Origin of the sequence: Kitasatospora phosalacinea (assembly GCF_030268885.1) — a bacterium.
Classification (GTDB): domain Bacteria; phylum Actinomycetota; class Actinomycetes; order Streptomycetales; family Streptomycetaceae; genus Kitasatospora; species Kitasatospora phosalacinea_C.
In genome coordinates, this window is sequence record NZ_BSSA01000029.1 from 56,254 (window position 1) to 110,009 (window position 53,756).

A 53,756-nucleotide genomic window follows, 5' to 3' on the forward strand; every position below is an offset into this window, starting at 1 on the left:
CAGGCCGCGGTGGTGCCGAGCAGGAGGGCGGCCGCGAGGGGGAGGGCGGCGCGTCTGGCGTTGTTCATGGGAGCGGGACTCCGATCAACCGGTGCGTGAGGGCGCAGCTGCAGTGCGCCGACCGTAGGAGCCCCTGCCCGCTTTAGTCAATGAGTTACGCGAGAGGTTTGAAGTTCGTAACTCGGCGACTAGCCCGGAGCTGGGGGTTGTTGACGCCCAGTTAGGTGCAAAGCAACGAAAGCGGCGACACGCGATGTTGCAAAACAACGTATCGGGCAGGACGATGACAGAAACCGAGAGGACACCCGATGACCCCGAGCCGTTCCGTCCGCGTCGTGTCGCCCACCGAGCGGCGCAACCCCCGCACCCTCGGCATCGACCGGGCCGACCCGCTCGACGTCCTGCGGCTGCTCAACGCCGAGGACGCCCTCGTCCCCGCGGCCGTGGCCGAGGTGCTGCCCCGGCTCGCGGTCGTGGTGGAGACCACGACCGAACGGCTGCGCGCCGGCGGCCGGTTGCACTACTTCGGCGCGGGCACCTCCGGACGCACCGCCGTGGTCGACGCGGCGGAGCTCGGCCCCACCTTCTCGCTGCCGCCCGGCACCGTCGTCGCCCACCACGCGGGCGGCCCGGCCGCAATGGTCACCGCCGTCGAGGGCAGCGAGGACAGCGAGGAACTCGGCGCCGCCGACGCCGCCGACGTCGGGCCGGGCGACGTGGCGGTGGGCGTCGCCGCCAGCGGCCGCACCCCCTACGTGGCGGGCGCGCTGGCCGCCGCCCGGGCCGCCGGGGCGTTCACCGCCCTGGTCAGCGCCAACCCCGGCGCGCCGCTCGCGCACCTGGCCGACGTGCACATCGCCGTCGACACCGGCCCCGAGGCGATCGCCGGCTCCACCCGGCTCAAGGCCGCCAGCGCCCACAAACTCGTCCTCAACGGCCTCTCCACCGCCGTGATGGTCGCGCTGGGGCGCACCTACTCCAACCTGATGGTGGACGTCTCCGCCAGCAACGCCAAGCTGCGCGGCCGCCTGGTGACCATCCTGATGGAGGCCACCGGGCTCGGCGAGGAGCGCTGCGCGCACGCGCTCGCCGGGGCGGACGGCGAGCTGAAGACGGCCCTGGTCTGCCTGCTGGCCCCCTGCGCGCCCGAGGAGGGCCGCCGCCGCCTGGCCGCCGCCCGCGGGCGGGTGGCCGACGCCCTGGAGGCGCAGCCGATCTGACGCGGGCCGGGTGCGTCCGCGGCGGAGCGGCCCCGGGCCCGGCCCGCCGCGGGCACCGTGGCTAGAGGCGGTGGTTGCGCACCGCCGTGTAGGTGCGCTCCAGGGCCTTCAGCGTGCGGGCCCGGTGGCGCTGGGCCACCCCGACGAACAGGCAGTCCACGACCGTCAGTGCGGCGATCCGGCTGGCCATCGCACCGGAGCGGAAGGTGGTCTCGCGCACCGCCGTGGTCAGCACGTGGTCGGCGTGCTCGGTGATCTCCGACCGCGGGAAGTTGGTGATCGCCAGCGTGGTGGCCCCGTTGCGCCGGGCCTCCGCGAGGACCTCGACGGTGGCCGCGGTGTCGCCGGTGTGCGACACCCCGATCGCCACGTCGCCGCCGCGCAGCAGCGCCGCCGAGGTCAGCGCGATGTGCGGGTCCACCCAGGCGTTGACCCGGCGGCCGATCCGGTGCAGCTTCTGCTGCAGGTCCAGGGCGACCAGGCCGCTCGCCCCCACCCCGTACACGTCTATGCCGTCGGCCGAGGAGACCGCGTCCACCGCCCGCTTGAGGGCGTGCAGGTCGAGCTGGCCGACGGTGTCCTCGACCGCGCGGGCGTCGGCGAAACCGAGCTTGGCGACGATGTCGGCCAGCGAGTCGCGCGGGCCGATGTCCGCGCCGACCGCGCTCCAACCGGCGCTGCTCTCCTCGACGCTGGCCGCCGAGGCCAGGCCGATCCGCAGGTCCGGGTACCCCTTGAGGCCGAGCGTGCGGCAGAACCGCATCACGGTGGTCTCCGAGGTGCGGCACTCGGCGGCCAGCTCGCTGATGGTCTGCGCCGCCACGTTCGCCGGATCGGCGAGCGCGGCCTCGGCGACCCGGCGCTCGGCGGGCGCCAGCGAGGGCAGCAGCGCCCGGATCTGGACGAGCACCGTCTGCGGCGGGCCGCTGGGCGCGGGGGCGGCGGGGCGGGCGGCGGACCTGCGCTTCGGTCGGGTTCCGTCGGCTGCTGTCACGGGGGTTCCTTTGCGGGGATGGTGGGGATGGCGGGGGAGCGGGTCCGGTGCGGGCGGGGTCAGGCGGGTCGGGCGCCGGTCGGGGTCCGCGGACCGGGATCCGGATCCGTCAGAGCCTCGCAGACCGCCCGCCGCAGCGCCACGACCACCGAGGCGTCCCGGCCGAGGTGGACGCCGTTGGTCAGCAGCACCGCCCACGGGCCGCCGGACGGGGCGAGGGCCACGCTGGTGCCGGTGAAGCCGGTGTGTCCGGCGCCGTCGGACGGCCAGTACCGCGCCAGGTGGTCCCAGCGGTCGCCGCGCAGCGTCCAGCCCAGGCCCCGGCGGCCGCCCAGCCCCTCGGTGTGGCAGCGCAGCGCCTCGGCGCGGACCTTCGGGGAGAGGATCGGCGAGTCGGCGGCCAGCCAGCCGCGCTGCAGGTAGCGGGCCAGGTCACCGGCGGTGCCGAACAGGCCGGCGTGGCCGCACACCCCGCCCAGCGACGCCGCGTTCTCGTCGTGCACCGTCCCGACCGGGACGCTCCCGTCGGGCCGGGGCTCGGTGGCGGCGGTGCGCCCGCGCCAGCCGGCGGGCGGCCGGTAGCGGGTGTCCGCCAGACCGAGCGGGTCCAGTACCAGCTCCCGCACGGCCCGGTCCAGCGGAGCCCCGGCCACCGCGCGGACGACCTCGCCCAGCGCGACGAACCCCAGGTCGGAGTAGGCGACCGCGGTGCCGGGTGCGGTGACGAGCGGTTCGGCCAGGGCGGCGGCCAGCCGGCCGGCGGGCCGCCCGGGCCGTTCGTGCAACGGCCGGTGCGGGGGCAGGCCCGAGGTGTGGGTGAGCAGCTGACGCACCGTCACCGCGTCCTTGCCCGCCCCGGTGAACCCCGGCAGGTGGCGCCGGACCGGGTCGTCCAGGCCCAGTGCTCCGGTGTCGGCCAGCCGCAGCACGGCGGGCAGGGTGGCCGTGACCTTGGTCAGCGAGGCGAGGTCGTAGACCGTGTCGGCGGTGACCGGGACGGCCGGGCCGGTCACCGCCGTGCGGCCGAAGGCGTGCACCAGCGGTTCGCCCTCCGCGCCCCAGCCGGTGGCGAGCACCGCTCCCGGCAGGCCGCCGGAGTCGACGGCGGCCGCGACGAGCGCGGCCGCCGCGGCGGCGCGGGCCGGATGTCCGGTTTCCCCGGCGGTGGGGCGGGTGGGCCTCACGGGTCTCCTCCGTCTGCCGGGCGCGCCTGGGCCGCCAGGTCTGGTGGCCCAGGGCGATCGTTGGTAGCTTTTCACCGATTCGAAGCTCAATCATGTTATCAAGCAACAGATGGGGCGGACAGTATGAGGGAAGCCGACCGGCCCCCGCTGCGCACCGCGCGCCATGACGACCTCCCGGACCTGCAACGGATCGTGATCGCGTCGCTCGTCCACGACCCGGATGCTGCAAGGGTGTTGACGCTGCTGTGGGACCTCACGGCGGACCGCCCGGAGTTGCGGGTCGTCACCGAGGCCGACGGCGTCGTCACCGGCATCGCACTGGGGCGACTCGCTCCGCCGACCGGTGACGCGAGGCCCCGGGCCGGACACACCACGCTGCTCGCGGTCGCCCCCGGGCACCGCGGCCGGGGCCACGGCCGCGCCCTGCTGGCCGCCGTCGAGGAACGCCTGCTGGCGGCCGGGGCCACCCGCCTGGTCGTCCGCGGCACCCCGCCGCACTACGCCTGGCCCGGACTCGACATCCGCTACACCCCCGCCGTGTGCCTGGTGGAGTCCGCCGGGTACGAGCACACCGCCGACGCGTTCAACATGCTCACCGACCTGGCCGAGGCCGACCTGGCCACCACCGAGGACGAACGGCGGCTCGCCGCCCTCGGCGTGCGGGTGCGCCGGGCCCGGCCCGAGGACGCCCCCCGCTTCCTCGCCTGGATGCGCGGCTGGGGCGGCAGTTGGGCCGAGGAGGCCGCCACCGCGCTCGCCCACGAGCCGCCGCGCTGCCACGTCGCGGTGCGGGGCGAGGGCGCCGTCGAGGAGTTCGTCGGCTTCGCCTGCCACGGCGTCAACCGCGACACCTGGTTCGGGCCGATGGGCACCGCCGAGTCCCAGCGCGGCCGCGGCGTCGGGGCCGTCCTGCTGCGCCGCTGCCTGCGCGACCAGCGCGAGGCGGGCCTCACCGAGTCCGAGATCGCCTGGATCGCCCCGTACCGCTTCTACGCCCGCACGGTCGGAGCCCGGCTGCACCGGGTGTTCCGCCTCTACCGGAAGGACCCGCAGGTGCCCGTCCGTCCCGCCTCCCCCCTGGAGCAGCGCTCATGACCCTCCCCGGTGCCGCCCCCCGCTCCGCCGCCCGGGCCGTTCCCCTCCCCGGATCCCGACCGCTGCTGGTGCTGCGCCACGACGCCGACGGCCGGGCGGACGGGACGGACGGGGCGGGGCGGTGAGCGCGGCGCAGGACCCGGCCCTGCTGCGGCTCGCCGACGGCGTGCTGCAGCCCGGCTTCACCGGCCTGACCGCCCCCGACTGGATCCGTCGCCGCCTGGCCGACGGACTCGGCTCCGTCCTGCTGTTCGGCCGCAACTTCGCGCCCCCGCCCGACGGCCGCGCGCAGGCCCGGGCTCTGGTGGCCCAGTTGCGCGCGGAGAACCCGGACGTGCTGGTCGCCGTCGACGAGGAGGGCGGCGACGTCACCCGGCTGGAGTGGGCCACCGGCTCCTCCTCGCCCGGCAACCTGGCGCTGGGCACCGTCGACGACGAGGAGCTGACCCGGGCGGTGGCCCGCTCGATCGGCCGTGACCTGGCCGCCCTCGGCATCGACCTGGACCACGCGCCGGACGCCGACGTCAACTCCGACCCGCGCAACCCGGTGATCGGCGTGCGCTCCTTCGGCGCCGACCCGGCGCTGGTGGCCCGGCACACCGCCGCCTGGGTGCGCGGCCTCCAGGAGGGCGGCACCGCCGCCTGCGCCAAGCACTTCCCCGGGCACGGCGACACCGTGGTCGACTCCCACCTCGGCCTGCCGACCGTCGGCGCGGACCTCGCCGCACTCGAACGCGTCGCCCTGCCGCCGTTCCGGGCCGCCGCGGCGGCCGGGGCGCGGGCCGTGATGACCGCGCACATCCTGCTGCCCGCCCTCGACCCGGAGCACCCGGCGACGGTCAGCCCGCACATCCTCACCGGCCTGCTCCGCCACCGGCTCGGCTTCGACGGACTGGTGGTGACCGACGCCGTCGAGATGCGGGCGGTCGCCGACCGCTACGGCCACGCCGGGGCGGCGGTGCGGGCCCTGGCGGCCGGGGCCGACCTGGTCTGCCTGGGCGACCGCGGCGCGGCCGACGAGTACGACGCGCTGCGCCGTGCCGTCGCGCGGGCGGTCCGCGCCGGTGAGCTGACCGAGGAGCGCCTCACCGAGGCTGCCGACCGGGTCGCGGGCTTCGCCCGCTGGGCCCGCGCCCTGCGGGCAGCCGCCCGCGGGGAGACGGCGGACGGCACCGAGGCGGGGACGACCGGTGTCCGGGGGAGGACGAACGCCCTTGGGGTGGAGGGAAGTTCGAGTGAGGACCGCGCGGGCACGTCGGACGCGCCGGGGTCCGAGGGTCGGACGGTGGCGGGTGGCCCCGAACCGGCGGGCGGCGCCCCGGCCCTCGGCCTGCTCGCGGCCCGCCGCGCCCTGGCGGTGACGGCGCCCACCGGCGTTCCGCCGCAGGGCCGCGGCGCCCCCTGCGTCGCCGAGTTCCGGCCGACGGCGACCCTCGCGGTGGGCACCGTCACCGCCTGGGGCCTCGCCGGACCGCTGGCCGCGCTCCTGCCGGGCACCGAGGCGCGGCAGGTGGACCAGCAGGAGGCGGAGGGCGACCCCGACGGCACCGTGGAGCGCCTCTGCGCCGCGGCCGAGGGCCGCCCGCTGGTGCTGGTGGTGCGCAACGCCCACCGGCACGCCTGGATGGACGCGGCGGTCACCGCGCTGCTCGCCCGTCGACCGGACGCCGTGCTGGTGGAGTTCGGCCTGCCCCGGTCGGCGCCGCGCGGAGGGCTCCACGTGGCCCCGCACGGCGCGGCGCGGGTGTGCGCCGAGGCCGCGGCGGAGGCGGTGGCCGCCCACCTGGGGCGCTGACGGTGCGTCGGAAACCTCCGTCCGAGACGGTCGGCACGTGAACCGGCACTGCCGGGGGCGGTAGCGGACCAGTGCGGCCCGCGGCGGTGGGCCCGGAGCCGGGTGCCCGGCCGCGGCACCGATCCCAACAGGGAAGACGCTGTCTGACGATTCGTCAGAACTGGTATTTTCCGGCGTCCTTGAGGTTGGGCGGGCGTGTTGCGCGGAAGGAAATTTTTTGCCCCCACTCTTGCTCGGGGCGTCAATTTCCGCACTACTGTTCCCCGGGCCGGTGCACTCCCCTCCCCGCCCCCCACACCCTCCGCAGGAGCAGCCATGCCGCGCAGCGCGCCGTCGTTCCTGAACCACCGGTCGGCCGTCCTGGCCGCCGCCCTCCTCCTCCCGCTGGGCGCCGCCGCCCTCGGCGCCCCCACCCCCGCAGCGGCCGAGCCCCCGGCCGCCGCGGCGGGCGCACCCGGGCCGATCACCCACCCCGACGCCGACCACCTGGGCTCCACCCTCCCCGGCCGCCCCGCCGCCGGTACGGACGCCCGCCCGTCCACCCCCGACTCCGTCCGGACCCGCCCCGTCCAGCCGTCCGGGACGCTCGCCGCGCCGCCCGCCGCCGCGCTGCCCGCCGGTGCCAGACCGCTCGGCCTCGACGTGGCCGCGTACGAGCCGAACGTCGACTGGGCCGCCACCGCCGCCGCCGGGGCCTCCTTCGCCTACGTCAAGGCCACCGAGGGCACCAGCTACACCAGCCCGACCTTCTCCTCCCAGTACGACGGCTCGGCGGCGGCCGGACTCCTGCGCGGCGCCTACCACTTCGCCCTGCCGGACCGCTCCGGCGGCAAGGCCCAGGCCGACTTCCTCGTCGACCACGGCGGCGGATGGAGCGCCGACGGCACCACCCTGCCGCCGCTGCTGGACATCGAGTACAACCCCTACGGCGCCACCTGCTTCGGGCTGAGCACCTCGGCGATGACCGCCTGGATCCTCGACTTCGGCAACGAGGTCAAGGCCCGCACCGGCCGCTACCCCAGCCTGTACACCACCACCGACTGGTGGCGCACCTGCACCGGCAACTCCGCCGCCGCGGCCGCCTACCCGCTGTTCGTCGCCAACTACACCGGCAGCGCCGCCCCCACTCCCAACGGCTGGACCGGGCAGCACATCTGGCAGTACGCCGACGCGGGCGTCTTCCCCGGCGACCAGGACGTCTTCAACGGCACCCCCGCCGAGCTCCGGGCCTTCGCCCTCGGCACCGGCACCACCACCCCGCCCGCGCCCGCCGCCCCCGCCTGGCCGCTCACCCAGCAGGGCGACAGCGGCACCCGGGTCACCGTGCTGCAGCACCTGCTGAACGCGCACGGCGCCTCCCTCACCGTGGACGGCCAGTTCGGTCCCGGCACCCGCAGCGCGGTCGCCTCGTACCAGAGCGCCGCCGGACTCGGCGCCGACGGCGCCGTCGGGTCGGCCACCTGGCAGTCCCTCACCGGCACGCTGCTCCAGGGCGCCTCGGGCAGCGCCGTCAAGGCCGCCCAGGTCGGACTGAACGCGCACGGCGCCTCCCTCGCCGTGGACGGCCAGTTCGGTCCCGGCACCCGCAGCGCCGCGCAGACCTACCAGACCGCCCAGGGCCTGCCCGCCGACGGCGGCGTGCTCAAACCGACCTGGCTGGCCCTGGTCGCCTCCTGACGGCCCCCACCCGCCGCACCTCCACCTCCGTCCCCCTCCGAGAGGCAGGAAACCACGTTGCGCACCACCCGCCCCCCACGCACCCCGCTGCGCGCCACCCCGGCACGCCTCGCCGCCGTCCTGCTGGCCGCCCTGCTGACCCTCCTGGGCACCGCGCTGCCCGCCCACGCCGCCGCCCCCGCCTGGCCGGTGCTCGCGCAGGGCGCTGGCGGCAACGACGTCGCCAGCCTGCAGTTCCTGCTGCGCCAGCGCGGCCAGACCCTGGTCGCCGGCGGCTACTTCGACGCGCAGACCAGGAGCGCCGTCGTCTCCTTCCAGAGCGCCAACGGCCTGACCGCCGACGGGATCGTCGGCCCGAACACCTGGGCCGCGCTGGTCGTCACCGTCTCTCCCGGGGACAGCCAGGACAACGCCGTCCGGGCGGTGCAGTTCCAGCTCCAGAAGATCGGCTACGACGTGCCCACCGACGGCGTGTTCGCCGGTGCCACCACCACCGCCGTGGACGACTTCAAGGCCGGTCGGCAGCTCACCGGCGGCAGCACCGTCGGCCCCACCACCTGGCAGTACCTGCTCGGCTCGGCCGCCGGGAGCGGCGTCCACGGCGGCTACGCCTTCGTGGTGCCCAAGGGCGCCGTCTCCGGCGGCCGCGACAGCCTGCTCCAGCCGCACCACGACTACCCGGCGGCCGACATCCCGGTCGTCGAGTGGACCGACGCCTTCGCCGTCACCTCCGGCACCGCGCGCCAGAACGGCGGCGCCGGCGACGCCTGCGGCTACGGCCTGGCCATCGACGGCGACGACGGCGTCACCTACCAGTACTGCCACCTCAACAGCCGCCTGGTCGCCACCGGCACCCGGGTGACACCCGGTCAACTCGTCGCCTACACCGGCAACACCGGCAACACCACCGGCCCGCACCTGCACTTCGGGATCTTCCGCGGCGGCGTCTCGGTCTGCCCCCAGCAGATGCTGGCCGCCCTGTGGGACGGCACCGCCCCGCCGTCCCCGCAGTCACTGCCGACCACCGGCTGCTTCTACTGACCCGACCGCCCACGCCCGGGCGGTGCGGCGGTCCCGCGACCGCCGCACCGCCGTCCGCTCCCGCTCGACGTCCCGTCACGACGAACAGGAACCCCGCCATGCGTCTCCTGCCACGCCGCCGCCTCGCCCTGCCGACCGCCGCCGCCCTGACCGCCGCGCTGCTGGCCGTGCTCGCCCCCGGCGGCAGCGCCCCGCCACCGGCGTCCGCCGCCACCACCTCCGCGCTCACCGCCGACCTCGACCGGCTGCTGACCGACCCGCGGCTGGCCGGTGCGACCGCTGCCGTCGAGGTGGTGGACGCCGAGAGCGGCGAGGTCCTCTACGCGCACGACTCCCGGCACCTGGTGCTGCCCGCCTCCACCATGAAACTGGTCACCTCCGCCGCCGCGCTGGACGTGCTCGGTGCCGACCACCGCTTCGGCACGGACGTCCTGGCCACCGGCCGCAGCGACGCCGGCGTCCTGCGCGGCGACCTCGTCCTGCGCGGCGGCGGCGACCCCAGCCTGCTGGCCCAGGACCTCGACGCGCTGGCCCGGCAGGTCGCCGACAGCGGGGTGCGCCTGGTCACCGGCTCGCTGGCCTACGACGCCTCCCGCTACGACGACGTGCCGCTGGGCAGCGGCTGGGCCTGGGACGACGAGCCGTACTACTACAGCCCGCAGATCTCCGCGCTGACCGTCGCCAGCGACACCGACTACGACCTGGGCACCCTCCAGGTCACCCTCACCCCGGGCGCGCCCGGCCAGGCCGCCGCCGTGCAGGTCGTCCCCGCCGACACCGGCGTGCGCATCACCGGCAGCGTCACCACCGGCCAGGCGGGCAGCGGCTACAGCGTCGACGTCACCCGCCGCCACGGCACCGGCGAGGTCGTGCTCTCCGGCAGCCTGCCCGCCGACGGCGGCCCCGACGACGAGTGGGTCACCGTGGACGACCCCGCGCAGGCCACCGCCCGGGTCTTCGCCGCCGCCCTGGCCCGGCACGGCGTCCGCGTCCTGGGCGGCGACCCGGTCGCCGCCCCCACCCCCGCCGGGGCCCGGCAGGTGGCCCACCACGACTCGGCGCCGCTGGGCGACCTGCTCGTGCCGTTCCTCAAACTCAGCAACAACGGCATCGCGGAGCACCTGGTCAAGGAGATGGGCCGGGTCGGCGCCGGTGACGGCAGCTGGCCCGCCGGACTCGCCCGGATCGCCGACTTCCTGCACCGCAACGGCCTCGACCCCACCCCGGGCCGTCAGGCGGACGGCTCCGGCCTGTCCCGCTACGACCTGGTCACCGCCGACCGCTACACCGCACTGCTCGCCTACGCGCGCACCCGGCCCTGGTTCGCGACCTGGTACGAGGCGCTGCCGGTCGCGGGCGACCCCGACCGGATGGTCGGCGGAACCCTGGCCAACCGGATGCGCGGCACCGCGGCGGCCGGGAACGTCCACGCCAAGACCGGCTCGATGAGCGGCGTCAACACCCTCGCCGGGTACGTCACCTCGCCCGAGGGCCGCAAGCTCGTCTTCGCCGTCCTGGTCAACGACTTCGCCGGGGCCGGCCCGCGTCCCGTCATCGACCAGATCGCCGTCCGGCTCGCGGCGGGCCCCGCACCGGCCGAGCAGCTGCGCGCCCAGGTCGAACGCGGCAGCGCCGAGCAGCCGGACGAGCCCGCCGCGCCGTCGACCGGCGGGCACCGCCGCAGCTGGGACTGACCGCCCCGCACCGGCACCTGCCCCCACCAGCAGCCCGCCCCGCACCACGGAAGACAGGGGACGCACCGATGCCCACCACCCCGACCACGCCCGCCCCGCTAGTGATCGGCGTGGACTCCGGAGGCACCAGCACCCGTTGCGCGGTCGTCGGCCTGGACGGGCGCGTGCAGGCCCGCGGCCACGGCCCCGGCGGCAACCTGCGCTCCAGCCCGGACCCGGCGGGAGCACTGCGCCAGGCCCTGGAGGACGCGCTGCGCGGCGTCGACCGCCACCGGATCGCCGCCGGTCACCTGGCGTTCGCCGGAGCCGACGGAGAGGACGCCACCACCTACCGCGAGATGGCCGCCTGGGTCTGGCGGGAGGCCCGCCTGCCCGGTGCGCCCGTCGTCGGCGACGACCTCGCCGCCGCCGTCGCCGGGGCCACCGACAGCCCGGACGCGCTGCTCCTGCTGTCCGGGACGGGAGCCGTTGCCGCCCTGTACCGCGGCGGGGCCAGGACCGCCCGGCGCGACGGTTACGGCTGGCTGCTGGGCGACGAGGGCTCCGGGGTGTGGCTCGGGCGGCAGGCCGTCGTCCGCACGCTCGCCGCCCTGGACGGCCGCGGCCCGGCGACGGCCCTGCTGGACGTCCTGCCCGGGGCGCTCGCCGTGGAGAGCGGCGGAGCCGACGGCACCGGCACCGCCCTGGCCCGGCGGATGGTCACCGCCGTGCACGCCGCCCCGCCCGCCGAACTCGCCCGCCTCGCGCCGCTGGTGGACGCCGTGGCCAGGAACGGGGACCGGGTCGCCGCACGCATCGTCGCCGAGGGCGCCCACCTGCTGTTGCGCACCCTCGACTCCCTCGCCGACGCCACCGGAGCCGACTTCGCGGCCCTGCCGGTCGTCCTGGCCGGGGGTCTGCTCACCGGCCGCACCCTGCTCGCCGACCGGGTCACGGCCGCCCTGCGGGCCCGGGGCACCGCCACCGTTCCGGCCCGGGACGCCGCGACCGGGGCGGCCGCCCTCGCCGCCCTCGCCCTGCGGGCCCCGGCCACGCCCGCCGGGGCCCGGCGGCTGCACCGGGCCGTGGCGGGGCTGGGACCAGCCCGCACGGACACGGCGGGGAGCTAACCGGAGTGCCGGGCCCGGGTGCGGACGGCGGCGCTCGGCAGGCCCTCCCGGCCGACCCGGTCGACGGCGGTCACCACGTACCAGGCGTCGCGCGCGCCCTCCGGCTCCTCGAACCGGCCGACGGCCGCCGGGACGACGGCCACCAGATGGGCGGCGTCCAGGACCGGGTCGCGCCCCGGAGCCGCGTCGTAGCGGTAGACCGCGTACCGGAACGGCGCGGGCCGGGCGCCGTCCCGGACCCGGTCGCCACCACCCCGGACGCCGATCTCCAGACCGTCCGCGCCGCCGCGCCGGACCCGCACCCCGGGCCGTGCCGGGGCGGCGCCGTCGGCCAGCCGGGGCAGCAGCGGCACGAGCGCGGGCCGCTGCCAGTGGTCGGCCCGCAGGCGGCTGACCGCGCCGATCCGGTCGGTCCAGGTGTCCTTCGCGCTGAACAGGATGTCGCCGCTGACCTGCGGCAGCGTGGCGTTCAGGTCGAGGTGGCGGGAGAGCTCGGCCGGGTCCTGCCACGGGGCGGGCTGGGCCGGGTCGGCGACCTTGTACACGGCCTGGCCGATCCACAGCAGGGTGTCCGTCCCGGCGGTCTGGGCGGCCCACCAGGGCGCCAGCGCGCCGTAGTCGGCGACGGCCAGCCCGATGTGCCAGTACAGCTGCGGGGCGACGTAGTCCAGCCACCCCTTGGCGACCCAGCCCCGGGTGTCGGCGTGCAGGCCGTCGTACGACTGGAACGCCCGGGTGGGGGAGCCCGCCGGGTCGCTGGTGTCGTTGCGCCACACCCCGAACGGGCTGATGCCGAAGCACGCCTCCGGCCGGGCCGCGCGCACCAGGTCCCGCATCTCACTGACCATCAGGTCGACGTTGTGGCGGCGCCAGGCGTCGCGGTCCTCCCAGCCCGCGCCGTACGCGGCGAAGGCGTCGTCGTCGGGGAAGTCCCGGCCGCTGACCGGGTACGGGTAGAAGTAGTCGTCGAAGTGCACCCCGTCGACGTCGTAGCGGCGCACCGCGTCCAGCATCGCCTGCTGCGCGAAGCGGCGGGCCGCGGGCACCCCCGGGTTGTAGTACAGCTTGCCGCCGTAGGAGACGGTCCACTCCGGGTGGGTGCGGGCCGGGTGGTCGGGCACCAGCGCGGTGACGTCCGGCTGCATGGAGACCCGGTACGGGTTGAACCAGGCGTGGAAGGCCAGGCCGCGCTCGTGCGCCGCGTCGACCATGAACGCCAGCGGGTCCCAGCCCGGGTCCTGGCCCTGGACCCCCGTGATCCACTGCGACCACGGCTCGTACGGGGAGGGCCAGAACGCGTCCGCCGTGGGCCGGACCTGGACGAAGACGGCGTTCAGCCCGCGGGCGACGGCCCGGTCCAACTGGCCGAGGAAGTCGGTGCGCAGGCGCTCCGGCGGCAGGCCCGGCGCGGACGGCCAGTCGATGTTCACGACCGAGGCGATCCACACGCCGCGCAGCTGCGCCTTGGCACCGGTGGCCACCGGGACGGGGGCCGCGGCGTGGCCGGTGCCCGCCCCGGTCAGCAGCCCGCCGCAGGCACCGGAGGCGACGACGGCCAGCGCGGAGAGCACCGACCGCCGCGACGGGGCGGGGGAGCGGCGGGGGGAATCGGACGACGACATGACGACTCCGGGGGCTGGAAGGGACGGGAGCGCTCGGTGGCGCGGACGGCGCACTCCCGGCGGGGAGCGCCCACTGTGCCGGGTGCGCCACGAGACCCGTCAAGGGGTGCGCCACTCCGCGCGCCGGATTCCACTGTCAGGCAACTTCCCGGCCCGCGGTCGCCACCCCGCCGCGGGACGCGCACGACGACCCACCCACCACGCCCCACCCACCACGACTCCGGAGCGCACGCGGTGAAAGTACTCGGCCTGATGTCCGGCACCTCCCACGACGCGATCGACACCGCCGTGGTCGACCTCGTCCTCGACGACGACCCCGCCCGCCCCGACGGCCCGGTGCTGCACGGACGGCTGCTGCACCACGGCGCGGTGCCCTACCCGGACGCGCTGCGGGCCGACCTGACCGCCGCCCTCCCGCCGCACCCGGCCGACCTGGCCGCCGTCTGCCGCCTGGACACCCGGATCGGGCAGGCCTTCGCGGCCGCCGCGGCCGGGGCGGCCACCGCCGTCGGCGGGGTCGACCTGGTGGTCTCGCACGGGCAGACCGTCCACCACTGGGTGGAGGACGGGCAGGTGCGCGGCACCCTCCAACTGGGCCGCCCCGCCTGGATCGCGGAGGCCGTCGGAGCCCCGGTGGTCGCCGACCTGCGGGCGGCGGACGTGGCCGCGGGCGGGCAGGGCGCGCCCCTGGTCGCCCTGCTGGACGTCCTGCTGCTGGCCGGCCTGCCCGCCCGACCCGGCCTGCGCCGCGGCGCGCTGAACCTGGGCGGCATCGCCAACCTCACCGTCCCGCGCACCACCGGCGGCAGCGCCGCCGCGTACGACACCGGCCCGGCCAACGCGCTGCTGGACGCGGCGGTGCTGCGCGCCACCGGGCAGCCCTACGACCGCGACGGCGCGCTCGCCGCCCGGGGCCGGGTCGACGCCCGGCTGCTGGCCCGGCTGCTGGCCGAGCCCTACTACCGGCGCCCGGCGCCGAAGTCCACCGGCAAGGAGCTGTTCCACGCCGCCTACCTGGAGCGGGTCCTGACGGAGCACCGGGACGCCGGGGGAGCGCGGCCGACCACCGCGGACCTGCTGGCGACCCTGGTCGCGCTGACCGCCCGCACGGTGGCCGACGAGGTGCGCCGCCACGGCCTGCACGAGGTGCTGGTCTCCGGCGGCGGCTGCCGCAACCCCGTCCTGACGGCCGCGCTCGCCGCCGAACTGCCCGCGGCGGCGCTGCTGCCCAGCGGTACGGCGGGTCTGCCCGCGGACGCCAAGGAGGCGGTGGCGTTCGCCGTCCTCGGCTGGCACACCGTGCACGGCCTGCCGGCCTCGGTGCCGTCCTGCACCGGGGCGCGCGGCGCCCGGGTGCTGGGCACGCTCACCCCGGGCGCCGGTGGTCTGCCGCACCCGCCCCGGCTCCGCCGCCCGCCGGTCGCGGCGCTGTTCCACCCGGCGGCCCACGGCACCTGACGGCTCGACAGAGTGTCGGCACCGCGCCGACCGCCATCGACATCCCGTCCATCGCAGCGGGCGCGGGCCCGCCCCTACGGTGGGGGCCCGCGGAGGACAGCGGCCCGTACCGGCCCACCGGTACGCCCCGCCCCGGACGGCAGTGCGGCCGACCGCCCCCGCCTCCCACCCACTCGCACCGCAACCCCCCGTCTCCGGTACCCCCTTCCTGCCCCGCGGGCAGGAACCGAGAGGAACACAGCGGCCATGCACACGCCCCGGCACAGACCCTCCCCCGCGCGCCCCTGGTCCGCCCCCGCGGTCGCCACCGCCCTCGTCCTGGCGCTCTCCGCCTGCGGCGGCACCGCCGACGGCGGCGGGAACTCCGCCGACCAGGGCCCCGGCACCCCCGGCGGCACCTACACCGTCGCCCTGACCGAGCCCAACCACCTGACGCCGGGACAGACCACCGACAGCTACGCGATCCAGGTCATCGAGGGCCTCTTCGACACCCCGGTCACCCTCGACCCCAAGGACGGCCACGTGCTGCCGCTGGCGGCCGTGTCGGTCGAGTCGACGGACCAGAGGGTCTGGACGGTCAAGCTGCGTCCGGACGGCGTGTTCCACAACGGCGAGAAGGTCACCGCCCAGAGCTTCGCGGACGCCTGGAACGCCGCCGCCTACGGCCCCAACGGCTGGGAGTCCAACTACTACTTCGCCCAGATCCAGGGCTACGCCGACCTCAACCCCGGCAAGGACCAGCAGCCCAAGGCCGACAAGCTGTCCGGCCTGGAGGTGGTCGACGACACCACCCTGAAGGTCACCCTGTCCTCGCCGTTCAGCCAGTTCCCGATGATGCTGGCGTTCACCGCCTTCGCCCCGCTGCCCAGGGCCGCGTTCACCGACCCGAAGGCGTTCGACGCCCACCCGATCGGCAACGGCCCGTTCCAGATGGACGGCGACTGGGCGCACGACCAGCAGATCGCCCTGAAGAAGGCCCCCTCCTACGCGGGCAGCCGCAAGCCGATGGCCGACGGCGTCACCTTCAAGATCTTCACCAGCAAGGACACCGCCTTCACCGAGCTCCAGGCCGGGAACGTCGACGTCATGACGACCGTCCCCGCCGCCCGCGCCCCCGAGGCCAAGCGGTCCTTCGGCGACCGCTACTCCGTCCGCCCCAGCGGCACCATGGACTACCTCGGCCTGCCGCTGTGGGACCCGCGCTTCAAGGACCCCGACCTGCGCCGCGCCCTGTCGATGGCCATCGACCGCCCCGGCGTCACCCGGGCCATCTACAACGGCGTCTTCCAACCGGCCGACTCGATCGTCGCCCCGATGATCCCCGGCCACCGCGACGGGGCCTGCGGCGAGGCCTGCACCTACGACCCGGCCAAGGCCAAGGCGCTGTTCGACAAGGCGGGCGGCTTCAGCGGCCCGCTGGAGCTCTACTTCTCCAACTCCGACCCCACGTACGAGCAGTGGATGACCGCGGTCGCCAACCAGCTGAAGCAGAACCTCGGCATCCAGGACGTCACCTTCAAGAAGATGGCCTCCGCCGACCTCGGCCCGATCCTCAACAAGCGCCAGGGCACCGGCCCCTACCGCCAGAACTGGGTGATCGACTACCCGAGCATGCAGAACTACCTGGACGGGCTGTACAACCCCGACAACCGGATGGGCTGGAGCGCCCCGCAGTTCGACGCGCTCGTCGCCCGGGGCAACGCGGCGAAGGACGCCGCGGACGGCCTGGCCGCCTACCAGCAGGCCGAGGACCTCGCCCTCCGGGAGATGCCGCTGATCCCGCTGTGGAACTGGCAGGACCAGTCGGCCTGGAGCGACAAGGTCGGCCACGTGCTGATCGACCCGTACGTCACCGGCCTGCACCTCGACCAGGTCACCGTCCGGCACTGACCGCCCGCGGCGGCCGGCGGGCCGCCGCGGGTACCCCGTACGCACGTCCGCCGCGGCCCGGCACCCGCCCGGGCCGCCGGGCCCGACCCTCCGGGGGCAGCCTCCCATGGGCAGATTCGTCGTCCGGCGCCTGCTGCACGCGATACCCGTGCTGCTGGCGACCACCTTCCTCATCTACGCCCTGGTCTTCGTCCTGCCGGGCGACCCGATCCAGGGCCTGGCAGGCGACCGGCCCGTCCCGCCGTCCGTGCTCGCCGAACTGCACCGGCGCTACCACCTGGACGACCCGCTGGTGGTGCAGTACGCCAAGTACCTGGGCGGCCTGTTCACCGGCGACTTCGGCACCACCTTCCGCGGCCAGCCGGTCGGCGACGTGATCGCCCAGCGGTGGCAGGTCACCGTCCGGCTCGGACTGACCGCCTGGTTCTTCGAGGTCGTCCTCGGCATCGCGCTGGGCGTCTGGGCGGGCCTGCGCAAGGGCCGCTGGGCCGACCACCTGATCCTCGGCGCGACCACCGTGGTCATCGCGGTGCCCGTCTACATCGTCGGCTACCTGGCCCAACTCGTCCTGGGCGTCCGGCTCGGCTGGTTCCCGGTCTCCGGCGGCGAGGCCGGCTGGCCCGCCGCCTACGTGCTGCCCGGCCTGGTGCTGGCCTCCTTCGGCCTGGCCTACGTCGCCCGCCTCACCCGGGCCTCCCTGGTGGAGAACCTGCGCGCCGACTACGTGCGCACCGCCGACGCCAAGGGCCTCAGCCGTCTCCGGGTGGTCATCGGCCACACGCTGCGCAACTCGCTGATCCCGGTCGTCACCTTCCTGGGCGTGGAACTCGGTTCGCTGATGGCCGGGGCGATCGTCACCGAGTACATCTTCAACCTCCCCGGCATCGGCCAGCAGGTCTTCCAGTCGATCCAACTGCGCGAGGGCCCCACCGTCGTGGGCATCACCACCGCCCTGGTGCTGGTGTTCGTCCTGGCCAACCTGGCCGTCGACCTCCTCTACGGCCTGCTCGACCCGAGGATCCGCCATGACTAGCCCCCACCCGCCGGGCCCGACCGGGGACCTGCTGCTGCCCGCCGCCGACACCGACGCCCCGCCGCAGGCCCCGCCCGCCTCGCTGAGCCGCGACGCCTGGCAGCAACTGCGCGCGCGCCCGGTGGTGTGGGCCTGCCTGGCGGTGATCGCGCTGATCGGCCTGACGGCCGCCGCCCCGGGCCTGTTCACCGCCCTGTTCACCGACGACGACGGCCGCTGCGAACTCGCCCGCTCCAAACTCGGCCCGACCACCGGCCACCCCTTCGGCTACGACCTCCAGGGGTGCGACTACCTGGCGCAGGTCGTCCGCGGCAGCCGCCCCTCCCTGCTCGCCGGGGTCGCGGTCACCGCCGGGGCGCTGCTGGTCTCGGTGGTGCTCGGCCTGCTGGCGGGCTTCTACGGCGGCTGGGTGGACAGCCTGCTCTCCCGCGCCACCGAGGTGGCCTTCGGCCTGCCGTTCGTCCTGGGCGCCACCGTCATCCTGGTCGCCTTCCCCCGGCACGGCCTGGGAGCGATGACGCTCGTCCTGGTCGCGCTCGGCTGGAGCACCATGACCCGGGTGATGCGCTCCCAGGTCATCGCGGTCAAGGACGCCGACTACGTCCGGGCCGCCCGGATGACCGGGGCCCGACCGTCCCGGCTGATGCTCCGGCACGTCCTGCCGAACGCGGTCACGCCGGTCGTCGTCGTGGCGATGCTCAACGTCGGCAACGTCATCTCCGGCGAGGCGACCCTCGACTTCCTCGGCGTCGGCCTGCAGTACCCGGCCGTCAGCTGGGGCCTGCAACTCAACACCGCGCAGAGCTACTTCCTCGACCACCCGCACCTGCTGGCCTTCCCCGCCCTGTTCCTGTCGGCCACCGTCCTGAGCTTCATCCTGCTCGGCGACGCGGTCCGCGACGCCTACGACCCGAAGCTGAGGTGAGCGCCCCCGTGCCCGCCGCACCCCCGCCCCCGCTGCCGGAACCCCCGCGGCCGGGACCCCCGCTGCTGGAAGTGGACGACCTGCACGTGGAGTTCCGCACCCCGCGCGGCACCGTCCGCGCCGTCAACGGCCTCGGCTACACCCTGCACGCCGGGCAGACCCTCGCCCTGCTCGGCGAGTCCGGCTCCGGCAAGTCGGTGGCCGCCCTGGCCGTCATGGGCCTGCTGCCGACCCCGCCCGCCCGGATCACCCGCGGCGCCGTCCGCCTCCACGGCCGCGACCTGCTGCGGCTCTCCGACGCCGAGCACCGCAAGGTCCGCGGCACCCGCATCGCCATGGTGTTCCAGGACGCGCTGTCCGCGCTCAACCCCGTGCTGACCGTCGGCCACCAGATCGGCGAGCTGTTCCGCGTCCACCGGGGCCTGGGCCGCAGGCAGGCCCGGGCCAGGGCCGTCGAACTGATGGACCGGGTCCGGATCCCCGCCGCCGCCCGCCGGGTCGACGACTACCCGCACCAGTTCTCCGGTGGCATGCGCCAACGCGTCATGATCGCCATGGCGCTGGCCCTCGACCCCGAGGTCGTCATCGCCGACGAACCGACCACCGCCCTCGACGTCACCGTCCAGGCCCAGATCATGCGGCTGCTCGCCGAACTCCAGCAGGAGACCGGCACGGGCCTGCTGCTGATCACCCACGACCTCGGCGTGGTCGCCTCCGTCGCCGACCGGATCACCGTCATGTACGCGGGCCGCGTCGTCGAGGAGTCCGACGCCCCCCGCCTGTACGCCGCCCCCGCCCACCCCTACACCAGGGGCCTGCTGGAGTCCGTGCCCCGCCTGGACCGCCCCGGCCGACGGCTGGTGCCCGTCCCCGGCTCCCCGCCGGACCTCGCCCACCTCCCCACCGGCTGCGCCTTCCACCCGCGCTGCGCCGCCGCCCGGGCGCGCTGCGCGGACGAACGGCCCGCCCTGCTGCCCGTCGGCGCGGCCGCCGAGGAGCGCAGCAGCGCCTGCCACTTCACCGACGAGGTCACGGCCCGAGGAGGACGACCGTGAGCACCGGCGCCCCCGACCCGACCGACCCGAACCCGCCGGAGCCCGACCGGCCGGTCCTGCGGGTGCGCGGCCTCGCCAAGCACTACCCGACCGGCGGCGGCCCGTTCCGCCGCCGCGGCACCGGCGCCGTGCGGGCCGTCGACGGCGTCGACCTGGAACTGCACCGCGGCGAGACGCTCGGCCTGGTCGGCGAGTCCGGCTGCGGCAAGTCGACGCTGGCCTCCGTCCTCATGGGCGCGGAACGCCCGAGCGCCGGCACCGTCGAGGTCGACGGGCAGGACCTGTTCGCCCTGGACCGGCGGCAGTTGCGCGCGGTGCGCCGCCGGATGCAGATGGTCCTGCAGGACCCGTACTCCTCGCTCGACCCCCGGATGACGATCGGCCGGATCGTCGCCGAACCGCTCGCCATCCACCCCGAGGTGCTGCCCCGCGAGCGGCGCCCGGCCAAGGTCGCCGAACTCCTGCGGCTGGTCGGCCTGGACCCGGCGCACGCCGACCGCTACCCGCACCAGCTCTCCGGCGGGCAGCGCCAGCGCGTCGGCATCGCCCGGGCGCTCGCGCTCGGCCCGGAACTGCTGCTGTGCGACGAACCGGTCTCCGCGCTCGACGTCTCGGTGCAGGCCCAGGTCCTCAACCTCCTCGCCGACCTGCGCGAACGCCTCGGCCTGGCCTGCCTGTTCATCGCCCACGACCTCGCGGTCGTGCAGTACCTCTGCGACCGGATCGCCGTCATGTACCTCGGACGGATCGTCGAGACCGGCACCCGCGAGCAGGTCTACGGCTCGCCCTACCACCCCTACACCCGGGCCCTGCTGGCGGCCGTGCCGGTGCCGGACCCGACCCTGCGCGGCGCGCAGGTCGCCCTGCTGGAGGGCGACCTGCCCTCCCCGGCCGACCCGCCGTCCGGCTGCCGCTTCCGCACCCGCTGCCCGCAGGCGCAGCAGCGCTGCGCGCAGGAGGAACCCGCCCTGACCGTGCGGCCCGGCACCGACCACCCGACGGCCTGCCACTTCCCGCTGCCCGCGCAGGTCCCGCCGCCCCGGGACCCCGCCACCGGCAAGGCCCCCTGACGGGGCGCCGACCCCCACCCGGGCCCGGCGCCCGCACCAACCGGTCCCGCCCCCGCGCGCGGACCGCTGCTCCGCCCCGACCCGTCATCCCCGTGACAAGGAGCACCGCCCCCATGCCGCACCCCTCCCGGCCGCCCGCCCGGTCCGCGCGCCGCACCGCCACCCGGGGCCGCGCCGCCCTCGCGGCCCTCGCCGCCCTGCTGCCCGCCCTCGCCGTCGCCCCCCAGGCCCGGGCGGCCGAACCGGCTCCCGACGGCCCGCGCGCCGCGGCCTTCGCCGCGGCCGCCGCCGAGTACCGCGTCCCGCTCCAGGTGCTGCTCGGCGTCTCCTACCTGGAGACCCGCTGGGACGCCCACGGCGGCGCCCCCAGCACCGACGCGGGCTACGGTCCGATGCACCTCACCGACGCCCGCGGCGCGCTCGCCGCGCTCCCGCACCACGGCGAGGGCAGCGAGGACCCGCGCGGCAAGGACGACGCCCCGCTGCTCCGCACCCCGTCCCCGGCCGTGCCGACCGGCGACCCGGCAGCCCGGCTGGAGACCCTGCCGGAGGCGGCCCGGCTGACCGGAGCCGCCCCCGAGCAGCTCAGGAGCGACCCGGCCGCGAACATCCGCGGCGGCGCCGCCCTGCTCGCCGCCCACCAGGCCGCGCTCGGCGAGGCCGCCTCCGCCGACCCCGCCGCCTGGTACGGCGCGGTGGCCCGCTACTCCGGCGCGGACGACGAGGCCACCGCCCGCCAGTTCGCCGACGAGGTGTTCGAGGTGATCGCCGAGGGCCAGACCCGGCAGACCGACGCCGACGGCGGCCGGGTCGCCCTCGCCGCGACCCGCACCGCCCCGCGCACCGAGCAGGTGGCCCGCCTGCACCTGCGCCACCCCGCGGACGGGGCCCACTGCCCGGCCTCGCTCGGCTGCGAGTGGGTCCCCGCTCCTTACCTGCAGCTCTCCGCCGACCCCGGCGACTACGGCAACCACGACCTGTCCGACCGGCCGTTCAACCAGAAGATCGACCACATCGTCATCCACGACACCGAGACCCTCTACGACCCGACCCTGAAGCTGGTCCAGGACCCGACCTACGTCTCCTGGCACTACACGATCCGCTCCGCCGACGGCCACGTCGCCAACCACGTCGACCCCAAGGACGCGGCCTGGCACGCCGGGAACTGGTACGTCAACGCCAAGTCCGTCGGCATCGAGCACGAGGGCTTCCTCGCCCAGGGCGGCCAGTGGTACACCGAGGCGATGTACCGCAGCTCCGCGAAGCTGGTGCGGTACCTGTCCGCCGAGTACGGCGTCCCGCTGGACCGCGCGCACGTCGTCGGCCACGACGACGTCCCCGGCAGCACCGCGGGCAGCATCCCCGGCATGCACCAGGACCCCGGCCCGTACTGGGACTGGGACCACTACTTCGACCTGCTCGGTCGGCCCTTCCACGCCGTCGGCGACGCCGGGACCGCCGGGCTGGTCACCATCGACCCCGACTACGACGCCAACACCGAGCCGTACTACTGCGGCGACACCCCGGCCGACCTCTGCCCCGTGCACGGCTCCGCCTCGGTCACCCTGCGCACCGCCCCGCGCGAGGACGCCCCGCTGGTCACCGACATCGGCATCCGCCCCGCCCCCGGCGACTGGTCGGTGTACAACCACGCGGCCCGGGTCAGCACCGGCCAGCAGTACGCCGTCGCCGACCGCTCCGGGGACTGGACCGCGATCTGGTACCTCGGCCAGAAGGGCTGGTTCCGCAACCCCGCCGCCAGGCCCACCGCCCTGCCCGCGCTCGGCCTGACCGTGGTGGCCAAGCCCGGCCGCACCTCGGTGCCGGTGTACGGCCGCGCCTACCCGGAGGCCACCGCCTACCCGGCCGGCATCAAGCCCCAGGCGATCTCGCCGCTGCCCTACCAACTGCTCCCCGGGCAGCGCTACTCCTTCGGCGGGGCCGTCCACGGGGAGTACTACTACTCCACCACCTTCGACCCGGCGAGCCACACCGTGGTCCGCGGCACCAACCTGTACTACCAGGTGCAGTTCGGCCAGCGGTTCATGTTCGTCAACGCCGACGACGTCCAGCTCGTACCGAGCTGGGCACCCGTTCCGACCGGCAGCTGAGGCCGGTAGCGTGGGGGCCGACGGCCCGGCCGTCGGCCCCCACGACCGGCCCGACGGCCAGAGAGCCAGGACAGCACGATGACAGGGCACACGCCGGGCGGGCCCACCCCCCGCCCGCGGCCCACCGGCGCCGCACCGGACCACGGCACGGCCGCACCTGATCACGGCACGGCCGCACCTGATCACGGCACGGCCGCGCTGCACCGCTGGGACGGCGCCGACCGCTTCGCCACCGGAACCCCCGAAGGGCTCCGCCCCACCGGTGCCGCCCCCGCGTTCCCCGGTCGCACCGCCCTGGTCTGGCACGCGGCGATCGGCTCCGAACCGTACGCCGACCCGTTCGGCCACTGCCCCGGGACGTGGCAGTACGCCCGCTGGACCTCCCCCTGGACCCCGGTCGGCCTCGACCCCGACGGCGCGGTCGACGCCCACGAACTGGTGCCCTCCTGGACGGTGACCGGACCGGTCGGCACCCGGCTGACGGTGGACCTCCAGGTGCGCGACGCGGCGGGAGCCGAATCCGGCTGGTTCACCATGGCCCGCTGGGCGCCCGGCGACGAGGTCGTGCACCGCACCACCGTCCCCGGGCAGGCCGACGCCTTCGGCACCGTCGAGGTCGACACCTTCACCGCCGCCCCCGGCCGCCCGGTCGCCGCCTTCCGGGTCCGAGCGGTGCTGCTGCGCGCCGAGGACGGCGAACTCCCGGACGGGAGCGCCGCGCAGGACGCCCCGCCCGCCCTGCACTCCCTCGCGGTGCTGGCCTCCCGCACCCCGCCCGCCGCCCCGCCCCGGCGCACCAGCGGCCCCGGCGGAGCCTGGGGCACCGTCCTGGACGTGCCGCAGCGCTCCCAGGAGGTGCACACCGGCCACTGCCCGCAGTACGACGGGGGCGGCGAGGCCTGGGCGGGCCCGGCCTGCACCGCGATGCTCACCGCCTACTTCGGCCGCGGCCCCGCCGCCGGGGAACTGCTCTGGCTCGATCCCCGCGATCCCGCCCCCGACGTCGACTTCACCGCCCGGGCCGTCTACGACTACGCCTACCGCGGCTGCGGCAACTGGGCGTTCAACGCCGCCTACCCGGCCCGCTACGGCCTCCTCGGCCTGGTCACCCGGCTGCGCTCGCTGGCCGAACTGGAACGCTTCGTCCTCGCGGGCATCCCGGTGGCCACCGCGCAGGCGGCGCGCAGCGCCGAACTCGGCGGCTACGCCGCGGCGGGCAACATCATGGTGGTGCGCGGCTTCACCGCCCACGGCGACGTGGTGGTCAACGACCCGCTCTCCCCGACCGACGACGCGGTCCGCCGGACCTACCCGCGCGGCGACTTCGAACGGGTCTGGCTGTCCGGCGGCGGCGTCGTCTACCTGGTCCACCCGCCCGAGCGCGCGCTGCCCGCCCACCTTCCCGGGGTCACCGCCAACTGGTGAGCCGAGGGGCGAGTGAGCCCCGGGAGGTTTCCGGGCGCGGGGGCAGAGAGGTGCGGTCCTCCGACGTCCGGGCGCGGGTGAGCTGCAAGTCGTCGATCCGGCCGTCCACCAGGACGTCCGGCAGTGCCCGGACGCGCTCGTCCGGGCGGGTCGGGAACTCGCCGACGGTCTTCCGGTGGGCGGCGGCCACCAACCGGCGGTCGTGCTCCCAGGCCGAAGAAGCTGCGGTGCGGCGGGACGCCGGGCGCAGCTCAACGACCGTTCGAAACGGAACCTTCGCCCCGGCTCCGGGCCGCCCCGGCTCCGGGCCGTCCCGCCAAGCGGATAGTTCATCCGATTGCGTGGTACGGTCGCCCCGGATCAAGCGGATGACCTATCCGCTTGACGGGGTGTGGAGGTGCGCATGAAGAAGGCAGCCGTGGTCACGGCCGGAACCGGGGGCATCGGCCTGGAGACGGCCCTGGGGCTGGCCGCCGCGGGGTTCGCGGTCACCGTGGTGGGGCGCGACGCCGGGCGGGGGGCCGAGGCCGTCCGGCGGATCGACGCGACCGGACCGGCGCACCGGGCCCGGTTCCTGGCCGCGGACCTCGCCTCGCTCGACCAGGTGCGCGCCCTCGCCCGCCGGATCGCCGACGACCGGGCCGCCACGGGGGAGCCGCTGGCGGTGCTGGTCAACAACGTCGGGGCGATGTTCGCCGAGCACGGGACGCGGGACGGGATCGAGGCGTCCTTCGTCGTCAACCACCTCTCGCCCTACCTCCTGACCGAACTCCTGCTCCCCGTGCTCACCGCCGGTGCGCCGAGCCGGATCGTCAACGTGACCTCGGGCGCGGTCGCCGTCGCCAAGCGGGCGTTCGACGCCGTCGAGCCGCCGGGCGGCTACTACGGCTTCCACTGGTACGGCCGCGCCAAACTCGCCAACCTGGCCTACACGCTGGACCTGGCGGCCCGTCTGGAGGGCACCGGCGTCTCGGTCTTCGCCGCCGACCCCGGAGGGGCCGCCACCGACATGACCAACGGCACCATGGCCGACCCGAGGATCGTCTCGCCCGCCCTGCGCCTGCTGTGGCCGCTGGTGCGCCGCCGGTTCGAACGCTCCACCGCGGGGCCCGCCTCCGCGGCGGCCGGGCCCTCCGTCACGGCCGCCACCGACGGCGCGCTGACCGGCCGCACCGGCCTCGTCATCGGCCCCCGGTCGCAGCCGGTCGCCCCGCACCGGGCGGCGCTCGACCCCCGGGTCGTCGAAGCCGTCCGCCGGCTCGGCGAGCGGCACGCACCGCTCGCCCCCGCCTGAGCGGTGCACCCGCGCGGCGCCCGGCCGCGGGCGCACCGCGGTGGGCGGTGGACATCCGGATGAACCATCCGATTAGCATGGCCCCATGACGACGCCCCAGCGCAAGGACGCGGCCCGCAACGGGGAACGGATCGTCTCCGTCGCCCGCGACCTGGTCGACCGGGGGACGCCGTTGCAGCTCAACGACGTCGCGCGCCGGGCCGGGGTCGGGGTCGCCACCGTCTACCGGCACTTCGCCACGCCCGAGGCGCTGCTGGAGACCGTCGCCGCCCCCGGCCTGGAGGACCTCGTCGCCCACGGGCGGCAGGCGCTGGCCGCGGCCGACCCCTGGCGCGGGCTGGCGGACTTCCTGCTGCGCACCGTCGAGGCGCAGGTCACCGACGCCGCCCTGCCCCCGGTGGCGGCCGCGGCCACGGACGCCCTGCCGCGCACCACCGAGCTCAAGGAGTCGCTCGCGTCGGTCGGCACCGCGCTCCTCGCCCGGGCCCGCGAGGCCGCGGTGGTCCGTCCCGACCTCGCCGCCGCCGACCTCGTCCCGCTGGTGTGCGGCCTCGCCCACGCCGTGAACGTCCGCGGCGGCACCCCCGCCGACCGGGCGGACAGCGCACGGCGGTACCTCGCCGCCCTCCTCGACGGCCTGCGCGCGACGCCACCGGGGGCGTGAGGCGCCACCACCCCTCGCGGCAGCGGCCGAGGGCCCGGCCAGGTGTGCCGTGCCCGCCGCCGAGGCCGTCGCCCCACGGGTCGGGCCGCCGGTCGCCGCCGAGGCGCCGACCCCTCCTTCGGTCCGTTCCGGGCGCCGTGCCCACCGGTGGCGCCGCTGCCGGCGGTCCGGTCCTCTCGCCCACGGCAGTGCTGCCGAAGGCGTGGTCGGCCGACCTGGGGACCGGATCCCACCCAGCGGGTCGGAAGGGTGTCCCCGGTGAGAAGCGGAGTGCGGGAAAGCGGGAGCAGCCCGCTACGGCGTGCGCAGCCCCGTCAGCAGGGCGGTGAGCACCCGGTGCAGCCGGGGCTCGACCTCGACGACGGCGTGCGCGAGGCGCGGGTCGCCGGTGTAGAGCTCCCGCAGTCGGGGGCCGGGGCTGGCGATCTGCCACAGGGCCCCGGCCATCCCGGTGGCGGTGGCCATCGTGTCGAGCACCTGCGCCTCGTCCAGGCCGAGCAGACGGCCCAACTCCTCGCCGATCAGCGCCACTTCGTGCAGGGTGAGCAGCTTGAAGGCGCGCACCGCCTCCAGCGAGACGTTGCGCTCCAGGTTGAGCGGGGCCTGGGCGAGCAGGTCGCAGAACACCGGCCGGGCCGCCAGCGTCGCGGCGAAGGCCCCGGCGACCTCGGCGGGGGTGGCGGCGGCCCGGGCCGCCAGGTCGGCGCGCAGCGCCGCGGACCACTCCCGCCAGCCCTGCGCGGTCAGTTCGAGGAAGATCTGCTCCCGCGTCTCGAAGTACCGCAGCAGTGCGGACTTGTGCATGCCGACCTCGGCGGCGATGTCGCCCAGGGAGACGTCGCGGACGCCGCGGGCCCGGAGCAACTCGCGGGCCGCGTCCAGGATCGCGGTCTCCCGCGCCTGCTTGGCCTCGGTGCTGCGGGCCCGTCGGAAGGCTGGCTGAGTCATGGCCCCATCATAGGAAGGTCTAAGAGAACGGTGTTGCGTTATTAAGAGAACGGTGTTGTACTAACTGCATGAGCGAAGAAGCGCGCACTGCGCAGCAGGTCTGGTTCGTCACCGGCTCCTCCCGCGGCATCGGCCGCGCCCTGGTCGCCGCCGCCCTCGACGCGGGCGACCTCGTCGTCGCCACCGCCCGCCGCCCCGAGGCGCTCCGCGCCGAGCTGGCGCAGTACGGCGACCGGGTGCTCGTCCTGCCGCTGGACGTCACCGACCCCGGGCAGGCCCGCGCGGCCGTGGACGCGGCGCTGGCCCGCTTCGGGCGCATCGACGTCCTGGTCAACAACGCCGGGTACGCCAACGTGTCGCCGGTGGAGAGCGCCGACGACGCCGACTTCCGCGCCCAGTTCGAGACCAACTTCTGGGGCGTCTACCACGTCACCAAGGCCGCGCTGCCCGCCCTGCGCCGCCAGGGCTCGGGCACCGTCGTCCAGTTCTCCTCGATCGGCGGGCGGGTCGGCGGCTCCCCGGGCATCGCCTCCTACCAGGCGGCCAAGTTCGCCGTGGACGGCTTCACCCGGTCGGTGGCGGCGGAGACCGCGCCGTTCGGCATCCGGTTCACCGTCGTCGAACCGAGCGGCTTCGCCACCGACTGGGCGGGCGACTCGATGACCGTCCACCCCGTCCCCGAGCCCTACGAGCAGACCGTCGGCGCGATGAACCGCCGGGTCCGCCAGGGGGAGTCCGGCGCTGCGGGCGATCCGGCACGGGCCGCCGAGATCCTGGTGCGCGTCGTCCGCCGCGGCGACGCCCCGGGCCACCTGCTGCTGGGCGCCAACGCGGTGAGCATGGCGCTCGACCACTCCCGCCGCCAGCTGGAGGAGGCGGGCGCCTGGGAGAAGGTCAGCCGCTCGGCCGACTTCGCCGAGCCGTACCCGGTGGAACTGCCGCCCCGGGCGGCCTGAGGCCCGGCCGCCGACCCGGTGCCCGCTCCGCGCCCGTCCCGCCCCCGCCTCCGGTTCCGCCGGGCGCGGGGGCGGCGGGGTCCAGGGCTTCGGGGTTCAGGGCTTCGGGGATTCAGGGCTTCGGGACGGGCGGGCGCGGTCCGGCGAACTCCAGGAGGGCCCGGTCGCAGCGGCCCGCGAAGGAGACCCGGGTGATCTCCGCCGGCCGGAACTTCGAGCGTTCGCCGCGCCGGCGGGCCCGGGGGCCCCTCGTGCAGCCGCACCGTCCGGCGGCCCGGGCCAAGGACCGAGCCGATCCAGCTCGCGCCCGGGGACCGGCGCTCCAGCTCCACCGCCACCAGGCCGTAGCGGGCGGAGGCGGCCGGCAGCAGTTCGCGCAGGTCGCGGCGGGGCGCCCCGGGGTCCCGGGGTCGATCGGATTCCCCCGCCCGGCGCCGCCTACAGGAAGACGCCGCGGCGCAGCGGCGCGGTGCTCGCCGGGTGGGCGCGCCGCTGCGCCGCGGCACCTCCTCATCGACGTGGCAGCGGCCGCTGGTCCGCTCGGCCGGGGCGGTGAGGATCGCGTGGGCCGCGTCGGCCACGGTCACCGGGGTCCGGCTGGTGCGGCGGGCCTCCTCCTCGCCGCGGGTCCCGGTGCACGAGTCGACGTGCACCGCCTCGTACGGATGACCGTGCACACGGTTGACGCGGTGACCGGCTGCTGTTCGCGGGCCGGAGGTCCGTCCGGGTTGTTCGGAGTGGAGGTCAAGTCCGAGAAAAGTGCGGGGATTGTGGGGGATTCTCCGGAGGGTCGCTCAACGGATCGAAGGGGGACGCCGACTGACTACCCTTCGGTGGTCACCGTTTCGGTGATCATTCGCATGTCTCTGCCACGGGGGTTATCCGCTCATGTCCGCACCACCGCCCTACCCCAACCAACCGTACGGGCAGCCGCCGGCCCCGCAGCCGTACGGCGCCCAGCCCTACGGCGCCCAACCCGCCTACGGGCAGTCGCCCGTGCCCGGGTCGCAGCCGCACGCGCCGCACGCGCCGTACGTCCAGCAGTCCGCGCCCGGACCGCGCCCACCGGCCGGTCCGTCGGCGCCGCGGCGCCGGAGCCCCGTGCAGGCGCTGCTGTCCGCCGGCATCGTGCTGGCGATCTTCGGTGGCGTTGCCTGGTACGTGTGGGACTACAACACGAGCCCCACCGGCGGCAAGGCCAAGGCGGAGGCGTCGCAGTCCGCGCGGGCGGCCGAGGCCAGGACGCACGATCCGCAGATCGGGGACTGCGTCAAGGTCGCCGACCCGGAGGGCCATCCGGTGCCGACCATCGTGGACTGCACCTCTCCCGAGGCCGAGTACAAGATGGCGGACCAACTGCTCGGTGAGGACAAGCACTGCAGCGAGAAGTTCGACTACGGCATCCGGTACGTCTCCAGCCGCAGGATCGACTCCACGCTCTGCTTCACCAAGATCCGTCACTGAGGCCGTCGCGGGCCTGCGGCCGAAGCCGCCCGCGCCTTCACCCGCCACCTGGCCGACCGGATCGCCCGCAACCCGCTGATCGGGCGCCAACTGCCCCGGCTCGCTGCGCAGTCCGGCCTCACCGTGCGCTCCGTCGTCCCCGTCACCCCGTTCTTCCACGACGTCCGCGAGGCCGACCGGGTGCTCGGACTGCAGCGCACCACCGAACGCGCCGTCACCGCCGGGTACCTGACCCCCGACCAGGCCCGGGACCGGCTCGACCACCTGGCGCACGGACCGTTCCCGGCCTCCGTCACCGTGTTCGTGATCGCCGCCGAACGGGCGGGCGGCTGACCGCACCGGGCGGGGCCGTCGGGGGAGCTGTCGGCGGGGCGCGTTAGGGTCCGGACCCATGAGCGAGACCCCGGCCCACCGCCCGCCCACCACCCGTCTGGTCGGCGGCGCGATCTGCGTCTACGACACCACCGGCCCGAGCTTCGGCGAGCTGGCGCCCGTCGCGGTGCTCCACCCGCGGGAGGGGGACGAGCCGTCCAGTTACGCGGTCGGCCACGACCTGACGCGGGCCTACTACGCCACGCTGGACGGTGCGGTCTGCACCGCCGCGGACGGCACCGAGCTGTGGCGCTCGGACATCGAGCCGAAGTGGTCCGACCACTACGGCCACCGCCCCAGCTGCGGACTCTCCCCGGACGGCCGCCACCTGTGGCTCTACCAGCCCGACGCGATGGCCGGCCGCGGCCGCGGCGACCGGTGGACGGTGCTGGACGCCGCCACCGGCGAAACGCTGGGCGGGTTCGACCTGGAGACCGTCGGTCACGGCGGCGTGCACCTCGCCCACCCCGGCAGCGGCGAGGTGCTGCTGGACGTCGGCGAGGGCCAGGACGGCACGGTCGTCTTCCGCGGCTCGTTCACCGACGGCACGCCGCAGCTGGTGACCTACCCGTGGACCGACCGCTGCCTGATCGACCTCTCCCCGGACGGCCGCCACTTCCTGACCGTCGACCACGGGCAGGGGGACCTCACCGTGCACGCCTACCCCGACGGCGAGGCCGTGTTCACCCTCACCGTCGACGACTTCGGCTACGACGGCGAGGAGTGCGAGGCCGTGATCGAGTGGACCGGCGGCTACCTCGACCCGGACACCCTCGCGGTGGTGCTGTGCGGCGAGGTCGAGGAGAGCGGGGAGGAGTGGTTGCGCAGCTTCCGGGTCGACGCGCGCACCGGCCGGATCCTCGGCGCGTTCGACTCCGGCGCCGAGGACTCCTACGACCTCCGCCCGCTCGGCGACGGCAGCTGGCTCACCACCGCCGACTCCGGCCACCCCGTGCGCCGCACCCTGCCCGCCACCGCCCCGACCGCCTGACGGACTGCCCGACGGCCGGTCCGGCGGGCCGTCTGACGACCCGCCCGACGGCCCGCCGCCCGTCCGCTCAGGAGTTCCACCAGGCCGGGCGGACCCGCAGCGACTCCTCCTTGACGCAGGCCAGCCCGTTGACGACCTCCCGGGCGTGCAGGTCCCAGCCGACCACGCCGTTGCCCTCGCGGCGCAGCTCGATCAGCCGGGACTGCTCGCTGTGCGCACCGGCCGCGACCTCGCAGCGCAGGACGGTGTCCCAGGCCAGCCCGTCCAGCGCGGCCGCGAACGCCGTCACCGGCAGGACCAGCACCGTCAGCAGCAGCGCAGCCCACTGCTCGGCCGCCACCAGCCGCAGCCGCCACGGCGCCGGGGGGACGGCGGCCGGGCGGCCCGCGTCGTGCGGGCGGCCGTGCGGGCGGGGGCGGCGGCCCGCGCGGTACTCCTGGACCAGGCCCTGCCGCAGCGCCAGCGAGGCCAGCAGCACCCCCAGTCCCCACCACGGCCCGTAGAACACCCAGCACAGCACGCCCATCGCCAGCGGGTTCACCAGCGTCAGCGCCACCGTCCGGGCCACCGCGCCCGCCGAGCGCCCGCTCGGGACGGCGCCGCGGGCCGCGAACAGGGCGAACACCACCCGGGAGGTCACCACCGCCGCCAGGGAACCCAGCAGCGGACGGGTCGTCACCATGCCGACCAGCACCTCGCCGAGGTTCGGCACGCCCATGGTGGTGACCACCTCGCGGGTGTGCGAGCCGCCGCCGACCGTCCAGGCGATCTTCACCAGCGGGACCGCCGCGAGCAGCGCCAGCAGCACGGTGTGCCCCGGCCCGCCCCTGCGGTCCAGCTCGGCGCGTCCGTCCGCCGTTCCCTCTGCCATCTGCGACCGCCTCCCGTGCGCCCTGCCGTTGCGTCGTTGCGTCGTTGCGGCGGGATGCATTGCCGGTGCGCACCCCGGCGACCCAGCAGGTCACCGGTGCGGGTGACGGCTTGCGCCAGGCGGACGAGGGGAGGGTCGCGGGAGCTCAGGGCCGGGCGGGCCTGCGGGCCTCGAAGAGGGTGCGGGACATGGTGGAGACGAACACGCCCTCGCGTTCGATCCGTTCGTGCAGGTCGCGCAGCCGCTCGCGGTAGCGGTCGACGGTGAAGTCCGGGACCGTCCAGATCACCTTGCGCAAGAACCAGACCACCGCGCCGACGTCGAAGAACTCCAGCCGCAGCCGCTCGTTGCGGCACTGCACCACCTCCAGCCCCGCCGCCCGGGCCTCGCGGGCCTCCACCTCGTGCTCGCGGGCGGTGGGCACGGCGAACGGGCCGAGGAAGAACGCGCTGAGCTCGACGTTGGTGCGCCCGCCCACGTGCTGGGCGAAGTAGGTGCCGCCGGGGGCCAGCACCCGGGCGATCTCCGGGAAGTCCACCCGCGCCGGGTGACGGCTGGTCACCAGGTCGAACGCGCCGTCCGCGAACGGCAGCGGCGCGTCCTGGGGCGAGGCCACCAGGACGGCGCCCAGCGGGTGCAGCAGCCGGGTCGCCCGGGCGGCGTTCGGCGGCCAGCCCTCGGTCGCCACCAGGGTCCGCGGGAAGTTCGCCGCGCCCGCGCCCGCGAGCACCTCGCCGCCGCCCGTCTGCACGTCCAGCGCCGCGGAGGCGGCCGCGAGCCGCTCGCCGAGCAGCCGCTGGTACCCCCAGGACGGGCGCTGCTCGGTGGCCCGGCCGTCCAGCCAGCCGAAGTCCCACCCCTCGACGGAGGCGGCCGCGGCCTCGTCGACCAGGGCGTCGAACGATCGGTGCGTCAATCGGTCCATGGCGAGCATCCAAGCACGTCGGGGCCGGTGCGGCAGGGGATTTAACGACCCGTGGTAGCTTCCCGACGGGGTGTCGGCATCCTCTTGACTTAGGTTAGCCTAACCTAAATAATCGAGGTGATTCGATCTCTGGAGGCCCGCCCGATGTCCAGCCCCGACCAGCAGCCCGCCGCCTTCTCCGCCCTCCTCCGCACCGCCAGTGCGGAGGAGCACCGGACGGCCGAACAGTCCCCCTTCATGGGCGACCTGCTCGCCGGGCGGCTCGGCGTCCAGGCGTACACCGCCCTCACCGGCCAGCTCTGGTACGTCTACCGCGCCCTGGAGTCCCGCCTCGACGCCCTCGCCGCCCACCCCGTCACCGGCCCGTTCGTCGACCGGGCCCTGCTGCGCACCGCCGCGCTCGAACGCGACCTCGACCACCTGGCCGGCCCCGACTGGCGCGACACCCTCGCCCCGCTGCCCGCCACCGAGGCGATCGGCGCCCGGATCGCCGAACTCGCCGAGACCTGGCCGGCCGGCTACCTCGCGCACCACTACACCCGCTACCTCGGCGACCTGTCGGGCGGTCAGGTCATCCGCGGCGTCGCCGAACGCACCTGGGGCTTCGAGCGCAAGGGCGACGGCGTCCGGTTCTACGTCTTCGAGGAGATCGACAACCCCGCCGCGTTCAAGCGCGACTACCGCGCCAGGCTGGACGCCGCGGGCGAGCTGATGGACGAGGTCGAACGCCGCCGGGTCGCCGAGGAGTGCAGGCGCGCCTTCGTCCTCAACGGCGCGGTGTTCGGCGAACTCGGCGGGCGGTACCCGCTGAGCGCCTGAACGCCCGGCCGCCCCGGGGCCCGGCACGGAACCGTTCCCGTGCCGGGCCCCGTCGTGTCCGGAAGAAGGGGCCGGGGCGGGTGACGCCGCAGCCGGAGGCTCGGGCATCATCGTCCGCATGAGCGACGCGCACGACGACCGGCTGGCCACCCTCTGGCAGGGCTTCCTCGACCTGCCCTTCCCGCAGAGCTGCTACCGGCGCTCGCCCGCCGGCGAGGACCTGGTGCTGCTGGAGAGCCATCTGGCCGGCTGCGTGTCCGCCGCGCTGACCGGACCGCTCGACGAACGCCGCAGAACGGCCCTGCGCACCGGCATAGCCACCGTCCACCGCATCCTGCCCGAACTCGCCGACGACCCCGAGGCCGCCGACTACTTCACCCGGCTGCGCGAACTGGCCGTGCTGGCGGGCGAACGCTAGACCCCTGCCGGGGAGCACGCCGGGAGCACCCCGGGAGCACGCCGGTGGGCCCGTACGGGGGCGGGGGTTCCGTACGGGCCCGGGCGGTTCCGGGGTCCTACGCGCGGTCGGAGGAGCGGCGGCGCACCAGGACGGTGGTCGCCCCGCCCACCAGGAGCAGCCCGGCCGCGGTCGCCAGCAGGGGGACGGTGCCGGAGCCGCCGCCGGTGAAGGCCAGTTCACCGGCGGTGTCGCCGGAGGTGGTGAGGGTGGCGCCACCGGTCGTGGCGCCACCGGTCGTGGTGGTGCCGGTACCGGTGGTGGCGCCGGAGGGCGGCAGGGTGGCGCCCTCGTCGAAGGAGAGGACCACGGTCACCGGGGCCAGGGCCTTGCCCTCCTCGTACAGGCCGAAGACCGGCGTGCCCTCGGCCGTCAGCACCGCCGGGACCTGGCGCAGCGTCACCACGCCGCCGACCGGGGTGAGGTCGGCCCCCGACAGGTCGAGCTTCGCGATCCGGGCCGCCGTCAGTTCGGTCACCGCCCCGCCCGAACGGGCGTGGGCGACCACGTCCGCCACCAGGTACGCGCCGGAGGCGTCCACCCGGACGCCCGGCTTCGACAGCGTGGTGTCCAACTCGTAGTGCCCGTCGGCGGCCCGGTGCCCGAGGAAGCGCACCGACCCGGCGAAGTCCGCCGACAGCGCGTGGGTGTCCGTCCGGTAGCTGCCGCTGCCCGACCCGAACCGGTAATCGGCCGCGCCGCCGCCGAACTCCACCTTCCCGGCCGCGATCGGCCCCGTCACGTAGGCCGCGAAGTCCGGCTGCACGCCCCACTCCAGCCGCCCGTCGACGATCGCCAGCTCCTTGCCCACCGGGGTGGTGGGGGACGGTTCGGTGGAGGTGGAGGGGGATGTGGAGGGGGAGGTGGAGGGGACCGGGGAGGTGCTGGGTTCGGTGGAGGCAGAGGCAGAGGCAGAGGCAGAGGCGGAGGGCTGGGTGCTGGGCTTCGCGGAGGCGGAGGCGGAGGCGGAGGCGGTGGCGGAGGCGGAGGCGGAGGCGGAGGCGGTGGGGGCGGCGGTGGGGGCCTGCTTGAGGACGATCGACAGCGGGTCCAGGGCGGTGCCCGCCGGGTAGAACCCCGCGAACGCCTTCGTGCCCTCGGCGGTCAGGGTGGCGGCGGTGGCCCCGCCGTTGGTGGTGTCGCGGGCGACGGTGAACGTGGCCAGCGGGACGTCCTCGCGGAGGGTCGGGGCGGTCGCGCCGATGCTCTCCTTCGAGGCGGTGTCGGCGGTCAGCGTGCCGGTGGTGCCCTCGGTGCTGATCCGCAGGTCGCTCAGCGCGACGTCCAGCGCGCCGTCGTGGGCGAGGAAGCGCACCCCGCCGTCGAACGCGGCGCTCAGTCGGTGCGTCGTGGTGTCGTAGCCCGCGGACGCCAGGTTGAAGTGGTACGAGCCGTCCGCGTTGACGGTCGCCCCGCCGCTCAACGCGACGCTCCCGCCACCGGCCGGGCCGGTCACGTAGCTGCGGAAGCTCGCCTTGACGCCCCAGTCCAGTGAGCCGGTGCCGTAGGTGACGGTGGCGGGGGCGTCGGTGCCGAAGGCGAGGGAGGGCAGGCCGAAGGCGGTCAGGCCGAGGCCCGCGGTCGCGGCGGCGAGAGCGGCCAGCCGGGTGCGGTTGCGGCGCTGGGCGGGGGTGTGGGACATGGGTGTGGTTCTCCGGGATCGGTGTGTGGTGGGACGGGGCGAGACGGGCTCGGTCAGGGGCCCGGGGAACGGCGGGCTCGGGGCTGCTGCGGGTGCACTGCCGGTGCGTGCGGTGGCTTCGGGTTCTGTTACTGCGACCCGAAGCAGCACGGGCACACCGGTGGGCTCCGGCCGGCAGCAGCTCGGACCCGCCGTTCCCCGGGCCCCTGACGGGGCCCTCGTGGCGGGGCCCCCGTGAAGGGCCCTCGTGAGGGGGCGCTGTCAGCGCTTGCGGCGACGGCGGATGGCGACGGTGGTGGTCGTGGCGGCTGCTGCGGTGAGGAGGAGGGCGAGGGCGGTGATCGGAGCGCTGGGGGAGGAGGGAGTGGCGGCCGCGGTGGGGGTGGTGTCGGCGGGTGAGGGGCTGGGGGCGGGGCCGAGGTCGGGGAGCGGGGGGACGGTCGCGGTGGGGGTGAGGGGGAGGTGGACGGTGAGCGGGTCCAGTGCGGTGCCTGCGGGGTAGAGGTGGCCGAAGGCGTTCGCGCCGGTGGGGGTGAGGGTCAGGGGGAGGTCGGTGGCGCTGAGGAGGCCGTTCTCGGCCGTCAGGGCGCTCGCGTCGAAGGTGGCGATCTCGACGGGGGCCGGGGCGCGGGTGGTGCCGTCGGGGGTGCGGCCGGAGACGGTGACGGTGAGGTGGCCCTCGGGGCCGGTGGTGGTGAGGCGGGGATCGGCGAGGGTGAGGTCGAGGCCGAGGGTGCTCCCCTCGCGCAGGCCGGTGAAGCGGACGGTGCCGGTGAAGGTGGCGTCGAGGGTGCGGGTGGCCGGGTTCCAGGTGCCGCGGGCGGGCGTCCAGCGGAAGAAGGCCCCGCCGTCGGCCGCGCCGTCGGCCGGCTGCCAACTCCCCCGGGCGACGGAGCCGGTGACGTAGTCGCGGAAGGTGCGGCGGACGCCCCAGTCGAGCGCGCCCCGGTCGAGGACGGTGGCGGTGGTGGCAGGGGTGGTGGCCGCGGACGGGGCGGTGCTCGCGGGCGGGGTGGGGGTCGGCGACGGGGCGGGGGGCGGGGAGGGCGCGGCGGCCGGGGCCTTGAGGGTGACGGAGAAGGTGAGCGGGTCGAGTGCGGTGCCCGCGGGGTAGAAGCCGCCGAAGGCGGCGGCCCCGGCGGAGGTGAGCGTCGCGGGGACGTTGCTGAGGGTGAGGGTGCCGGTGGCGTTCTCGAGCGGGACGCCGGTGAGCGAGAGGTCGGCGAGGCGGGCCTGGCTGGTGCTGGTGGTCCGGCCGCTCTCCCGGGACTTGGAGCTGACGTCCGCGTAGAGGGCGGCGCCGCCGTTCGCGGTGGTCCTGACGGTGGGGCGGGAGACGGTGAGGTCGAGCGCGTCGGCGCCGTTCTCCCGGTGGCCGGTGAAGCGGACGCCGCCCTGGAAGGCGGCGGAGAGCGCGCCGGTGGCGGGGTCGTAGCTGCCGGTCGCGGAGTGGAAGCGGAAGACCGACCCGCCGACGGTGGCCGCGCCGCCGGTGAGGGTCCAGGTGCCCTGGGCGATCGGCCCGGTGACGTAGCTCAGGAAGGACTGCTTGACGCCCCAGTCGAGCCGCCCGCCGGAGACGGCGGGGGTGCCGGGGTCGGCCGCGGCGGCCCGGTCGGGGAGCCAGGCGAGGGCGAGCAGCAGGGCGAGCGGCAGCGCGAGAGCGGTGCGCAGCCGTCCGGCCGGGCGGCGGGGCGGTACGGGGGGCCGTCCGGGGACGGGCATGGCGGATCACTCCTCGGCGGAGGGGAAGCGGGCAGGCGGCAGGGGACGCGGGGGAAGCGACCCCCCTGTCGAATTTAGGTAAGGCTAACCTAATATATGGGTCAAGTGTCCCGCCCCCGCCCCCTCAGGTCGGCCCCGACGGGACGTCAACGCACCGAGAAAGGCCCGAGGTTGACCCGCCCCCTCCGCGACCGGACCAGAACCGCGCCCGCCGTCCTGCTCACCGTCCTCGGACTCCTGCTCGGCGCGAGCGCCTGCGCCACCGGCCGGGCCGCCCCCACCGACCCCAAGGCGCCCGCCGCGGCCGCCGCGGAGCCCGACCGGATCGAGGCGCTGCCCGACGTCCCCGTCCCCCGACTGCCCGTCACCGTCCCCTCCGCGGACGGCCGACAGGTCACCGTCACCAGCGCCGAGCGGATCGTCCCGCTCAACGGCAGCCTCGCCGAGCTGGTGTTCAGCCTCGGCCTCGGCGACCGGGCGGTGGCCCGGGACGTGTCCACCACCTTCGAACAGGCCGCGAAGCTCCCCGTCATCACCCAGGCCCACGAGGTCTCCGCCGAGGGCGTGCTCTCCCTGCACCCCACCGTGGTGCTCGCCGACCGCAGCACCGGACCGGCCGAGGCCGTCGCGCAGATCCGGGCCGCGGGCGTCCCGCTGATCGTCCTGGACGACGCCAAGCAGCTCTCCGACATCGGCCCCCGGATCGACGCCGTCGCCGCCGCCCTCGGCGTCCCCGGCGCCGGTGCGCAGCTCAAGGAGCGGACGCAGCGCCAACTCGCCGAGGTGCAGGCGCAGTTCCCGGCGGCCGCCACCCGTCCCAAGGTGGCGTTCCTGTACCTGCGCGGCAGCGCCTCGGTCTTCCTGCTCGGCGGCCCCGACTCCGGCGCGCCCTCGCTGATCGCGGCCGCGGGCGGCGAGGACGCGGGCACCGCCGCCCACCTCACCGGCGACTTCACCCCGCTCACCAGCGAGGCCCTGGTCGAGGCCGCGCCCGACGCGATCCTGGTGATGCGCAAGGGCCTGGAGTCGGTCGGCGGCGTCGACGGGCTGCTCGAACTGCCCGGCGTCGCCCAGACCCCCGCCGGACTCGACCGCCGGATCGTCCCGGTCGACGACGGCCGCCTGCTCGCCTACGGTCCGCGCACCCCCCAGGTGCTGCGCGAGATCGCCACCCAGCTGCACCGGGAGGCCCGGTGACCACCGCCGCCCCGCCCGAGCGCCCCGCCCCCGTCCGGGAGGAGGAGCCCGTCCGCGACCGGCGACCGCTGCTGCTGGCCGCCCTCACCGTCGCCCTGCTCGCCTGCGCCCTGCTCGCCGCCGGGACGGGCGCGTACGCCATCCCGCTCGGCGACCTCCTCGCCTCGCTCGCCCACCGCGCCCACCTCGGCGGCCACGCACTGGAGCGCGTCCCCGAATCGGTGCTGTGGAACGTCCGGCTGCCCCGGGTGGTGCTCGCCCTGCTGGTCGGCGCCGCGCTCGGCTGCGCCGGGGCGCTGACGCAGGGCGTGTTCGGCAACCCGCTGGCCGAACCCGCCGTGATTGGCGTCTCCTCCGGCGGCGCGGTCGGCGCCGTCGCCTGCATCGTGCTCGGCCTGGACGCCCTCGGCTCGTGGACCGTCACCGCCGCCGCGTTCGCCTCCGGCCTGCTCACCGTCGGCGCCGTCTACGCCCTGTCGCGCAGCGGCGGCCGCACCGAGGTGGTCACCCTGCTGCTCACCGGCGTCGCCGTCAACGCGTTCTGCGGCGCCCTGATCGGCCTGCTGCTGTTCACCGCCGACACCGCCGCGATCAGCCAGGTGACGTTCTGGCAGCTCGGCTCGCTCTCCCAGGCCGGCTGGACGAAGGTGCTGGCGGTGCTGCCGTTCGCGGCCCTCGGCCTGGCCGTCGCCCCCCGCTACGCCCGCCGCCTCGACCTGCTCGCGCTCGGCGAACGCCCCGCCCGGCACCTGGGCGTGGACGTCGAACGGATGCGGATCGTGCTGGTCACCGCGGTCGCGCTGCTCACCGCCGCCGCCGTCGCGGTCAGCGGCGTCATCGGCTTCGTCGGCCTGGTCGTCCCGCACCTGCTGCGGATGCTCGCCGGGCCCGGCCACCGCTTCCTGCTGCCCGCCTCCGCCGTCGGCGGCGCGCTCGTCCTGGTCGCCGGGGACCTCGCCGCCCGCACCCTGGCCGCCCCCGCCGAACTCCCGCTCGGCGTCCTGACCGCATTCATCGGCAGCCCGTTCTTCTTCTGGCTGCTGCGCCGCACCCGACGCCGCCAGGGAGGCTGGGCATGACCGCACTGCTGGAGGCCGGAGGCATCGGGTGCACCGTCGGGGGACGGGAGCTGCTGGCGGACGTCGACCTGGCCGTGCACGCCGGGGAGATCCTGGCGCTGCTCGGCCCCAACGGCGCCGGGAAGTCCACCCTGCTGTCCGTGCTGGCGGGCGACCGGCGCCCGGACCGCGGCGAGGTGCGGATCGACGGCCGCCCGCTGGCCGCGTACCGGCCCGCCGAACTCGCCCGCCGCCGCGCCCTGCTGCCGCAGACCCACGAGGTGTCCTTCCCGTTCCCCGCCGCCGAGGTGGTCCGGATGGGACGCGCCCCCTGGACCGGCCGCTGCTCCGCCGCCGAGGACGAGGCGGCCGTCGCCCGCGCGACGACCGCCACCGACTGCGCGCACCTCGCCGGACGGCCCTTCACCGCGCTCTCCGGGGGCGAACGCGCCCGGGTCGCGCTCGCCCGGGTCCTCGCCCAGGACACCGCCCTGCTGCTGCTCGACGAACCCACCGCCGCGCTCGACCTGCGCCACCAGGAACTCGTGTTGCGGATCGCCCGGGAACGTGCCGACGCCGGACGCGGCGTGGTCGTCGTCCTGCACGACCTCACGCTCGCCGCCGCGCACGCCGACCGGATCGCCCTGCTGGACGCCGGACGCACCGTCGCCACCGGCTCCACCAGGGAGGTCCTGGACGCCGAACTGCTCGGCCGGGTCTACCGCCACCCCGTCGAGGTGCTGGCGCACCCGCGCGGGGGCGCGCCGATCGTGCTGCCCGAGCGCCCCCGCGGAGCAGATTGACGGATCGTCGGCCCGGGAAGACCACCCGGTGGTGGGCGACCGAACGGGCGAGATCAGGGCCGGGGCGCGGTCCGGGCGGGTGACCCGGCCGATCCGAGCACATGGCCGAGCCGGGTCCGGGTAACCGCACCAGCAGGAACCGGACCACCCGGACACCCGGAGGCACCACGATGACCCTCACCATGACCCTGCTGCTCACCCCGCTGATCGTCGCCGCAGCCGTCACCGCGACCCGCGCCCCCGGCCGCCGCGGCCGCCACCGTGCCGCCCCGCGCGGCCGCCAGTCCTGACCGACCGACAGCCCTGACCGACCGACGGTCCTGGCGTGCCGTCAGTTCCGGTCGGCCGTCACCCGCGCCGCTCGGGCGGCTTCTCGCACCCGGCCCGGAAGCAGTGGCTGCGGCCGAGGAGACCCGGGGCGGCGATCCGCACCCGCCGCACGTCCTGATCCACGGCCTGACGCCCCGTCACCGGCTGGCGCCGCCCCGGTGGCGGTGGGCGGCCACCCGGGTGCGGGAGGCGCAGGCGGGGGAGCAGTAGCGGCGCGGGCTGCCGGTGCCGGTGCCCAGGTGGAGGGTGCGGCAGCCGGTGGCCGCGCACTCGCCCCAGACCGGGCGGCCGTGCTCGGTCAGCAGCTGGGCCAGGGCCAGCGCGCTCGACGCCAGGAACCACTCGCCCCAGCCGGCGTCCTCGCGGTCCGCGTGCAGGTGCCAGGGGTGGCCGTCGTGCCGGGACAGTCGGGGGGCGACGGCGTGCTCGGCCAGGACCGCGTTCAGGGCGGCCGCCGCCAGGTCCGGGTCCGGCTCGGCGAGCAGATCGGCCATCCGCCGGGCGGCGTCCCGCAGTTCGCGCAGGTCGGTGGCGGAGAAGGCGTCCGGCGTCAGCTCCTCCGGGCGCTCGCCGTGGCGCACCAGCAGGGGCACCGCCACCTCGCGAGGCAGGTTGGGGTGGGTGCGGACGGCGTTCGCGAGGTCGACCAGGCGCTGGGCGGTGCGGAAGCCCCGGGTGTTCGTGCGGGTGCTCATGCGGGTGCCCTCCTGGAGTCGGTGCCGCTGCCGCTGCCGGTACCGGCGCTGGCGCGGGGAGCTTGCGCCCCGACGGTGTAACGTCTTTCGATGATAAGCCGTTACGGGGGGTGTCGGGTGCTGCTCCGCTACACGTCCGTCGCGTTCCTGGCCCGCTCGGCCGACGAGGGGGCCGCCGTGGCGACGGTCCTGCTCGCCCTGCACCGCACGGGCGACGCGGCGCCCGGCGCGTTCGTCCTCGCCGCCTGGACGGCCCCGCACGTGCTGGCCGCACCGCTGACCGGTGCCCTGGCGGCCCGCACCCGCCGCCCCCGGCTCCTGCACGCCGCCGCGCTCGGCGGCTTCGCCGCGGCCCTGGCCGTCCTCGCCGTCGGCCTCGGCCGCCTCCCGCTCCCGCTCGTCCTCACCGTCGCCGCACTCGGCGGCTGCTGCGGGCCCGTCGTCTCGGGCGGACTCTCCGCCCTGCTCACCCGGCTGCCGCCGGACCGGGCCCACCCGAGCGGACGGGCGCGGGCGGAGGGGGCGGCGCGGGCGCAGGCGTGGGACGCGGTGACCTACAACGCGGCCGCCGTGGCCGGGCCCGGACTCGTCGCGCTGCTCGCCGCCCGCGGTTCCCCGGCCGCCGCGACGGCGGTGCTGGTGGCCGCCGCCGGGTGCGCGGCCGTCCTGACCACCCTCCTGCCGCCGGTCGCCCCGCTCGACGGTCCGCCGTCCGGTCGGCTGCGCCGGAGCCTGGGGGAGGGGCTGCGGACGGTGTGGCGGCGGCCCGAACTGCGGGCCGTCACCGCCGCGACCTCCGTGGCCTTCCTGGGCCTCGGCGGTCTGACCAGCACCGGCGTGCTGTTCGCCGCGCGGTCGGGGCGGGAGTCGGCGGGCGGCCTCCTGCTGACCGCGTTCGCGCTCGGCGCGCTGGCCGGGACGCTGCTGCTCACCCGGCCGTGGGCCCGGGTGGCGCCGCGACGGCTGGTCGTGGTCGGCCTGGCGGGAACGGGCGCCGGGCTCGCGCTGGCGGTGGCGGTGCCGGTGCTGCCGGTGGCGGTCGGCTGCTTCGCGGTGGCGGGCGCGGGCGACGGCCTCGTGCTGACGGCGACGCTGCGGATCCGGGCCGCGTACTCCCCGCCGCACCGGCTGGCCCAGGTGTTCACGCTGGGGGCCGGGCTGAAGGTGTCCGCCGCCGCGGCCGGCTCCGCCCTCGCCGGGACGGCCACCGTCCACTCCGCGCCCCGGTACCTGCTCGGCATCGCCGCGCTGCAACTGGCGGCCGCGCTGCTGTACACCGCGTTCGGCCGCCCAGCACGGGACTGACCCGGCGTCAGGCGGCGGGCCCGTTCCGGCCGGCCGGGGATCCGGCGCGGTTCCGGGAGCGTCGCTCCGGCGGAGCGGCCGACCGGTGCACGGGGCCGCGGGTGGAGGTGCAGCAGGCGGAGGTGCCGCAGGCGGTCGGTGCCGGGGAGGGCCGCGGGGGCCGCCCCGCGGTGGTGGTCACGGGCGGGTGCGCCGGTCGATCAGGGCGGCGAGGCCGTCGAGGATGCGGGCGAGGCCGAAGTCGAAGGCGTTGTCGCGGCCCCCGGGAGGTTCGGTGAGGGCGGCGGCGAGGGCGGGGTAGCGGGTGGCGTGGGTGTGGACCAGGGGGACGAGGGCGCGCAGCATCTCGGCCTCGGGGGAGCCGGTGGCGGACTGGCGGTGCTGGGCGGCGAGGGTGCGGACGTGGCCGACGAGCAGGACGGCGGCGTCCATGCGTTCGGCGCCGGACAGGCCGTGGCCGTCGAGGACGGCCACCACCCGTTCCAGCCAGGCGAGTTCGCGCGGGCCGGTGGGGCGGGGGGCGGCGAGGGCGTCCAGTAGCCAGGGGCGGGCGGTGAGGACGGCGGACATCCGGTGCGCCCAGTCGGTGAGCTGCTCGCGCCAGGGGGCGTCGCTCGGGGGCGGCGGCTCGCCCACGGCGTGCTCGACCATCAGGGCGACCAGTTCGGCCTTGCCCGGGACGTAGCGGTACAGCGCCATCTTGGTGTGGCCGAGCAGCCCCGCGACCCGCTGCATGGAGAGCGCGGCCAGGCCCTCGGCGTCCGCGGCCTCGATCCCGGCGCGGGCGATCGACTCCAGGGTGAGGCCCGGTTTCGGCCCCCTGGTCGGCCGGGCGGGCGGCTCCCACAGCAGCCGCAGCGCCGGGTGCGGTTCGGTCACGGCCCCTCCTCGTTCCACGGGCCGGCCTTGTGCTCGACCCACAACTGTGTCTACCGTACACAGCAAGGAACTGCGTCCGATGGACGCAATTAACAGGGAGGACCCCCGTGCGGATCCTGATCTCCGGCGCCGGCATCGGCGGCCCCGCGCTCGCGCACTGGCTCGCCCGGTACGGGCACCGGCCCACCGTGGTCGAACTCGCCCCCGAGCTGCGGGCGGGCGGGCAGTCCGTCGACTTCCGCGGACCCACCCACCTGACCGTGCTGCGGCGGATGGGCCTGCTGGACGAGCTGCGCGAACGGCAGACCGGCGGCACCCCGATGACCTTCACCGACCTGCGCGGCCGCACCCGGCTGCACCTGCCCGCCGAGTTCGCCGGGGGCGAGGTGGAGATCCGGCGCGGCGAACTCGTCCAGCTGCTGCACCGGCACAGCGCCCCCGGCACCGAGTACCTGTTCGGCGACACCGTCACCGCCCTGCGGCAGGACGTCGACGGCGTCGACGTCACCTTCCGGCATGCCCCCGCGCGCCGCTTCGACCTGGTGATCGGCGCCGACGGCCTGCACTCCCGCGTCCGCGCCCTCGCCTTCGGCCCCGAACGGCAGTACGTCCGCCACCTCGGCTACTACGCCGCCACCTGGCCCTTCGCCAACCGCCTCGGCCTGCCCGCCGGAACCACCGGCGCCAACACCCCCGGCCGGCTCGCCGCCGCCGGGGCCGACCCCCACGACCCCGGGCGCGCCGGGGCCTTCCTGCTGTTCGCCTCGCCCGAACTCGCCCTCGACCGGCACGACCCCGCCGCGCTCAAGGCCCTGCTGCGCGAGCGCTTCGGCGACCTGCCGCACCCCGTCCCGCAGCTGCTCGCCACCCTCGACGAGGTCGCCGACCGCGACCTGTACGTCGACTCGATCAGCCGCGCCGACGTCCCCGCCTGGTCCGACGGGCGGATCGCCCTGCTCGGCGACGCCGCCTGCGGCGCCACCATCGGCGGCATGGGCACCGGCACCGCCCTGGTCGCCGCGTACGTCCTGGCCGCCGAACTCGCCCGCGCCGACGGCGACCACCGCACCGCCCTCACCCGCTACGAGCGCACCGTCCGCCCCTACGCCGAACGCTGCCAGCGCGGCGGCGACCGCACCGGCCCCTTCCTCGCCCCGCGCACCGCCCGCGGGCTGTGGCTGCGCAACACCCTGCTGAGCCGACCCGCCCTGCTGAACCGGATGCTCGCCCTGGGGGAGGACGTCGCCACCCTCGACCTGCCCGAACCCGCCCCCGTACCGCAGGGGCGCGGCGCGGGGGAGCGGTAGCCTTGTTCCACGGAATTCACGAGGAACGGGGTGGGCGCCGTGGCGGACCGGGCCGCGAAGAGCGAGCTGTACGAGGCATTCGCCGCCACCGGCAAGGCCCTCTCCAGCGGCAAGCGGCTCGAACTGCTCGACCTGCTCGCCCAGGGCGAACGCACCGTCGAAGCACTCGCCCGCACCGCCGGACTCAACCTCACCACCGCCTCCGCCCACCTGCAGACCCTCAAGCAGGCCGGACTCGTCGCCACCCGCCGCGACGGCGTCCGCATCCACTACCGCCTCGCCGGGGACGACGTCGCCGCCCTCTACGACCAGCTCCGCCGGGTCGCCGCCCGCCACCAGGCCGCCGTCGCCCCCGCCCGCACCGCCTACCTCGGCCCGGAGGAGGACGAGGCGCTCACCCGGGACGAGATGCGCACCCGGCTCGCCGCCGGACGGGCCGTCACCCTCGACGTCCGCCCCGCCGAGGAGTACGCCGCCGGGCACATCCCCGGCGCCCGCTCCATCCCGCTCGACGAACTCGCCGCCCGGATCGACGAGCTCCCCGCCGACACCGAGATCGTCGTCTACTGCCGCGGCGCCTACTGCGCCCTCGCCCACGACGCCGTCCGCCTGCTGCGCGCCCGCGGCCGCCGCGCCCTGCGGCTCGACGACGGCATGCTCGAATGGCGCCTCGCCGACCTGCCGGTCGAGGCCGCCTGAGCGGGACGGCACCTGCGGGGGCCGGCCGGAGCCGGTCGCGACCAGGCCGGACTCGTGGGCCAGGACGGCGAGTTGGACGCGGTCGCGGTCGCGCAGCTCGGACAGCGGGCTCGCGACGCGGGTCCTGGCGGTGCCCGGGCTGATGCGCAGACGGGCGGCGAGTTCGGCGTCGGACGGGCCGCGGCCGACCAGGACCAGGACCTCGCGCTCGCGGGCGGTGACCCGGGGAGGAGGAGCGGCACTGCCCGGGGCCGCCGGCTCCTGGACCGCCTTCGCGGCCTGGGCGGTGGTGTCGGTCGGGGTGGTGGTGTCGGTCGGGTTGGCCCTGGTGGTCGTCGGCCGCCGGGACGCGTGGTTCCCGGGGCCGGTGGTGGCCCGGCGAGGGGGCGGCGGAGGGGCGCTGTGAAAGTTTCCGGGGAGTTACCGGTTTCGAAGCCCCTCCCGAAGTGGGACGCGACGTGTACGGAGTGTCCTTTCGACGGCTGTTCGACAGTGGTGCGACCGGGCGAAAGGCAGCCAAGGACGCTCGGCGGGGCGGGAGTTCGCGGCGCCCGGGGCGGCGGTTCGCGGTGCGCGGGCCCTGCCGCCGGGGCCGGTCGGGCCGCTAGCATCGGCCGCGGTTCGCTGCGGGAGCGCTCCCACGCTCCGGTTCCCGCATCGTCCCCGGTCAGCATGCCCCCACCTCGATGCCGACCGCCTCTCCCACCCGAGAGCACCCCGGAGGACACACCGTGCACACCCCCGACCCCCACCGCAGCGCCGCCGTCCCGCCCGCCCGGCCGACCCGCCGCGCCGCCGCCCTCGCCCTCGCCGCCGTGACCGCGGCCGTCGGCCTGGTGGCCGCCGCCCAGGGCGGCGCGGGCGCGGCCGTGCAGGGCAGCCTCGACGCAGGCACCCAGTTCTACAAGGACCCGACCTCCCAGGCCGTCCGGTGGGTCGCCGCCAACCCCGGGGACTACCGGACGCCGGTGATCTCCAAGCGGATCGCCAGCCAGCCGCAGGGCATCTGGTTCGCCAACTACCGCCCCGACACGATCACCTCCGACGTCCGCACGGTCACCTCGGCCGCCGCCCAGGCCGGTCAGGTGCCGGTGCTGGTGGCCTACATGATTCCGAACCGGGACTGCGGCGGCGCTTCGGCCGGCGGCGCCCCCGACCTCTCCTCGTACGACGCCTGGGTCGGCAAGTTCGCGGCCGGGCTCGGCAGTTCGCGCTCCGTCGTGGTGCTGGAGCCCGACTCGGTCTCGCTCACCACCTGCCTCAGCGCCCAGCAGCAGAACGACCGCTTCGCCTCGCTGGCCCGCGCCGTCACCACCATCCACGCGGCCAACCCCAACGCCAAGGTCTACCTCGACGGCGGCCACTCCACCTGGAACTCCGCCTCCGAGCAGGCCAACCGGCTGCGCAGCGCGGGCGTGCAGAACTCGGACGGCTTCTTCACCAACGTCTCCAACTTCAACACCACGGCCAACGAGTCCTCCTACGCCCACGGCGTGCTCAACGCCCTCGGCAACCCCGGCAACCTGCACGCCGTCATCGACACCAGCCGCAACGGCAACGGCCCCGCGGGCAGCGCCTGGTGCGACCCCTCCGGCCGCAAGATCGGCAACTACCCGACCGCCGCCACCAACGACAGCGGCATCGACGCCTTCCTGTGGATCAAGCCCCCGGGTGAGGCCGACGGCTGCGCCGCCGCGGCGGGGACCTTCGTCCCCGACATCGCCTACCAGCTGGCGGTGAACGCGAGCGACCCGAGCACGCCGCCGACCTCCCAGCCGCCGACCTCGCAGCCGCCGACCTCGCAGCCGCCCACTTCGCAGCCGCCGACCTCGCAGCCGCCGACCGGCAACGCGTCCTGCTCGATCGCCTACCGGGCCAACTCCTGGGCGGGCGGCTTCACCGCCGACATCACGGTGAAGAACACCGGCAGTAGTGCCATCTCCGGCTGGAAGCTCGCCTGGACGTTCCCCGGTGACCAGAAGATCACCAGCGCCTGGAACGCCACCGTCACCCAGAACGGGACCTCCGTCACCGCCACCGACCTCGGCTACAACGGCACCCTGGCGGCCGGCGCCTCCACCAGCTTCGGCCTGCAGGCCACCTACGGGTCGAACAACACCACCCCGACCGCCTTCACGCTTAACGGCACCGCCTGCACCACCTCCTGAACCATCCTCCCCAGCCCCGTCGGCCACCCCCCACCCGTGGGCCGACGGGGCACCCCCCTTTTCGGGGGCAGAACCCAGGAACGTTGCTCAGGGCCGGAGTTGGACGGCCGTCACCATCACGTAGCCGACCAGCAGGCCGAACAGGCACACCGCCGTGACGTAGCGCGGAGTGAACGGCAGCCCCGCGAGCGAGGGGTACAGCAGGACGGCGCCGCCCGCCGCGAGGTCCGCGGCGTACAGGCCGTCGGGCGGGACGATGCCGGTGCTGCGGGCCGCCCAGCCGGTGGCGATCAGGAAACCCGTCAGCAGGGTGAACCCGGACAGCAGCCCGGAGCCGATCGCCCCGAGCGTCGGGTGCGGTTCCGGGTACGGCTCGCCCTCCGGGACCTCGGGGCGCACCCGGTGCGCCACCGCGAGCGCGCCCACGGCGAGGGCCATGGCCCCGACGGCGCCGATCAACGGAGCGGGATTCAACGGCTCCTCCTGGAGAAGGCGAAGTGCTGCCCGACGAGGGCCGCGAGCGCGGCCGGCAGCAGGACGGTGACGAGCAGGACGCTCGCCCAGACCGAGGGCTCGATCGGGCCCGGGCCGCTCGGGGGGTCCGGGGGCGGCGCGGCGACCAGCGTCGAGGGTGCGGCGGACGGGGTGGGTGTCGGAACGGGGGCGAGGGTGGATGCGGGTGTGGGAGTGGGGGACAGGGTGGGGGGCGGGGCGGCAGCGGGCTGGGCGGTCGTTGCCCGGGAGAGGGGAGTCGGGGACGGGGGGTGGTGGGAGGCGGACGGGGTCCGGTGGGGCGTCGGATGCAGGGTGGTGGGGGTGGAGGTGGAGGCCGGTGTCGGTGTCGGTGTCCGGTGGGCAGTGGGGGTGGGGGCGGGGGTCGGGCTGGGGGACGGTGTGGGTGCGGGTGCGGGTGCGGGTGTGGGTGCGGGAGTGTGGCAGTGCCAGGGCCAGGGTGGGTGGTGCGGCAGCGGGGGGAGCGGGGGCATGGGCGGGAGGCCGTCGCCCGGGGCACGGTCCATTGCCCGATCATCGGACCGTCCCCGTGGGGCGCGGTAGTCGTTCGGGGTCAAACCCCACTCGCCGGTGAACCCTCCCGAGCGGCGGCGGAACGCGCGGACGAGGGGTGGTCGCCCGTTCGGGGCGCGGGTGTCACGGCCGCGACGAGCGCCACCGCGGCGGCGGCGAGCACCGGCCAACCCGTGCCCAGCAGCAGGGCCAGCACCGCCGGGCAGCTCACGGCGGCGGCCAGGCGCGGGGCGCCGTCCAGGACGCGGACCGCCGCGGCCGTGCAGGTCAGGTAGACGGCGAGGAACAGCGCCGTGGGGACGGCCACCAGTTGAGCGGTCGTCAGCACGCCCGTCCCGACCAGGACGAACAGCGGGACGCCGATCAGCGCCGTGGCCGCCACCACGGCGAGCGAGCCGCGACGTCCGGAGGCGGTGCCGGAGGGGAGCAGGGCGTCCAGCAGGGCGGCGGCGCCGGTCAGGTAGGTGTTGGTGGCGGCGAGGGTGAGCACCACCGCCGCACCGGCGGCCAGCAGCGGGCCCCGGGAGCCGATCGCGGCGCGCATCAGGTCGGCCAGCGGGACGGAGCCGCCCGCGCCCGGGCCGAGCACGGCCACCGTCGCGGCCGCCAGGCCCAGGCAGAGCAGCGAGGTCACGGCGAAGGCGATCAGCACCACCCGGCGCAGTTGGCGGCGCGGGTCGCGCAGCCGGGTGGTCAGCGAGGCGGCGGCCTCCCAGCCGACGAACGCGAACATCAGCGGCGGGGCGGCCTGCGCGACGCCGCTCCAGCCGTGCGGCAGGAAGGGCGTCCAGTGCGCGGCCCGGGCGGCCGGGGCCGAACCGAGGACCGCGAACAGCACCAGGCCCACCAGGGCGGACACCAGCGCCAGTTGCAGCCCCGCCCCCGTCCGCACCCCCAGCAGCCGGACCGCCAGCACCAGCCCCAGCAGCACCAGCCCCGCCCGGACGGCGGTGTCCCCGTCCGCGCCCACGGCCGCCGCCGCGTAGCTCCCGCCGATCAGGCAGACCACGGGCGCGCCCGCGACCACCCCCGCCAGGAAGCACCACCCGGCGGCCCGGCCCGCCCGCGCGCCCAGCCCCGCGGCCGTGTACCCGGCGACGCCGCCGGAGGAGCCCAGCCGGGTGCCGAGCGCGCAGAACACCACCGCGATCAGCCCGGACAGCGCGAGCAGCGCCAGCCACGCCAGCAGCGAGGCCGGGCCCGCCGCGCGTGCCGCCAGCCCCGGGAGCAGCAGCAGGCTGGGGCCGAGCAGGGCGCCGATGTACAGCGCGGACGCCCCGGCCGTGGAGAGGAAGGAGGGGGCGGAGGGCGAAGGGGAACCGGGACGCGAGGAGGGGCGGGGACGGGGCGCTGGCGCGGTGTCGGTCATGCCCCGATCATGGCCCGGATCGCGCGGCACCCGATGGCGAAATCCGCTCCGCGGAGGGAGCCTCGCGGCAGATCCTGTCACCGGAGGGCGGTCCGGCGGCAGGCCGTGCCGTGCGGGTGAGGCGGGACGGACGGCGGATCCTGCCGGGGGTCCGCGGGGTGGCGTGGCGGATCCTGCCGTGGTGGCGGTTCGGAGCGGCACGACATGCCGGAGGGCGACCGCAGCGGGGACGATTCCACCGGGGCGCCGCTAGGCTGCCCGGCATGTCGAGCCCCCAGTACGACCGCATCGACCGCGCCATCCTGGCCCACCTCCAGCGGCACGGCCGGACCGCCAACGTCGACCTCGCCGAGGCCGTCCGGCTCTCGCCCTCCTCCGCGCTGCGGCGGACCAAGGCCCTGGAGGCGGACGGGGTGATCGCCGGGTACCGGGCCGAACTCGACCGCGACCGGGTCGGGTTGGGGCTGACGGTGTTCGTCGCGCTGCGGGTCGAGCAGCACTCGCGGGAGACCTCGCGGCACATCGAGGAGTCGCTGTGCGCGATCCCCGCGGTGGTCGCCTGCCACGTGGTCTCCGGCGAGGCCGACTTCCTGGTGGAGATCGCCGTCCCGGACCTGGCCACCTACGAGCAGGTCCTGCTGGACGAGATCCTCGCCGTCGGCCCCGTCCGCGACGCCCGCTCCACCTTCGCCATCCGCACCGTCCGCTCCCGCGGCCCCCTCCCGCTCGACCACTGGCCCTCCCGGTCGGGCGGCCGGTAGCCGCTCCCTCGCCGCGGGGCCCCGGTGGCCCGGTTACCCGGTGGTACGGAAGACTGGGCCCGCGCGACACCCGTCGCCCCGTGGCCCGTTCCCCCGTGGCCCGTTCCCCCGCGGCCCGGTCGCCCCGTCAACCGTCCCGCCCCGCACCGGAGGTGCCACCGTGGCCGAACCCCTGATCGCCGCCGTCGGCGGACTGCAGCCGCAACTCGACCCCGAGGCGTTCGTCGCGCCCGGCGCCGTGGTGGTCGGTGCCGTCACCGTCGCCGCCGGGGCCAGCATCTGGTACGGCGCGGTGCTGCGCGGCGACGCCGAGCGGATCGTCGTCGGCGCCCTGACCAACGTTCAGGACAACTGCACCGTCCACGCCGACCCGTCCTTCCCGGCCGTCCTCGGCGAGCGGGTCTCGGTCGGCCACAACGCCGTCCTGCACGGCTGCACCGTCGAGGACGACGTGCTGATCGGGATGAGCGCCACCGTCCTCAACGGCGCCCGGATCGGCGCCGGTTCGCTCGTCGCGGCCGGGGCGGTCGTCCCGCAGGGCATGCAGGTGCCGCCCGGCTCGCTGGTCGCGGGCGTCCCCGCCAAGGTGAAGCGGGAGCTCACCGCGGAGGAACGGGACGGCATCCGCGCCAACGGCGAGGGCTACCGACTCCTCGCCGCCGCCCACGCGAAGGACGTCCTCGGCGCCCACGGCTGACGGGGGACGGGCGTTCGGACCGCGGACCGGCCGGTCCCGGACGTCTGCAGCCGCAGCAACTCGTGCAGGGCGTGGCCGTGTTCGGCCCACGGGCGCCGCCGGTTCCGCCGCGGGGCGGGAGCGACGGGCGTAGGGTGCGTGGCATGGAGACGTGGGGGGAACCGGACGCCGCCGCGCGGGCGGCACGGGCCGGCTTGTTCGCAGCGCTGTCCGGGCCCGGGGTGGCGGAGGTGGCGGCGGGCGGCATCGACTACGGCCACTTCGCGCTCCTCCTCGATCCGGGCGCGCAGTGGGTGATTCCGGAGGGCGACCGGATCACGGCCGGTGGGAACGGGGCGGCGGTGGCCGTCCCGGCCGCCGTGCGCAGCCAGCGGGAGGCCGTGTTCCGCCTCGCCCTGTGCGCCGGTCCGCAGCCCGGGCCCGACGCCTCCTGGACACCGCTCGGCACGCTCTCCGTCGACCTGACCGACGCCTTGGCCGTCACCCTCGTCTCGACCGTCCACGGCGCGCTGCTGGACGTGCCGCTGACCCGGGACGCGGTGGGCCGGTACACCCTGGCGGTGTGGCGCCGCACCCAGGGAGCGGAGCCGCGGGACCTGTTCGACATCCGGCTCTGGCCCACCCGGCCGTCCCCGCCCCGCTAGTACTGTGACCGCAAAGGTTCGCCGGGTTGCCTGGCAAGATCTCCCCATGCTTGATGAGAAGCTTGGCGCGCTTGCGCAGATGATGGCAGAGCACATGGCCAGGCCGTTCCCGCCCGGCTTCCGCGGCCTCGACGTCGAGGACTGGGACATGGTGATGCTCGACTCGGACGCCTATGCCTATGCCGCCTGCGTCTACGAAGACCTGCTCGGCGAACAGGCCCACGGACGCCTGACACGGCTGACGTCGGCGTTCCGGAAGGTCCTTCCGGCGATCGGCGACGAGTACGCGGCCAAGTACTACACGCACCTGTACGACATGGTCGTGCTGTCTGCCGAGATCGAGAGCCAGCGCAAGAAGTAGCCTCCGCCAGGGGTGCAGCAAACCCGGTGAACCTTTGCGGTCAGAGCACTAGGCGGCAGATGAAGCACGGCCCGCTCCGGGACCGCTGCGCGTACGCCTGCTCGTCGAACGCGGTCCGCTTCACGGCTGCTCCTCCTGGCGGGCGGCCGGGCGTCCCGGTACGAGGGGCGCCGGGATCCGGTCGGTCGTCTTCCGGTCGGGTGGCAGGAGCAGCCTGCGGCGGAACGCGCGGACGGCGCCCGGCGGCTCGTTGCGGGGGGTGCCTCTATGGGGTTCGTCAAGGAAATCGGGCTGCGTCCGGGCGCGCTGGCCGGGCAGCATGGCGACATGCCGGATCTGCTGTGGGACAACGTCAGGAACTTCTTCGACCCTGAGTTGATGGGTGCTCTGCCGGACGTGTGTGTGGAGGGCACCACGGTCGAGGACTGGCAGGCGGTGTTTGACCTGGTCCGGTCGAGCGGATGGACGTGGGAGTACCTGGAGGGCGGAGTCGCGGGTCCGCTGCCTTCTGCGGCGGAGGTGCTGGCGCGGCCCGCTGATGCGGAGACGGTCGATCTGCGGGTCTGGCCGGACCCGTATGTGCTGGCGATCTTCCGTCCGTGGTCTGCGGACGAGATCGACTTCGACGTCGACCTCCGCGAACTTCAGGGCCAGGAGGGGGTGGACGTCCTGTGCCGGTTCCTGGCCGCGGTCGGTCGTCGGCTCGGCAAGCAGGTGGTCATGACGGCTGAGGGCGACTACGGGCATCCGGTGCTCGGGTTCGATCCGGCCGCCGACCGCGTGGTGCTGATGGCGGACCCGCGGCTTAGAAAGTGTGGGGTAATTGATCAACTGCGTGGCGTGATCGCTGGGGGTGGTCGTCGCGGTCGAGATGTCCGCGATGATCGCCGCCATGTGTGTCTGCGCGTGCAAGCCGTCCTACGAGTCGTCT

The 53,756-nt window shown here is 75.9% G+C and carries 50 protein-coding genes and 1 pseudogene (1 of these 51 running past the window's edge); 37 read left to right on the forward strand and 14 right to left on the reverse strand.

The window, feature by feature from the left end:
• Positions 1-68: the 5' portion of an ABC transporter substrate-binding protein gene (locus tag QSK52_RS30900; RefSeq protein WP_285739517.1), read on the reverse strand. 1,762 nt of this gene lie to the left of the window's left edge; 68 of the gene's 1,830 nt are visible here — the first part of the coding sequence; it begins with the start codon at positions 66-68; its stop codon lies beyond the left edge, outside the window.
• 240 nt (positions 69-308) lie between these two features.
• Between QSK52_RS30900 and QSK52_RS30905 the strand changes: the two genes are divergently transcribed.
• A complete protein-coding gene (locus QSK52_RS30905) occupies positions 309-1,220 on the forward strand; it encodes an N-acetylmuramic acid 6-phosphate etherase (protein WP_285739518.1) in 912 nt (303 codons plus the stop codon).
• 61 nt (positions 1,221-1,281) lie between these two features.
• Here the strand turns inward: QSK52_RS30905 and QSK52_RS30910 are convergent, their stop codons facing one another.
• The gene (locus tag QSK52_RS30910) at positions 1,282-2,214 is read right to left on the reverse strand and encodes a MurR/RpiR family transcriptional regulator (RefSeq protein WP_285739519.1); all 933 of its coding nucleotides are present in this window, start codon (positions 2,212-2,214) and stop codon (positions 1,282-1,284) included.
• Between the two features lie 59 nt (positions 2,215-2,273).
• Positions 2,274-3,398, reverse strand: a complete 1,125-nt coding sequence (locus QSK52_RS30915; RefSeq protein WP_285739520.1) for a serine hydrolase domain-containing protein — start codon at positions 3,396-3,398, stop codon at positions 2,274-2,276.
• 123 nt (positions 3,399-3,521) lie between these two features.
• Here QSK52_RS30915 and QSK52_RS30920 point away from each other — a divergent pair, with 123 nt between their 5' ends.
• From QSK52_RS30920 to QSK52_RS30950, 7 genes are all read left to right on the forward strand, one after another.
• Positions 3,522-4,493 carry a GNAT family N-acetyltransferase gene (locus QSK52_RS30920; protein WP_285739521.1) on the forward strand — a complete coding sequence of 324 codons (972 nt, stop codon included), beginning with the start codon at positions 3,522-3,524 and terminating at the stop codon, positions 4,491-4,493.
• A complete protein-coding gene (locus tag QSK52_RS30925) occupies positions 4,490-4,618 on the forward strand; it encodes a hypothetical protein (protein WP_285739522.1) in 129 nt (42 codons plus the stop codon). Before QSK52_RS30920 ends, QSK52_RS30925 begins: the two co-directional genes overlap by 4 nt.
• Positions 4,615-6,288: a glycoside hydrolase family 3 N-terminal domain-containing protein gene (locus QSK52_RS30930; protein WP_285739523.1), complete on the forward strand. Its 1,674-nt coding sequence runs from the start codon at positions 4,615-4,617 to the stop codon at positions 6,286-6,288. Before QSK52_RS30925 ends, QSK52_RS30930 begins: the two co-directional genes overlap by 4 nt.
• A 315-nt stretch (positions 6,289-6,603) precedes the next feature.
• Positions 6,604-7,965: a GH25 family lysozyme gene (locus QSK52_RS30935; RefSeq protein ID WP_285739524.1), complete on the forward strand. Its 1,362-nt coding sequence runs from the start codon at positions 6,604-6,606 to the stop codon at positions 7,963-7,965.
• Between the two features lie 57 nt (positions 7,966-8,022).
• Complete coding sequence (locus QSK52_RS30940; RefSeq protein WP_285739525.1) at positions 8,023-9,006, forward strand: M23 family metallopeptidase; 984 nt, start codon at positions 8,023-8,025, stop codon at positions 9,004-9,006.
• Between the two features lie 98 nt (positions 9,007-9,104).
• Positions 9,105-10,700: a D-alanyl-D-alanine carboxypeptidase/D-alanyl-D-alanine endopeptidase gene (gene dacB, locus QSK52_RS30945; RefSeq protein ID WP_285739526.1), complete on the forward strand. Its 1,596-nt coding sequence runs from the start codon at positions 9,105-9,107 to the stop codon at positions 10,698-10,700.
• 68 nt (positions 10,701-10,768) lie between these two features.
• Positions 10,769-11,809 (forward strand): N-acetylglucosamine kinase, encoded by a 1,041-nt coding sequence (locus QSK52_RS30950; protein WP_285739527.1) that lies wholly within the window; start codon positions 10,769-10,771, stop codon positions 11,807-11,809.
• Here the strand turns inward: QSK52_RS30950 and QSK52_RS30955 are convergent.
• Positions 11,806-13,431 carry a glycoside hydrolase family 10 protein gene (locus tag QSK52_RS30955; RefSeq protein ID WP_352230329.1) on the reverse strand — a complete coding sequence of 542 codons (1,626 nt, stop codon included), beginning with the start codon at positions 13,429-13,431 and terminating at the stop codon, positions 11,806-11,808. The genes QSK52_RS30950 and QSK52_RS30955 overlap by 4 nt on opposite strands.
• 234 nt (positions 13,432-13,665) lie before the next feature.
• Between QSK52_RS30955 and QSK52_RS30960 the strand changes: the two genes are divergently transcribed.
• From QSK52_RS30960 to QSK52_RS30995, 8 genes are all read left to right on the forward strand, one after another.
• A complete protein-coding gene (locus tag QSK52_RS30960) occupies positions 13,666-14,889 on the forward strand; it encodes an anhydro-N-acetylmuramic acid kinase (RefSeq protein WP_285739528.1) in 1,224 nt (407 codons plus the stop codon).
• Positions 14,890-15,135: 246 nt separating this feature from the next.
• A complete protein-coding gene (locus QSK52_RS30965; RefSeq protein WP_285739529.1) occupies positions 15,136-16,779 on the forward strand; it encodes a peptide ABC transporter substrate-binding protein in 1,644 nt (547 codons plus the stop codon).
• 106 nt (positions 16,780-16,885) lie between these two features.
• Positions 16,886-17,812 (forward strand): ABC transporter permease, encoded by a 927-nt coding sequence (locus tag QSK52_RS30970; RefSeq protein ID WP_285739530.1) that lies wholly within the window; start codon positions 16,886-16,888, stop codon positions 17,810-17,812.
• The gene (locus QSK52_RS30975) at positions 17,805-18,737 is read left to right on the forward strand and encodes an ABC transporter permease (protein ID WP_285739531.1); all 933 of its coding nucleotides are present in this window, start codon (positions 17,805-17,807) and stop codon (positions 18,735-18,737) included. The genes QSK52_RS30970 and QSK52_RS30975 overlap by 8 nt, the downstream gene beginning before the upstream one ends.
• Positions 18,738-18,745: 8 nt before the next feature.
• Positions 18,746-19,792: an ABC transporter ATP-binding protein gene (locus tag QSK52_RS30980; RefSeq protein ID WP_285739532.1), complete on the forward strand. Its 1,047-nt coding sequence runs from the start codon at positions 18,746-18,748 to the stop codon at positions 19,790-19,792.
• Complete coding sequence (locus tag QSK52_RS30985; protein WP_285739533.1) at positions 19,789-20,862, forward strand: ABC transporter ATP-binding protein; 1,074 nt, start codon at positions 19,789-19,791, stop codon at positions 20,860-20,862. Before QSK52_RS30980 ends, QSK52_RS30985 begins: the two co-directional genes overlap by 4 nt.
• A 113-nt stretch (positions 20,863-20,975) precedes the next feature.
• Entirely contained in the window at positions 20,976-22,973 is a 1,998-nt protein-coding gene (locus tag QSK52_RS30990) for an N-acetylmuramoyl-L-alanine amidase (protein ID WP_285739534.1), read from the forward strand.
• 78 nt (positions 22,974-23,051) lie between these two features.
• Positions 23,052-24,398 (forward strand): C39 family peptidase, encoded by a 1,347-nt coding sequence (locus QSK52_RS30995; RefSeq protein WP_285739535.1) that lies wholly within the window; start codon positions 23,052-23,054, stop codon positions 24,396-24,398.
• On the opposite strand, the gene QSK52_RS31000 is transcribed toward QSK52_RS30995, so the two are convergent.
• The gene (locus tag QSK52_RS31000; RefSeq protein WP_285739536.1) at positions 24,382-24,588 is read right to left on the reverse strand and encodes a hypothetical protein; all 207 of its coding nucleotides are present in this window, start codon (positions 24,586-24,588) and stop codon (positions 24,382-24,384) included. The two genes, QSK52_RS30995 and QSK52_RS31000, sit on opposite strands and share 17 nt — an antisense overlap.
• A 213-nt stretch (positions 24,589-24,801) precedes the next feature.
• Here QSK52_RS31000 and QSK52_RS31005 point away from each other — a divergent pair, with 213 nt between their 5' ends.
• Positions 24,802-25,692, forward strand: a complete 891-nt coding sequence (locus QSK52_RS31005) for an SDR family NAD(P)-dependent oxidoreductase (protein WP_285739537.1) — start codon at positions 24,802-24,804, stop codon at positions 25,690-25,692.
• 85 nt (positions 25,693-25,777) lie between these two features.
• Entirely contained in the window at positions 25,778-26,356 is a 579-nt protein-coding gene (locus QSK52_RS31010) for a TetR/AcrR family transcriptional regulator (protein ID WP_285739538.1), read from the forward strand.
• 294 nt (positions 26,357-26,650) lie between these two features.
• On the opposite strand, the gene QSK52_RS31015 is transcribed toward QSK52_RS31010, so the two are convergent.
• Complete coding sequence (locus QSK52_RS31015) at positions 26,651-27,304, reverse strand: TetR family transcriptional regulator (protein WP_285739539.1); 654 nt, start codon at positions 27,302-27,304, stop codon at positions 26,651-26,653.
• Between the two features lie 68 nt (positions 27,305-27,372).
• Here QSK52_RS31015 and QSK52_RS31020 point away from each other — a divergent pair, with 68 nt between their 5' ends.
• The 4 genes from QSK52_RS31020 (at position 27,373) to QSK52_RS31035 (ending at position 31,087) form a co-directional block, all read left to right on the forward strand.
• On the forward strand, positions 27,373-28,260 hold the full coding sequence (locus QSK52_RS31020) for an SDR family NAD(P)-dependent oxidoreductase (RefSeq protein WP_285739540.1): 888 nt from the start codon (positions 27,373-27,375) through the stop codon (positions 28,258-28,260).
• Positions 28,261-29,148: 888 nt separating this feature from the next.
• On the forward strand, positions 29,149-29,724 hold the full coding sequence (locus QSK52_RS31025; RefSeq protein WP_285739541.1) for an LppU/SCO3897 family protein: 576 nt from the start codon (positions 29,149-29,151) through the stop codon (positions 29,722-29,724).
• Between the two features lie 123 nt (positions 29,725-29,847).
• Entirely contained in the window at positions 29,848-30,057 is a 210-nt protein-coding gene (locus tag QSK52_RS31030; RefSeq protein ID WP_285739542.1) for a hypothetical protein, read from the forward strand.
• A 58-nt stretch (positions 30,058-30,115) separates the two neighbouring features.
• Positions 30,116-31,087 carry a hypothetical protein gene (locus QSK52_RS31035; protein WP_285739543.1) on the forward strand — a complete coding sequence of 324 codons (972 nt, stop codon included), beginning with the start codon at positions 30,116-30,118 and terminating at the stop codon, positions 31,085-31,087.
• A 67-nt stretch (positions 31,088-31,154) separates the two neighbouring features.
• Here QSK52_RS31035 and QSK52_RS31040 read toward each other — a convergent pair whose 3' ends face one another.
• Entirely contained in the window at positions 31,155-31,958 is an 804-nt protein-coding gene (locus QSK52_RS31040) for a hypothetical protein (protein ID WP_285739544.1), read from the reverse strand.
• Positions 31,959-32,103: 145 nt separating this feature from the next.
• On the reverse strand, positions 32,104-32,892 hold the full coding sequence (locus QSK52_RS31045; RefSeq protein ID WP_435053406.1) for a class I SAM-dependent methyltransferase: 789 nt from the start codon (positions 32,890-32,892) through the stop codon (positions 32,104-32,106).
• A 135-nt stretch (positions 32,893-33,027) separates the two neighbouring features.
• Between QSK52_RS31045 and QSK52_RS31050 the strand changes: the two genes are divergently transcribed.
• Positions 33,028-33,702: a heme oxygenase (biliverdin-producing) gene (locus tag QSK52_RS31050; protein ID WP_285739566.1), complete on the forward strand. Its 675-nt coding sequence runs from the start codon at positions 33,028-33,030 to the stop codon at positions 33,700-33,702.
• A 118-nt stretch (positions 33,703-33,820) separates the two neighbouring features.
• Positions 33,821-34,120 (forward strand): hypothetical protein, encoded by a 300-nt coding sequence (locus QSK52_RS31055; protein ID WP_285739546.1) that lies wholly within the window; start codon positions 33,821-33,823, stop codon positions 34,118-34,120.
• A gap of 97 nt (positions 34,121-34,217) precedes the next feature.
• On the opposite strand, the gene QSK52_RS31060 is transcribed toward QSK52_RS31055, so the two are convergent.
• Positions 34,218-35,801 (reverse strand): HtaA domain-containing protein, encoded by a 1,584-nt coding sequence (locus tag QSK52_RS31060; protein WP_285739547.1) that lies wholly within the window; start codon positions 35,799-35,801, stop codon positions 34,218-34,220.
• A 261-nt stretch (positions 35,802-36,062) separates the two neighbouring features.
• The gene (locus QSK52_RS31065) at positions 36,063-37,526 is read right to left on the reverse strand and encodes an HtaA domain-containing protein (protein WP_285739548.1); all 1,464 of its coding nucleotides are present in this window, start codon (positions 37,524-37,526) and stop codon (positions 36,063-36,065) included.
• A 171-nt stretch (positions 37,527-37,697) separates the two neighbouring features.
• Here QSK52_RS31065 and QSK52_RS31070 point away from each other — a divergent pair, with 171 nt between their 5' ends.
• Genes QSK52_RS31070 through QSK52_RS31080 form a run of 3 tightly spaced genes read left to right on the forward strand, consistent with a single transcriptional unit; the run spans position 37,698 to position 40,584 of the window.
• Positions 37,698-38,723: a heme/hemin ABC transporter substrate-binding protein gene (locus QSK52_RS31070; protein ID WP_435053407.1), complete on the forward strand. Its 1,026-nt coding sequence runs from the start codon at positions 37,698-37,700 to the stop codon at positions 38,721-38,723.
• Complete coding sequence (locus tag QSK52_RS31075; protein ID WP_285739549.1) at positions 38,720-39,802, forward strand: FecCD family ABC transporter permease; 1,083 nt, start codon at positions 38,720-38,722, stop codon at positions 39,800-39,802. The genes QSK52_RS31070 and QSK52_RS31075 overlap by 4 nt, the downstream gene beginning before the upstream one ends.
• Entirely contained in the window at positions 39,799-40,584 is a 786-nt protein-coding gene (locus tag QSK52_RS31080) for a heme ABC transporter ATP-binding protein (RefSeq protein WP_285739550.1), read from the forward strand. Before QSK52_RS31075 ends, QSK52_RS31080 begins: the two co-directional genes overlap by 4 nt.
• 467 nt (positions 40,585-41,051) lie before the next feature.
• Here QSK52_RS31080 and QSK52_RS31085 read toward each other — a convergent pair whose 3' ends face one another.
• Positions 41,052-41,609 (reverse strand): CGNR zinc finger domain-containing protein, encoded by a 558-nt coding sequence (locus QSK52_RS31085; RefSeq protein ID WP_285739551.1) that lies wholly within the window; start codon positions 41,607-41,609, stop codon positions 41,052-41,054.
• 117 nt (positions 41,610-41,726) lie between these two features.
• On the opposite strand from QSK52_RS31085, the gene QSK52_RS31090 reads away from it, so the two are divergent.
• Positions 41,727-42,914 (forward strand): MFS transporter, encoded by a 1,188-nt coding sequence (locus QSK52_RS31090; RefSeq protein WP_285739552.1) that lies wholly within the window; start codon positions 41,727-41,729, stop codon positions 42,912-42,914.
• Between the two features lie 177 nt (positions 42,915-43,091).
• On the opposite strand, the gene QSK52_RS31095 is transcribed toward QSK52_RS31090, so the two are convergent.
• Positions 43,092-43,793, reverse strand: coding sequence for a TetR/AcrR family transcriptional regulator (locus tag QSK52_RS31095; protein ID WP_285739553.1), 702 nt, complete (start codon positions 43,791-43,793; stop codon positions 43,092-43,094).
• 107 nt (positions 43,794-43,900) lie between these two features.
• On the opposite strand from QSK52_RS31095, the gene QSK52_RS31100 reads away from it, so the two are divergent.
• The 4 genes from QSK52_RS31100 (at position 43,901) to QSK52_RS31115 (ending at position 47,967) form a co-directional block, all read left to right on the forward strand.
• Positions 43,901-45,100, forward strand: coding sequence for an FAD-dependent monooxygenase (locus tag QSK52_RS31100; RefSeq protein ID WP_352230330.1), 1,200 nt, complete (start codon positions 43,901-43,903; stop codon positions 45,098-45,100).
• A 30-nt stretch (positions 45,101-45,130) separates the two neighbouring features.
• Complete coding sequence (locus QSK52_RS31105) at positions 45,131-45,799, forward strand: ArsR/SmtB family transcription factor (protein ID WP_285739554.1); 669 nt, start codon at positions 45,131-45,133, stop codon at positions 45,797-45,799.
• 142 nt (positions 45,800-45,941) lie between these two features.
• Complete coding sequence (locus tag QSK52_RS31110; RefSeq protein WP_285739555.1) at positions 45,942-46,205, forward strand: hypothetical protein; 264 nt, start codon at positions 45,942-45,944, stop codon at positions 46,203-46,205.
• 325 nt (positions 46,206-46,530) lie between these two features.
• Positions 46,531-47,967, forward strand: a complete 1,437-nt coding sequence (locus tag QSK52_RS31115; protein ID WP_285739556.1) for a glycoside hydrolase family 6 protein — start codon at positions 46,531-46,533, stop codon at positions 47,965-47,967.
• Positions 47,968-48,054: 87 nt separating this feature from the next.
• Here the strand turns inward: QSK52_RS31115 and QSK52_RS31120 are convergent, their stop codons facing one another.
• Together QSK52_RS31120 and QSK52_RS31125 are read right to left on the reverse strand one after the other, a co-directional pair.
• Positions 48,055-48,441: a hypothetical protein gene (locus QSK52_RS31120; RefSeq protein ID WP_285739557.1), complete on the reverse strand. Its 387-nt coding sequence runs from the start codon at positions 48,439-48,441 to the stop codon at positions 48,055-48,057.
• A 592-nt stretch (positions 48,442-49,033) separates the two neighbouring features.
• Positions 49,034-50,362, reverse strand: coding sequence for an APC family permease (locus tag QSK52_RS31125; protein WP_285739558.1), 1,329 nt, complete (start codon positions 50,360-50,362; stop codon positions 49,034-49,036).
• Positions 50,363-50,625: 263 nt separating this feature from the next.
• Between QSK52_RS31125 and QSK52_RS31130 the strand changes: the two genes are divergently transcribed.
• The 5 genes and pseudogenes from QSK52_RS31130 to QSK52_RS31150 form a co-directional block, all read left to right on the forward strand.
• Positions 50,626-51,123, forward strand: coding sequence for an Lrp/AsnC family transcriptional regulator (locus QSK52_RS31130; protein WP_285739559.1), 498 nt, complete (start codon positions 50,626-50,628; stop codon positions 51,121-51,123).
• 160 nt (positions 51,124-51,283) lie between these two features.
• Complete coding sequence (locus tag QSK52_RS31135; RefSeq protein ID WP_285739560.1) at positions 51,284-51,820, forward strand: gamma carbonic anhydrase family protein; 537 nt, start codon at positions 51,284-51,286, stop codon at positions 51,818-51,820.
• 143 nt (positions 51,821-51,963) lie between these two features.
• Positions 51,964-52,464 carry a hypothetical protein gene (locus QSK52_RS31140; RefSeq protein ID WP_285739561.1) on the forward strand — a complete coding sequence of 167 codons (501 nt, stop codon included), beginning with the start codon at positions 51,964-51,966 and terminating at the stop codon, positions 52,462-52,464.
• 46 nt (positions 52,465-52,510) lie between these two features.
• Positions 52,511-52,825, forward strand: a complete 315-nt coding sequence (locus QSK52_RS31145; protein ID WP_285739562.1) for a hypothetical protein — start codon at positions 52,511-52,513, stop codon at positions 52,823-52,825.
• 327 nt (positions 52,826-53,152) lie between these two features.
• Positions 53,153-53,626: pseudogene (locus QSK52_RS31150) on the forward strand (hypothetical protein); the annotation flags it as partial.
• Between the last annotated feature and the right edge of the window lie 130 nt (positions 53,627-53,756).

What these genes read in the sequence shown, in the direction of transcription:
- QSK52_RS31010 (WP_285739538.1), top strand. Translation starts at nt 25,778, where the DNA reads ATGACGACGCCCCAGCGCAAGGACGCGGCCCGCAACGGGGAACGGATC.
- QSK52_RS31015 (WP_285739539.1), bottom strand. Translation starts at nt 27,304, where the DNA reads ATGACTCAGCCAGCCTTCCGACGGGCCCGCAGCACCGAGGCCAAGCAG.
- QSK52_RS31055 (WP_285739546.1), top strand. Translation starts at nt 33,821, where the DNA reads ATGAGCGACGCGCACGACGACCGGCTGGCCACCCTCTGGCAGGGCTTC.
- QSK52_RS30965 (WP_285739529.1), top strand. Translation starts at nt 15,136, where the DNA reads ATGCACACGCCCCGGCACAGACCCTCCCCCGCGCGCCCCTGGTCCGCC.
- QSK52_RS30955 (WP_352230329.1), bottom strand. Translation starts at nt 13,431, where the DNA reads ATGTCGTCGTCCGATTCCCCCCGCCGCTCCCCCGCCCCGTCGCGGCGG.
- QSK52_RS30920 (WP_285739521.1), top strand. Translation starts at nt 3,522, where the DNA reads ATGAGGGAAGCCGACCGGCCCCCGCTGCGCACCGCGCGCCATGACGAC.
- QSK52_RS31085 (WP_285739551.1), bottom strand. Translation starts at nt 41,609, where the DNA reads ATGAGCACCCGCACGAACACCCGGGGCTTCCGCACCGCCCAGCGCCTG.
- QSK52_RS30950 (WP_285739527.1), top strand. Translation starts at nt 10,769, where the DNA reads ATGCCCACCACCCCGACCACGCCCGCCCCGCTAGTGATCGGCGTGGAC.
- QSK52_RS31065 (WP_285739548.1), bottom strand. Translation starts at nt 37,526, where the DNA reads ATGCCCGTCCCCGGACGGCCCCCCGTACCGCCCCGCCGCCCGGCCGGA.
- QSK52_RS31035 (WP_285739543.1), top strand. Translation starts at nt 30,116, where the DNA reads ATGAGCGAGACCCCGGCCCACCGCCCGCCCACCACCCGTCTGGTCGGC.
- QSK52_RS30935 (WP_285739524.1), top strand. Translation starts at nt 6,604, where the DNA reads ATGCCGCGCAGCGCGCCGTCGTTCCTGAACCACCGGTCGGCCGTCCTG.
- QSK52_RS31045 (WP_435053406.1), bottom strand. Translation starts at nt 32,892, where the DNA reads ATGCTCGCCATGGACCGATTGACGCACCGATCGTTCGACGCCCTGGTC.
- QSK52_RS30975 (WP_285739531.1), top strand. Translation starts at nt 17,805, where the DNA reads ATGACTAGCCCCCACCCGCCGGGCCCGACCGGGGACCTGCTGCTGCCC.
- QSK52_RS30970 (WP_285739530.1), top strand. Translation starts at nt 16,886, where the DNA reads ATGGGCAGATTCGTCGTCCGGCGCCTGCTGCACGCGATACCCGTGCTG.
- QSK52_RS31025 (WP_285739541.1), top strand. Translation starts at nt 29,149, where the DNA reads ATGTCCGCACCACCGCCCTACCCCAACCAACCGTACGGGCAGCCGCCG.
- QSK52_RS31040 (WP_285739544.1), bottom strand. Translation starts at nt 31,958, where the DNA reads ATGGCAGAGGGAACGGCGGACGGACGCGCCGAGCTGGACCGCAGGGGC.
- QSK52_RS31130 (WP_285739559.1), top strand. Translation starts at nt 50,626, where the DNA reads ATGTCGAGCCCCCAGTACGACCGCATCGACCGCGCCATCCTGGCCCAC.
- QSK52_RS31110 (WP_285739555.1), top strand. Translation starts at nt 45,942, where the DNA reads ATGCGCAGACGGGCGGCGAGTTCGGCGTCGGACGGGCCGCGGCCGACC.
- QSK52_RS31080 (WP_285739550.1), top strand. Translation starts at nt 39,799, where the DNA reads ATGACCGCACTGCTGGAGGCCGGAGGCATCGGGTGCACCGTCGGGGGA.
- QSK52_RS30905 (WP_285739518.1), top strand. Translation starts at nt 309, where the DNA reads ATGACCCCGAGCCGTTCCGTCCGCGTCGTGTCGCCCACCGAGCGGCGC.
- QSK52_RS31020 (WP_285739540.1), top strand. Translation starts at nt 27,373, where the DNA reads ATGAGCGAAGAAGCGCGCACTGCGCAGCAGGTCTGGTTCGTCACCGGC.
- QSK52_RS30995 (WP_285739535.1), top strand. Translation starts at nt 23,052, where the DNA reads ATGACAGGGCACACGCCGGGCGGGCCCACCCCCCGCCCGCGGCCCACC.
- QSK52_RS31125 (WP_285739558.1), bottom strand. Translation starts at nt 50,362, where the DNA reads ATGACCGACACCGCGCCAGCGCCCCGTCCCCGCCCCTCCTCGCGTCCC.
- QSK52_RS31145 (WP_285739562.1), top strand. Translation starts at nt 52,511, where the DNA reads ATGCTTGATGAGAAGCTTGGCGCGCTTGCGCAGATGATGGCAGAGCAC.
- dacB (WP_285739526.1), top strand. Translation starts at nt 9,105, where the DNA reads ATGCGTCTCCTGCCACGCCGCCGCCTCGCCCTGCCGACCGCCGCCGCC.
- QSK52_RS31140 (WP_285739561.1), top strand. Translation starts at nt 51,964, where the DNA reads ATGGAGACGTGGGGGGAACCGGACGCCGCCGCGCGGGCGGCACGGGCC.
- QSK52_RS30990 (WP_285739534.1), top strand. Translation starts at nt 20,976, where the DNA reads ATGCCGCACCCCTCCCGGCCGCCCGCCCGGTCCGCGCGCCGCACCGCC.
- QSK52_RS31005 (WP_285739537.1), top strand. Translation starts at nt 24,802, where the DNA reads ATGAAGAAGGCAGCCGTGGTCACGGCCGGAACCGGGGGCATCGGCCTG.
- QSK52_RS31050 (WP_285739566.1), top strand. Translation starts at nt 33,028, where the DNA reads ATGTCCAGCCCCGACCAGCAGCCCGCCGCCTTCTCCGCCCTCCTCCGC.
- QSK52_RS31060 (WP_285739547.1), bottom strand. Translation starts at nt 35,801, where the DNA reads ATGTCCCACACCCCCGCCCAGCGCCGCAACCGCACCCGGCTGGCCGCT.
- QSK52_RS30925 (WP_285739522.1), top strand. Translation starts at nt 4,490, where the DNA reads ATGACCCTCCCCGGTGCCGCCCCCCGCTCCGCCGCCCGGGCCGTTCCC.